The sequence below is a fragment of the Streptomyces sp. NPDC092369 genome, from assembly GCF_044755245.1.
Lineage (GTDB): Bacteria > Actinomycetota > Actinomycetes > Streptomycetales > Streptomycetaceae > Streptomyces.
This window is the reverse complement of sequence record NZ_JBIVQP010000008.1, coordinates 543941-601611: the sequence shown is the minus strand read 5'-3', so window position 1 is coordinate 601611 and position 57671 is coordinate 543941. Positions and strand designations below refer to the sequence as shown.

At 71.9% G+C, this 57671-nt stretch carries 49 protein-coding genes (2 of these 49 running past the window's edge); 26 read left to right on the top strand and 23 right to left on the bottom strand.

Annotated features, from left to right (window positions below; genetic code table 11):
- On the bottom strand, window positions 1–101 hold the 5' end (the start) of the coding sequence (locus ACIQI8_RS40700) for a GTP-binding protein (protein ID WP_402362714.1). Its footprint begins 505 nt before the window's first position; only the first 101 of its 606 coding nucleotides appear in the window; the start codon lies at window positions 99–101; its stop codon lies beyond the left edge, outside the window.
- Between the two features lie 268 nt (window positions 102–369).
- Between ACIQI8_RS40700 and ACIQI8_RS40695 the strand changes: the two genes are divergently transcribed.
- From ACIQI8_RS40695 to ACIQI8_RS40680, 4 genes are all read left to right on the top strand, one after another.
- A complete protein-coding gene (locus tag ACIQI8_RS40695) occupies window positions 370–1155 on the top strand; it encodes an IclR family transcriptional regulator (protein WP_402362711.1) in 786 nt (261 codons plus the stop codon).
- Between the two features lie 159 nt (window positions 1156–1314).
- Window positions 1315–2202, top strand: a complete 888-nt coding sequence (locus ACIQI8_RS40690; RefSeq protein ID WP_402362708.1) for a 3-keto-5-aminohexanoate cleavage protein — start codon at window positions 1315–1317, stop codon at window positions 2200–2202.
- A 61-nt stretch (window positions 2203–2263) separates the two neighbouring features.
- Window positions 2264–3217: a 3-hydroxyacyl-CoA dehydrogenase NAD-binding domain-containing protein gene (locus tag ACIQI8_RS40685; protein WP_402362705.1), complete on the top strand. Its 954-nt coding sequence runs from the start codon at window positions 2264–2266 to the stop codon at window positions 3215–3217.
- Entirely contained in the window at window positions 3214–3720 is a 507-nt protein-coding gene (locus ACIQI8_RS40680) for a thioesterase family protein (RefSeq protein ID WP_402362702.1), read from the top strand. Before ACIQI8_RS40685 ends, ACIQI8_RS40680 begins: the two co-directional genes overlap by 4 nt.
- Before the next feature lie 42 nt (window positions 3721–3762).
- Here the strand turns inward: ACIQI8_RS40680 and ACIQI8_RS40675 are convergent, their stop codons facing one another.
- The 3 genes from ACIQI8_RS40675 to ACIQI8_RS40665 are packed head-to-tail and all read right to left on the bottom strand — an operon-like array spanning window position 3763 to window position 7505.
- A complete protein-coding gene (locus ACIQI8_RS40675; protein WP_402362699.1) occupies window positions 3763–4158 on the bottom strand; it encodes a DUF742 domain-containing protein in 396 nt (131 codons plus the stop codon).
- Window positions 4159–4167: 9 nt separating this feature from the next.
- A complete protein-coding gene (locus tag ACIQI8_RS40670; protein ID WP_402362696.1) occupies window positions 4168–4602 on the bottom strand; it encodes a roadblock/LC7 domain-containing protein in 435 nt (144 codons plus the stop codon).
- Window positions 4599–7505 (bottom strand): nitrate- and nitrite sensing domain-containing protein, encoded by a 2907-nt coding sequence (locus ACIQI8_RS40665; protein WP_402362694.1) that lies wholly within the window; start codon window positions 7503–7505, stop codon window positions 4599–4601. The genes ACIQI8_RS40670 and ACIQI8_RS40665 overlap by 4 nt, the downstream gene beginning before the upstream one ends.
- 420 nt (window positions 7506–7925) lie before the next feature.
- Here ACIQI8_RS40665 and ACIQI8_RS40660 point away from each other — a divergent pair, with 420 nt between their 5' ends.
- Complete coding sequence (locus tag ACIQI8_RS40660; protein ID WP_402362691.1) at window positions 7926–8510, top strand: hypothetical protein; 585 nt, start codon at window positions 7926–7928, stop codon at window positions 8508–8510.
- Between the two features lie 105 nt (window positions 8511–8615).
- Here ACIQI8_RS40660 and ACIQI8_RS40655 read toward each other — a convergent pair whose 3' ends face one another.
- Window positions 8616–9806, bottom strand: coding sequence for an NAD(P)/FAD-dependent oxidoreductase (locus ACIQI8_RS40655; RefSeq protein ID WP_402362688.1), 1191 nt, complete (start codon window positions 9804–9806; stop codon window positions 8616–8618).
- On the bottom strand, window positions 9803–10126 hold the full coding sequence (locus ACIQI8_RS40650) for a bifunctional 3-phenylpropionate/cinnamic acid dioxygenase ferredoxin subunit (RefSeq protein ID WP_402362685.1): 324 nt from the start codon (window positions 10124–10126) through the stop codon (window positions 9803–9805). The genes ACIQI8_RS40655 and ACIQI8_RS40650 overlap by 4 nt, the downstream gene beginning before the upstream one ends.
- 381 nt (window positions 10127–10507) lie before the next feature.
- On the opposite strand from ACIQI8_RS40650, the gene ACIQI8_RS40645 reads away from it, so the two are divergent.
- From ACIQI8_RS40645 to ACIQI8_RS40610, 8 genes are all read left to right on the top strand, one after another.
- On the top strand, window positions 10508–11338 hold the full coding sequence (locus ACIQI8_RS40645) for an IclR family transcriptional regulator (protein WP_402362682.1): 831 nt from the start codon (window positions 10508–10510) through the stop codon (window positions 11336–11338).
- Window positions 11339–11572: 234 nt separating this feature from the next.
- Window positions 11573–12658 carry an S-(hydroxymethyl)mycothiol dehydrogenase gene (locus ACIQI8_RS40640; RefSeq protein WP_402362679.1) on the top strand — a complete coding sequence of 362 codons (1086 nt, stop codon included), beginning with the start codon at window positions 11573–11575 and terminating at the stop codon, window positions 12656–12658.
- 158 nt (window positions 12659–12816) lie between these two features.
- Entirely contained in the window at window positions 12817–15270 is a 2454-nt protein-coding gene (locus ACIQI8_RS40635; RefSeq protein WP_402362676.1) for an FAD-dependent oxidoreductase, read from the top strand.
- A gap of 10 nt (window positions 15271–15280) precedes the next feature.
- The gene (solA, locus tag ACIQI8_RS40630; RefSeq protein ID WP_402362673.1) at window positions 15281–16435 is read left to right on the top strand and encodes an N-methyl-L-tryptophan oxidase; all 1155 of its coding nucleotides are present in this window, start codon (window positions 15281–15283) and stop codon (window positions 16433–16435) included.
- 11 nt (window positions 16436–16446) lie between these two features.
- Window positions 16447–17610, top strand: a complete 1164-nt coding sequence (locus ACIQI8_RS40625) for an aromatic ring-hydroxylating dioxygenase subunit alpha (protein WP_402362670.1) — start codon at window positions 16447–16449, stop codon at window positions 17608–17610.
- On the top strand, window positions 17591–19057 hold the full coding sequence (locus tag ACIQI8_RS40620) for an aldehyde dehydrogenase family protein (RefSeq protein WP_402362667.1): 1467 nt from the start codon (window positions 17591–17593) through the stop codon (window positions 19055–19057). Before ACIQI8_RS40625 ends, ACIQI8_RS40620 begins: the two co-directional genes overlap by 20 nt.
- 194 nt (window positions 19058–19251) lie before the next feature.
- Window positions 19252–20823, top strand: a complete 1572-nt coding sequence (locus tag ACIQI8_RS40615) for an APC family permease (protein WP_402362665.1) — start codon at window positions 19252–19254, stop codon at window positions 20821–20823.
- 16 nt (window positions 20824–20839) lie between these two features.
- Window positions 20840–22390: a GMC family oxidoreductase gene (locus tag ACIQI8_RS40610; RefSeq protein ID WP_402362662.1), complete on the top strand. Its 1551-nt coding sequence runs from the start codon at window positions 20840–20842 to the stop codon at window positions 22388–22390.
- Window positions 22391–22414: 24 nt separating this feature from the next.
- Here ACIQI8_RS40610 and ACIQI8_RS40605 read toward each other — a convergent pair whose 3' ends face one another.
- From ACIQI8_RS40605 to ACIQI8_RS40590, 4 genes are all read right to left on the bottom strand, one after another.
- Entirely contained in the window at window positions 22415–27037 is a 4623-nt protein-coding gene (locus tag ACIQI8_RS40605; RefSeq protein WP_402362660.1) for a hypothetical protein, read from the bottom strand.
- 37 nt (window positions 27038–27074) lie between these two features.
- Entirely contained in the window at window positions 27075–27953 is an 879-nt protein-coding gene (locus tag ACIQI8_RS40600) for a hypothetical protein (protein ID WP_402362815.1), read from the bottom strand.
- Window positions 27954–28012: 59 nt separating this feature from the next.
- The gene (locus ACIQI8_RS40595; RefSeq protein ID WP_402362657.1) at window positions 28013–29539 is read right to left on the bottom strand and encodes a hypothetical protein; all 1527 of its coding nucleotides are present in this window, start codon (window positions 29537–29539) and stop codon (window positions 28013–28015) included.
- 81 nt (window positions 29540–29620) lie between these two features.
- Window positions 29621–30322, bottom strand: a complete 702-nt coding sequence (locus ACIQI8_RS40590) for a GntR family transcriptional regulator (RefSeq protein WP_402362654.1) — start codon at window positions 30320–30322, stop codon at window positions 29621–29623.
- A gap of 131 nt (window positions 30323–30453) precedes the next feature.
- Here ACIQI8_RS40590 and ACIQI8_RS40585 point away from each other — a divergent pair, with 131 nt between their 5' ends.
- Genes ACIQI8_RS40585 through ACIQI8_RS40565 form a run of 5 tightly spaced genes read left to right on the top strand, consistent with a single transcriptional unit; the run spans window position 30454 to window position 34821 of the window.
- Window positions 30454–31749 carry an MFS transporter gene (locus ACIQI8_RS40585; RefSeq protein ID WP_402362651.1) on the top strand — a complete coding sequence of 432 codons (1296 nt, stop codon included), beginning with the start codon at window positions 30454–30456 and terminating at the stop codon, window positions 31747–31749.
- Window positions 31746–32567 (top strand): putative hydro-lyase, encoded by an 822-nt coding sequence (locus tag ACIQI8_RS40580; protein ID WP_402362648.1) that lies wholly within the window; start codon window positions 31746–31748, stop codon window positions 32565–32567. Before ACIQI8_RS40585 ends, ACIQI8_RS40580 begins: the two co-directional genes overlap by 4 nt.
- A gap of 15 nt (window positions 32568–32582) precedes the next feature.
- The gene (locus ACIQI8_RS40575; RefSeq protein ID WP_402362645.1) at window positions 32583–33341 is read left to right on the top strand and encodes a LamB/YcsF family protein; all 759 of its coding nucleotides are present in this window, start codon (window positions 32583–32585) and stop codon (window positions 33339–33341) included.
- Window positions 33338–33952, top strand: a complete 615-nt coding sequence (pxpB, locus tag ACIQI8_RS40570; RefSeq protein WP_402362642.1) for a 5-oxoprolinase subunit PxpB — start codon at window positions 33338–33340, stop codon at window positions 33950–33952. Before ACIQI8_RS40575 ends, pxpB begins: the two co-directional genes overlap by 4 nt.
- Window positions 33952–34821: a biotin-dependent carboxyltransferase family protein gene (locus ACIQI8_RS40565; RefSeq protein WP_402362640.1), complete on the top strand. Its 870-nt coding sequence runs from the start codon at window positions 33952–33954 to the stop codon at window positions 34819–34821. The genes pxpB and ACIQI8_RS40565 overlap by 1 nt, the downstream gene beginning before the upstream one ends.
- 54 nt (window positions 34822–34875) lie before the next feature.
- Here ACIQI8_RS40565 and ACIQI8_RS40560 read toward each other — a convergent pair whose 3' ends face one another.
- The 5 genes from ACIQI8_RS40560 to ACIQI8_RS40540 form a co-directional block, all read right to left on the bottom strand.
- Window positions 34876–35793 (bottom strand): SGNH/GDSL hydrolase family protein, encoded by a 918-nt coding sequence (locus ACIQI8_RS40560; protein WP_402362637.1) that lies wholly within the window; start codon window positions 35791–35793, stop codon window positions 34876–34878.
- Window positions 35790–36947 carry a glycosyltransferase gene (locus ACIQI8_RS40555; RefSeq protein WP_402362634.1) on the bottom strand — a complete coding sequence of 386 codons (1158 nt, stop codon included), beginning with the start codon at window positions 36945–36947 and terminating at the stop codon, window positions 35790–35792. Before ACIQI8_RS40555 ends, ACIQI8_RS40560 begins: the two co-directional genes overlap by 4 nt.
- On the bottom strand, window positions 36944–38071 hold the full coding sequence (locus ACIQI8_RS40550) for a glycosyltransferase family 4 protein (RefSeq protein WP_402362631.1): 1128 nt from the start codon (window positions 38069–38071) through the stop codon (window positions 36944–36946). Before ACIQI8_RS40550 ends, ACIQI8_RS40555 begins: the two co-directional genes overlap by 4 nt.
- 185 nt (window positions 38072–38256) lie before the next feature.
- Window positions 38257–39675, bottom strand: a complete 1419-nt coding sequence (locus ACIQI8_RS40545; protein ID WP_402362628.1) for a HEAT repeat domain-containing protein — start codon at window positions 39673–39675, stop codon at window positions 38257–38259.
- 301 nt (window positions 39676–39976) lie between these two features.
- Window positions 39977–40369, bottom strand: coding sequence for an ankyrin repeat domain-containing protein (locus ACIQI8_RS40540; protein ID WP_124002926.1), 393 nt, complete (start codon window positions 40367–40369; stop codon window positions 39977–39979).
- Between the two features lie 259 nt (window positions 40370–40628).
- Between ACIQI8_RS40540 and ACIQI8_RS40535 the strand changes: the two genes are divergently transcribed.
- Window positions 40629–40823, top strand: coding sequence for a hypothetical protein (locus tag ACIQI8_RS40535; RefSeq protein WP_121404479.1), 195 nt, complete (start codon window positions 40629–40631; stop codon window positions 40821–40823).
- Window positions 40824–40863: 40 nt separating this feature from the next.
- The gene (locus ACIQI8_RS40530) at window positions 40864–42462 is read left to right on the top strand and encodes an ATP-binding protein (RefSeq protein ID WP_402362624.1); all 1599 of its coding nucleotides are present in this window, start codon (window positions 40864–40866) and stop codon (window positions 42460–42462) included.
- A 63-nt stretch (window positions 42463–42525) separates the two neighbouring features.
- On the opposite strand, the gene ACIQI8_RS40525 is transcribed toward ACIQI8_RS40530, so the two are convergent.
- Window positions 42526–44022, bottom strand: coding sequence for a PLP-dependent aminotransferase family protein (locus tag ACIQI8_RS40525; RefSeq protein ID WP_402362621.1), 1497 nt, complete (start codon window positions 44020–44022; stop codon window positions 42526–42528).
- 99 nt (window positions 44023–44121) lie between these two features.
- Here ACIQI8_RS40525 and ACIQI8_RS40520 point away from each other — a divergent pair, with 99 nt between their 5' ends.
- From ACIQI8_RS40520 to ACIQI8_RS40505, 4 genes are all read left to right on the top strand, one after another.
- The gene (locus ACIQI8_RS40520; RefSeq protein ID WP_402362618.1) at window positions 44122–44775 is read left to right on the top strand and encodes a YitT family protein; all 654 of its coding nucleotides are present in this window, start codon (window positions 44122–44124) and stop codon (window positions 44773–44775) included.
- Window positions 44772–45539, top strand: a complete 768-nt coding sequence (locus ACIQI8_RS40515; RefSeq protein ID WP_402362615.1) for a glycerophosphodiester phosphodiesterase — start codon at window positions 44772–44774, stop codon at window positions 45537–45539. Before ACIQI8_RS40520 ends, ACIQI8_RS40515 begins: the two co-directional genes overlap by 4 nt.
- 55 nt (window positions 45540–45594) lie before the next feature.
- Window positions 45595–46932: an MFS transporter gene (locus ACIQI8_RS40510; protein WP_402362612.1), complete on the top strand. Its 1338-nt coding sequence runs from the start codon at window positions 45595–45597 to the stop codon at window positions 46930–46932.
- A gap of 267 nt (window positions 46933–47199) precedes the next feature.
- Complete coding sequence (locus ACIQI8_RS40505; protein WP_003977404.1) at window positions 47200–47574, top strand: RNA polymerase-binding protein RbpA; 375 nt, start codon at window positions 47200–47202, stop codon at window positions 47572–47574.
- Between the two features lie 142 nt (window positions 47575–47716).
- On the opposite strand, the gene fxsA is transcribed toward ACIQI8_RS40505, so the two are convergent.
- The 4 genes from fxsA to ACIQI8_RS40485 all read right to left on the bottom strand — a co-directional run bounded on the left by fxsA (window position 47717) and on the right by ACIQI8_RS40485 (window position 51865).
- The gene (gene fxsA / locus ACIQI8_RS40500) at window positions 47717–48277 is read right to left on the bottom strand and encodes an FxsA family membrane protein (protein ID WP_402362610.1); all 561 of its coding nucleotides are present in this window, start codon (window positions 48275–48277) and stop codon (window positions 47717–47719) included.
- Window positions 48278–48377: 100 nt separating this feature from the next.
- A complete protein-coding gene (locus tag ACIQI8_RS40495; RefSeq protein WP_402362607.1) occupies window positions 48378–49175 on the bottom strand; it encodes a polyprenol monophosphomannose synthase in 798 nt (265 codons plus the stop codon).
- Window positions 49176–49730: 555 nt separating this feature from the next.
- Entirely contained in the window at window positions 49731–51332 is a 1602-nt protein-coding gene (locus ACIQI8_RS40490) for an amidohydrolase (protein WP_402362604.1), read from the bottom strand.
- A gap of 92 nt (window positions 51333–51424) precedes the next feature.
- Window positions 51425–51865 (bottom strand): Lrp/AsnC family transcriptional regulator, encoded by a 441-nt coding sequence (locus ACIQI8_RS40485; protein ID WP_124002917.1) that lies wholly within the window; start codon window positions 51863–51865, stop codon window positions 51425–51427.
- A 267-nt stretch (window positions 51866–52132) separates the two neighbouring features.
- Here ACIQI8_RS40485 and ACIQI8_RS40480 point away from each other — a divergent pair, with 267 nt between their 5' ends.
- On the top strand, window positions 52133–52570 hold the full coding sequence (locus ACIQI8_RS40480) for a hypothetical protein (protein WP_402362600.1): 438 nt from the start codon (window positions 52133–52135) through the stop codon (window positions 52568–52570).
- A gap of 17 nt (window positions 52571–52587) precedes the next feature.
- Here the strand turns inward: ACIQI8_RS40480 and ACIQI8_RS40475 are convergent, their stop codons facing one another.
- From ACIQI8_RS40475 to ACIQI8_RS40465, 3 genes are all read right to left on the bottom strand, one after another.
- Window positions 52588–53682: a phosphotransferase family protein gene (locus ACIQI8_RS40475; RefSeq protein WP_402362597.1), complete on the bottom strand. Its 1095-nt coding sequence runs from the start codon at window positions 53680–53682 to the stop codon at window positions 52588–52590.
- A gap of 12 nt (window positions 53683–53694) precedes the next feature.
- On the bottom strand, window positions 53695–54795 hold the full coding sequence (locus ACIQI8_RS40470; RefSeq protein ID WP_402362594.1) for a hypothetical protein: 1101 nt from the start codon (window positions 54793–54795) through the stop codon (window positions 53695–53697).
- Window positions 54796–55210: 415 nt separating this feature from the next.
- Window positions 55211–56383, bottom strand: coding sequence for an acyl-CoA dehydrogenase family protein (locus ACIQI8_RS40465; protein ID WP_402362591.1), 1173 nt, complete (start codon window positions 56381–56383; stop codon window positions 55211–55213).
- 370 nt (window positions 56384–56753) lie between these two features.
- Here ACIQI8_RS40465 and ACIQI8_RS40460 point away from each other — a divergent pair, with 370 nt between their 5' ends.
- Window positions 56754–57671 carry the 5' portion of a glycoside hydrolase family 18 protein gene (locus ACIQI8_RS40460; RefSeq protein WP_402362588.1) on the top strand. Its footprint extends 324 nt past the window's final position, so 918 of the gene's 1242 nt are visible here — the first part of the coding sequence; the start codon lies at window positions 56754–56756; its stop codon lies beyond the right edge, outside the window.

Here is a 57671-nt window from a genome sequence, read left to right as displayed (position 1 = left end):
ACCAGGGTCGTCTTGCCCACGCCGAAGCCGCCGGCCACCAGGATCTTGAGCGTGACCGGCTCGACCGGCGGCTTGCCTCGCTCAGTACGCCCGAACATCATCGTTCTCTTCTCCTGCTTGGTGGGGGGAGTCTGCGTCCGGCTCCCCGATCGCACTGTTCGGAACCATCTCCGCAGGCGGGTGGCCGACTTGCCGCAGAGAGGTGTCGACGATCGGTCAGATCATATCGGTCGAGCCGCTTCGACGCCCGGTCCGTACCTGTCGGCGGGGACCTGGTGGATGTTCACAACACGCGGTGGCCGCACGGATGGTGAGAAGGTGGAGGGGCAGTCAGGCAGGTCAGGACGCGATCACCAGGAGCCCAGGACGATGCATACGTCGAAGCCCCGGCCCGGCGACGGATCCGCGAGCCGGGTCCAGTCGTTGGAGCGGGCCATCACACTGCTGGAGGCGACCGCCGACAGTTCGCCGGACGGTGACACGGCGGCCAATCTGGCGGCACGGTGCGGGATCAACCGCGCCACGGCCTGGCGGCTGTTGTCCACGCTGGAGCAGCACGGGCTGGTCGAGCGCAGCCCGGTCAGCAACCGCTACACGGTCGGCTTCGCGGTGGCCCGGATGGCGTCGGTGGCCGGTTTCGACGGGCTGATCCGCCGGGCGCACGGCACGCTGCGCCGGGTCAGCGAGCAGACCGGCGAGACCGCGAACCTCGCGGTGGTACGGGAGTTGGGGCTGACGTACATCGACGAGGTGACGCCACCGGTGGTGCTGAGCGCCAAGTGGCTGGGCCGGCAGGTGCCGTTGCACGCCACCTCGACGGGCAAGGCGCTGCTGGCCTGGCTGCCCCCGGAGGAGGCCGACTCCCTGCTGACCGAGCCGCTCACGGCGTTCACGGACACCACGGTCACGGACCGGGACCGGCTGGCGGCCGAGTTGGCGCGGACGCGGGAGCGTGGATACAGCGTCTGCGTCGGCGAGATGGAGCGGACTCTGTACGGGGTCTCCGCGCCGGTGCTCGGCAACCGCGCGCGGCCGTTCGCGATCGTCAGCATCTGGGGGCCGCAGGACCGGGTGCCCGAGTCGCGGTTCGCGGACCTGGGGGTGTTGGCGCGCAGGGCGGCGGACGAGATCGCGGCGGCGGCACGGGCCGTATAGGGCGCGGGTGTTGCGGGGCGGGGCCGCGCGGGCGCGGGCCGGGTGCGGCGAGGGCGGTCCTGGCAGGGCGGTCTTGACCGTACGACTCTCCGCGCCGCATGTTCGTATGGTGCGACGGTTGTTCGCCAAGTGAGCGGCAGAGAGAGGAACCCTCGCCTCATGAACCAGGACGTCATCATCACCTGCGCCCTCACCGGCGCCGGCGACACCGTGCGCAGGAGCCCGCATGTGCCCGTCACCCCCGAGCAGATCGCCGCGTCCGCCGTGCGGGCCGCCGAGGCCGGTGCCGCCGCGGTCCACATCCACGTACGCGATCCCGCAACCGGGGCGCCTTCGCGTGATCCGCGCCTGTACCGCGAGGTCGTCGAGCGCATCAAGGAGACCGGCACCGACGTCGTCATCAACCTCACCGCCGGCATGGGCGGTGACCTGGTCGTCGACCCCGAGGACCCGCTGAGGCACCTCCCGGGCACGGACCTCGTCGGCGGCCTCGAACGGCTTCCGCACGTCGAGGATCTGCTGCCCGACATCTGCACCCTGGACTGCGGCTCCCTGAACTTCGGTGACGGGTCCAGCCTTTACGTCTCCACGCCGGACATGCTGCGTGCAGGAGCCCGGCGGATCCAGGAGCTGGGCGTGCGGCCCGAGTTGGAGATCTTCGACACCGGACACCTGTGGTTCGCCAAGCAGTTGCTGGCCGAGGGGCTGCTGGACGAGCCGACCGTGTTCCAGCTGTGCATGGGCGTGCCGTGGGGTGCACCCGCGGATCCGGGCGTGCTGCAGTCGATGGTCAACCTCCTGCCGGAGGGCGCCCAGTGGGCCAGCTTCGCGCTGGGCCGGATGCAGATGCCGTGGGTGGCGCAGTCGATCCTGCTCGGCGGGCACGTGCGCGTGGGCCTGGAGGACAACCTCTACCTCGGCAAGGGCGTCAAGGCGACCAACGCGCAGCTGGTGGAGCGGGCGGTGACGATCGTCGAGGCGCTCGGGGCGAGGGTCGCGACACCGGACGAGGCGCGCCTCAAGTTGGGTCTGAAGCCGCGCGGGTGAGGCGGGCCGTCCCGCCGGCCCGAACCGGCTTTGTCCCTACCCCTGTTGAAGGAGCCATGCAGTGCCGGATCCCGAAGACGTACGCCAGGTCGCCTGCGTCGGCGCCGGAGTGATCGGCGGTGGCTGGGTCGCCCACTTCCTCGCCCGCGGCTATGACGTCACCGCGTGGGACCCGGCCCCGGACGCCGGGGGCCGCCTGCGGCGACTGGTCGACGCCGCCTGGCCCGCGCTCGAACAGCTCGGTCTCGTCGCCGACGCCTCAAGGGACCGCCTCACCGTCGCCACGACCCTCGAAGAGGCCCTGACCGGGGCGGAGTTCGTGCAGGAGAGCGCCCCCGAGAAGCTGGACCTCAAGCGTGAACTGCTCGCCGACATCGACTCGTTGACGCCCCCCGGAGTGGTCGTCGCCTCCTCCACCTCCGGCTATCCGATGACGGACATGCAGACGCGGGCCGGCACGCCCGGGAGGCTGGTCGTCGGTCACCCCTTCAACCCGCCCTACCTCATCCCGCTCGTCGAGGTGGTCGGCGGTGAGCGGACCGACCCGGCCGCGGTGCGCTGGGCATCCCGTTTCTACGAGGTCGCGGGCAAGTCCGTCCTCACCATGGACCGCGAGGTGCCCGGCTTCATCGCCAACCGCCTCCAGGAGGCCCTGTGGCGGGAGGCGTTGCACATGGTCGCGAACGGTGAGGCGACCGTCGGCGACATAGACCTGTCCATCACCGAGGGCCCGGGCCTGCGGTGGTCGGTCATGGGACCGATGCTGACCTTCGCGCTGGCCGGCGGCGAGGGCGGAATGGCCCACATGCTGGACCACTTCGGCCCGTCCCTGAAGTCCCCGTGGACCCGGCTGGAGGCCCCGGAGCTGGACCGGGCGCTGTACGACGCGGTGGTCGCCGGCTGCGACGACGCCGCCGACGGCCGTACGATCGCCGACCTCGTCGCCGAACGCGACCGGGGCGTCATCGCCGTACTGCGCGCGACCGGGCGGCTTGGGAAGGAGGGCACCGTATGAGCCTTCCTCTGTTCCGGGAGACCGTGCGGCCCGAGTGGATCGACTACAACGGGCATATGAGCGAGGCGTTCTACGTCCTCGTCTTCGGCTTCGCGACGGACGTGGTGATGGAGCGGACGGGGCTGGACGCGGCGTATCGCGAGCGCACCGGGTGCTCGCTCTACACGGTCGAGGCGCACGTCCGTTATCTCCGGGATGTGCCGGTGGAGGCCCGACTGGCCGTGCGTACCAGGGTGTTGGGGGCGGCCGGGAAGAAGGTGCGTCTCACGCACGAGATGTACGTCGTCGCGGACCCGGGGGCCGAGCCGGGAGCGGATGCCGAACCGGTCGCCACCACGGAGTTGCTCGCTCTCCACGTGGATCAGGCCGCGGGTCGTGCGACCGCGTTGCCCGATGCCGTCCGTGAACGGCTCAACAGCCTTTCGGAATCGGCCCCTTGGTGGGCCGGGCGGTCCGTGGCGCCGATGGGGTCGGAGGGGGAGGTGGCTCGCGGACCGGGATGATCGGGCCCGGTCCGTGAGCCGTTGAGGTCTGCAGGAGGACGGTCAGAGCGCTCGAAGGCCGCTGATCACGTCGCGCAGGATGCTCTCGTCCGGGAGCTCGGCAGGGGGGACCGGCCGGGTCACGTGGACGAACTCGCTGTTGACGAGGTCGCCGATGAGCACTCGGACGACACCGATGGGCAGGTCGAGTTCGGCCGCGAGTTCGGCGACCGACTGCGGTGTGTCCCGGCACAGGTCGACGATGTCCACGTGCTCCGGGGACAGCGTGGAGTCGCCTTCCGGGTCGTCTGCCTGCGGCTCGGTCAGCACCACCGCGATCAGGTCGAGGCGGTGCTGGCCCGGACTGCTGGTCCGGCCGCGCGTCATCGCGTACGGGCGGACGACCGGCCCGGCGTCGTCGTCGAACCAGTGGCTTCTTCCCTGACCGTCAGAGCTCATGACATCTCACTACCCGCCTGCGGGCAGATCGGTGCGCGGAGCGGCACTCAGATGTACACCGACCCGCTTCACCAGGAGCGTCATCTCGTACGCGACCTGGCCCACGTCCGAGTCCGCGTCCGCGAGGACCGCGAGGCAGCTGCCGTCACCGGCGGCGGTCACGAACAGGAAGGCCTCGTCGAGTTCGACGACCGTCTGCCGGACGCTCCCGGCCTCGAAGTGCCGGCCCACGCCCTTGGCGAGGCTGTGGAAGCCGGAGGCGACGGCGGCGAGGTGCTCGCTGTCCTCCCGGGTCAGGTCCTGGGACACGCCGGTGGGCAGGCCGTCGCTGGACAGGACGAGGGCCTTGCTGATGCTCGCGACGCGGTCCACGAGGTCGTCCAGGAGCCAGTTGAGCTCGCCGGTCCTGTTCGTGGAGTGGCCGGTCGCCTTCGGTGCGGTCATCGACCGTCCCCCTTCGTTCCTTGTGGTGCAGTGCCGCTGTGGGCGTCGTCGTCCGCGGCGTTCTCCTCGCGCCCGCGCTGCCAGCCTCGTTGCAGCGAGGCCATCCGGCTGCGTACCTCGTCGGCGTCGCGCTCCGCGGGCTCGGGTCTGTCCGCGGTGCGCCGGACGGGGCTCTGCTTCAACTGCGGGGCCAGGTTGGCCTGTCGTACCCGCCGGGGCAGCGCGCCCGTGCCGGCGGTGGTGTCCGGTCCGGAGACGGGACGGGTGCCTCGATCCGAACCGGCGCCTGCCGCCTGCTCGTCGCCCTCGCTCCCGGCGCCGATGGCGGGCGGGCGGGTGCGCAGGGGCAGCGCGGGGGTCTCTGGGGTTCCCCCGGGGCCGTCGTGCCCCGATGGTGCCGGGGACTCGGGGCGGTCGGTTCCGCCGGGGCGCAGCGGCGAGGCGCCGCGGCGGCGGGTCGGCAGCGCCGGCGCGCCCTGCTCCGTCGCCGGCCAGGCTCCCCGGCCCGTCAGGGGCTCGTCGCCCCGGCGGCGGGCCGGAAGTGCGGTGTCCGACTCCCGTCCTCCCGTGTCGGCCGCGAGGGCGTCGTCCACGTCGTCGCGCCGGGACCGTCCGCCGACCGGGCGGCCGTGCGAGCTGACCAGCTTGGGCGCGCCGCGGCGGGGCAGCGGGACCAGGGGGTTGCCGTCGTCGTCCGTGTCACCGTCGCCCGGCTCACGCGAACCGGGGCCCTCCTGGGTCCGGCCGTCCTCGGCGAGGGTGATGGAGCGGCGCGGGCGGAACAGCCCACCGCGCTCGTTCGCCTCGTCGTCGAGCGCGTCCGGGAAGTCCTCGATGGCGTCCAGGTCGACGGGTGCCTCCAGCTCGACCGGGCCGTCCAGGAGCGCGGCCGACAGTCCGGGCCGCGACCCCGACATCCCGGAGAGGGCGGTGCGCGAGCCGTCCTCCAGCGCCGCCTCCTTCGTGGGATGGGGCCGGTCGAGCCGGAAGCCGATGCCGTTGGTGTCCGGGATGTCGTCCGTCAGCAGCGCGTCGGGAATGAAGACGACCGCCGTCGTGCCGCCGTACGGGGACGGCTGCAGCGAGACCCGGACGTTCTGCCGCTGGGCGAGCCGGCTGACCACGAAGAGGCCGAGCCGGTCGGTGTCGGAGAGTTCGAACTCGGGGGTCTCGGCGAGCCGCAGGTTGGCGTCCAGGAGGGCGTCGGCGGCCATGCCGAGGCCGCGGTCGTGGATCTCCAGGGTGAAGCCGTTGGCGACGCGCTCGCCGAGCACCTGGACCGCGGTGTGCGGCGGGGAGAACACCGTGGCGTTCTCCAGGAGTTCGGCGACGAGGTGGGTGACGTCGGCGACGGCCGGGCCGGTGACGGCGACCCGGGGCAGCCGGCGCACCTCGATGCGCTCGTAGTCCTCGACCTCGGCGACGGCGGCCCGCACGACGTCCATGAGCTGGACGGGTTTGCGCCACTGCCGGGAGGGGGCCGCGCCGGAGAGGATCACGAGGCCCTCGGCGTGCCGGCGCATACGGGTGGTCAGGTGGTCCAGGCGGAACAGGTCGGCGAGTTCGTCGGTGTCCTCGGTCCGGCGTTCCATCGTGTCGAGCAGGGTGAGCTGCTTGTGCAGCAGGACCTGGCTGCGGCGGGCGAGGTTGACGAACACCTCGGAGACCCCGGCGCGCAGTTCGGCCTGTTTGACGGCGGCCTCGACGGCGGCGCGCTGCAGGGTGTTGAGGGCGTGGCCGACGTCGCCGATCTCGTTGCGGTCGTACTCCAGGCGCGGGACCTCGGTCTCGACGTCGACCTGCTCGCCCGTGGACAGCCGGCGCATCACGCTGGGCAGCCGGACGCCGGACGCCTCGTGGGCCTCCAGGCGCAGTTGCCGCAGGTCGCGGATGAGGCCGCGGCCGACCCGCACGGACAGGAACAGCGAGAGCAGCAGAGCGACCAGACCGAGCACGCCGCCGATGGCCACCTTGGCGATGACGCCGACGGCGACCGGGCGGACGCGGTCCTGATAGCGGTCGTCCGCGCGGTCGTTGAGGGTGCCCAGCTCGTTCAGGACGGTGCCCGCGGCGGTGTCCCAGCTCTGCGCGGTGACCTCGCGGGGCGCCCCGGTCCCGCCCTTGGCGGCGGACTGCTCGGCGGTACGCAGCGGAGCGGTCTCGGCGTTCTTCCAGAACCGGTCGTAGCGCGCGCGTTCCGCGGCGGGCAGCAGCGGCAGATTGACCTCGTACAGAAGGTCGCGCTGGGCCACGAGGTCGGAGACCTCCCGCAGTTCGGTGCGCGAGGGCTTGCCCACGACGAGGGCGGAGCCGAGCAGGGCGTCCTCGCGGGAGAGCAGTTCGCGGGCGCGGGCGAGGTTGGCCAGCGCGCGGTACTGCTTGTCCATCTCGACGTTGTCGACGACGTGGAGGTTGGTGAGCAGGACGTAACAGGGGTCGACCAGGCGGTTGTAGAGGTCGAAGGCCTGGGCCCGGTCGACGGTGCCGTCCTCGACGCTGCGGCGCAGGGAGTCGACGCCGTCGAAGGCGTCCAGCACCGCGCTCAGGTTGTCGCCGGTGCCCTGGCCCATCGCGTCGCGGACGTCGGGGTCGCTCGCGTTCTTGCGGATCTTGGCGACAGCCTCGTCGGTGGCGGTCCGGCTGCGCCTGAGGTCGCCGAGTCCGTCGGAGGCCCGCGGGTCCGCGAGATAGACGAGACTCTGCCTGCGCTCCTGCTGCAGCACGCGGACGGTGTCCTCGATCGGGTAGCCGATCTTCTCGGTCACGTCCGAGACGTTGAAGAGCTGCTCCGCCTCACGTCCGGTGAGGATCGTGGCGAAGGCCCAGATCGCGGTCAGCGACACCAGCGGCACGAGAAGCAGCGCCACGATCTTCCGGCGGATGGACTTCCCGCGAAAGCGCATGGCCTCCCCCAGCTCGACCCCCGCCGGCCGGGGGCACATATGTACGTCAACAAACGGCGCGAGCCTACTACCGTCACACGTGTATCTCGAAGACCGTTCCGGAAGCTGAACTGCCGTGTGGGCGACGACACATAGGGAGTTGTCCGGTGATGGGCGGATGTTGCTGCCCGCGGCCGCTCGACGGACGCCGGAAGTGTTTCACCGTGCCCACGCGAACAGTTGGCCGGATTTCTTCGCTCGCCGGGAATCTTCAGGACGTGCCGTTCGTCCTTGTCTGTGAGAAATGGGGGGCGGAATCGGCTCCAGGAGCCGCGTCCTGCACCCCGGCAGCGTAAAACAGCGCAAGCCGGGCAACCCACAGGGGAGCCGTGCCATCTGACACGGCGCGAGGGGTTGTCGGCAGTGGGGAGTGACACGGTGATGGGCACGGCGGAACGGCGCGAGGCGCCCGGGGACGACCTGGGGACGCGCCTGAAGGCGCAGCGGGGCCCGGAGGCGTCCGACCACGACATCCCGACGGACGCGCGCGAGGCGTCGGTCGGACAGGACACGGAACAGAGCACGCAGTACGTCGTGGGGGCGGACCGGGTCGCGGAACCGGTGCAGTCTGCCTACCAGCCATTGTGGATCGAGGAGCCGGCCAGGCGACGCCGGATGCCCGACCCGGTCCGCACGTCGGCGGTGCGGGCGGTGATCATCATCGCCGTGACCCTGCTCCTGGCGATGGTCGCCTTCTTCTGCACCATGGCCGAGTCCTGGCTGGCCTTCCCGATGGTCATCAGCGCCGTCGTCAGCACGGTGGTGGCCACCTGGGGCGCACTGGACATCTGGGTGACCCGCCAGGTCTGGAACCAGCGCAACGGCGTGGTGTCGATTCCCAGCAGCACCGCCCGCACGCTGCGCCGCGAGCGCCGTCAGGCGCGCCGCCAGGCGCGGGCATCCGAGCGGGCACAGGCCCGGATACGCAGGCAGGGCGGCAACGCGGGGCGGCTGTCGCACTCCTGAGGTCTTGAGAGTGCGTGCCCTCCGGTGGCCGGGGCGGGTGTCCTCGGGCCCGGAGGGCGAGAGTGTCCGCCGCCCCGAAGGGGCATGCCCTCAGAACACGCACCCTCAAAGCGCCGCAGGCTCCTGCCGCGTCTCGTTCTCTCCGCGCGCGAGGTCGCGGCGGGCCCGCATGAAGGGGCGCGGCCGGTCCATGGACAGCACGGCGGTCGTACGGCCGTCCCGTTCGTAGAGGGCGAGGAAGCCGCCCTCGGCCGGTGCGCCGTCGGTGAGTTCGCCCTCGGCGATCCGGACGGTGTCACCGTCCTGACGGCGGCCGGCGAACTGGATGCGGGCGCCGTACTGGTCCGACCAGAAGTACGGCAGTGAGCGCGCGGTCCGCGCGGTGTGCCCGGCGAGCAGGTTGGCCACGGCGACCCGGGGCTGTTCCGTCGCCGAGGTCCAGTGCTCGGCGCGGGCTCCGCCGACGCGGGCCACATCGCCGACGGCGACGACCTGCGGGAGCGAGGTGACGCAGCCGTCGTCGCACAGGACGCCGTCGTGCAGGGCGAGCGTCGAGCCCGCCAGCCAGCCGGTGTTGGGGGTGGCACCGATGCCTACGATCACCACGTCGGCGGGGAGGGTGCGGCCGTCGGACAGTTCCACCGCGGTGACGGCCGGCGTGCCGTGCAGGGCGGCCACTCCGGTCCCGGTGAGCAGGTCCACCCCGCCGCGCCGGTGCAGGGCGGCGCACACGGCGGCCATCTCGGCGCCGAGTTGGGGCACGAGCGGCAGCGGCGCGGCCTCGATGACGGTGACCGTGTGGCCGAGGGCGGCGCAGGAGGACGCGGTCTCGGCGCCGATGAATCCGCCGCCGATCACGACGACTTGGCGCGGACCTCGGGAGAGTTCCTCGCGCAGGGCGCGGGCGTCGTCGAGGGTGCGCAGGGTGTGGACGCCGGCCAGGTCGTCGCCCGGGAGGCGGCGGGCGCGAGCGCCGGTGGCGATGACGACGCCGTCAGTGGAGACCGTACGGCCGCCGTCGAGAAGGACGGTTCGGCCGCGGGCGTCGAGTCCGCGGGCGCGGGTGCCAAGGAGCCACTCGGCGTCGAGTTCGCCGGTCTCCTCGTCGTCCGTGAGCGCGAGGTGGTTCTCGTCGGCCCGTCCGGTGAGGAAGTCCTTGGAGAGCGGGGGGCGGTCATAGGGGCGATGGGGTTCGTCGCCGACGATCACCAGCCGCCCGTCGAAACCCTGGGCCCGCAGTTCCCGGGCGGCGTACAGGCCGGAGAGGGAGGCGCCGACGACGGTCACGGTCCTCATGCGGCGGTGCCCTCCTGCGCGGCGAGGTGGACATGGACGACACCGTCGTCCACGGTGACGCGGTGGGTGCGGACGGCGCCACGGGCCGGGAGGCAGGTCGGCTCGCCGGTGCGGAGATCGAACGAGGCGGCGTGCAGCGGGCATTCGACCAGACACCCCTCCAGCCAGCCCTCGGAGAGAGACGCGTCCTGGTGGGTGCAGGTGTCGTCGATGGCGTACAACTCGCCCTCGTCCGTGTGGAACACGGCGACGGGCGGGGTCGTCTCGACGCGGACGGACTCGCCCTGGGGGAGGTCTTCGAGGCGGCAGACGGGAATCACGGGCCCCCCTCTCGGTCCGGGACACTCGGTCCGGGACCTGTGTGGTCCTGGCGGAAGCGGATCAGGAGTGCGGTGCGGGAGTGCAGTACGGGCGGGCGGACCTAGGTCGGTCCGGCGGTGGTACAGGCACCGGGGCGTCTTCGGTCCGGCGGTGGTACAGGCACCGGGGCGTCTTCGGTCCGGCGGCCGGGATGTGCCGGACCTTCACAGGTCCGGGCGGTCCGGCCCCCTTCCGGAGATCGGACGCTTCGGTAACATGAAGTTTCGTATAGCGCACGAACCCGCGCCATGCGCAACAGAATCCGGTCGGGACAACCGTCGCGTCAAGGGTTTCCCGAAGATGCGGCCCAAAGATGGCCGTCAGGTGGTGAGAGTTGACCCATGACCCGTACGCAGAAGCAGCCTGACCGTGACGAGGAGCCCTTGGGAAGCTCGGAGAAGCAGAGCGGCAGAGGCACGGCCAGCGCCGTCCAGTCGGTGGACCGCGCCGTGAGCGTGCTGGAGATCCTCGCCCGGCACGGAGAGGCGGGCGTCACCGAGATCGCCGACGAGCTGGACGTGCACAAGTCCACCGCCTTCCGACTGCTCGGCGTCCTGGAGAACCGCGGCCTGGTGGCCCAGGCGAAGGACCGCGGCAAGTACTACCTGGGGGCCGGTGTACTACGCCTGGCGGGGGCGGCGGCAGTACGCCTGGACATCTCCCAGGAGGGCGTCCCGGTGTGTCGGGAACTCGCCGACGAGCTGGGCGAGACCGTGAACATCGCGGTCCTCGACGACGACGCGGCCGTCAACATCATGCAGGCCCGCGGCACCGCGTCCGTGACCGCGCAGAACTGGCTCGGCCGGCGCACCCCGCTGCACGCGACCTCCAGCGGCAAGGTGCTGCTCGCGCACATGTCGCCCACCCTGCGCGAGGGCCTGCTCGCCCGCTCCCTGCCGCGCTTCACCGAGCGCACCATCACCGGGTCGGCGGCCCTGCGCGGCGAGTTGGAGGCGGTGGTCGAGCAGGGGTACGGGATCACGATCGAGGAGCTGGAGCTGGGACTCACGGCGGTGGCCGTCCCGGTCCGCGCGCACGACGGCAAGGTCATCGCCGCGCTCAGCGTCTCGGGCCCGGTGTACCGGCTGAACGGCGACCGGCTGCCGGAGGTGGCCAAGCGCACGGTGGCGGCGGGGGCCGACCTGTCCCGCCGGATGGGGTACGGCTTCTGACCGACCCCGGAACGGACACGCGGCACCCCTGGGCCCGATACCCAGGAGTGCCGCCGGCGGCGCGGGACCGGAATCACCTGGTCCCGCGCCGCTGTGTATCCGGCAGATTTCGGCCGCCCCGTTCCTTTTGCCAAGGGTTAACGCCCACCTCTTGACGGCTCCATGACGGCGTTCTCAATATGTTCCTCATCGCGCAACCCATAGTGCACTGCGCAACAGCAGAGGAGCTTGGTCGTGCCACACGAGGTCCGTGCCGTAGTCGCTGTCAAAAAGGGCGCACCCGTCGAGGTGCAGACGATCGTCGTCCCCGATCCCGGTCCCGGAGAGGTCCTCGTCTCCGTCCAGGCCTGCGGTGTCTGCCATACGGATCTGCACTACCGGGAGGGCTCGATCAACGACGACTTCCCCTTCCTGCTGGGCCACGAGGCGGCCGGCACGATCGAGGCGGTCGGCGCGGGCGTCACCGACCTCGAACCCGGCGACTACGTGGTGCTCGCCTGGCGCGCGCCCTGCGGCAGCTGTCGTTCCTGTCGCCGCGGCCGCCCCTGGTACTGCTTCGACTCCCGCAACGCCACGCAGCCGATGACCCTGCTCGACGGCACCCCGCTCAGCAACGCCCTCGGCATCGGCGCCTTCGCCGAGAAGACGCTGGTCGCGGCCGGCCAGGCGGTGAAGATCGACCCGGCGGCCCGCCCCGAGGCGGCGGGCCTCATCGGCTGCGGTGTGATGGCGGGTTACGGCGCCGCGGTGAACACCGGCAACGTCGGGCGCGGCGATTCGGTCGCCGTCATCGGCTGCGGCGGGGTCGGCAACGCGGCCATCGCGGGCGCCTGTCTCAACGGCGCGATGAAGGTCATCGCCGTCGACATCGACGACAAGAAGCTCGATCAGGCCGAGAAGTTCGGCGCCACGCACACGGTCAACTCCCGTGGCACGGACCCGATCGAGGCCGTCCGCGCGCTCACCGACGGACACGGCGTCGACATCGCGATCGACGCGGTGGGCCGCCCCGAGACCTTCACCCAGGCCTTCTACATGCGCGACCACGCGGGCCTGTTGGTCCAGGTCGGCGTCCCCTCCCCCGAGATGAAGGTCGAACTCCCGCTGATCGACGTCTTCTCGCGCGGCGGCGCCATCAAGTCGTCCTGGTACGGCGACTGTCTGCCGAGCCGCGACTTCCCCTATCTGATCGACCAGTACCTGTACGGACTCCTCGACCTCAACGCCTTCGTGTCCGAGACGATCGCCCTCGACCAGGTCGAGGAGGCCTTCGCCAAGATGCACCGGGGCGAGGTGCTGCGCTCGGTGGTCGTCCTGTGACCCCCGTCCGGCCCGTCGCCCCCGCGCCTTTCCCGGGAAGCGCCAACTCCACGGTCCGCGCCCTCGTCCCCTGAAGTCCCAACGCCACCGCCCTCACCCCCGTCCCCTCAACCCCCTACTCCCCCAGCGCGTTCACCCCCACCCCGGCAAGGAGGGGCATGTCCAGCACGCCCGAACCCCGTCCGCACGGTCCCCGTGTCGTCGTCATCGGCGCCGGCATCGTCGGCTGCTCGCTCGCCGACGAACTGACCGCCCGCGGCTGGACCGACGTCACCGTCCTCGAACAGGGCCCCCTGCCCGCTCCCGGCGGCTCCACCTCGCACGCGCCCGGACTCGTCTTCCAGACCAGCCCCTCCAAGACCCTCGCCGCGTTCGCCAAGTACACGGTCGAGAAGTTCGGTTCGCTCGAAGTCGACGGCGTCCCCTGCTTCAACCAGGTGGGCGGACTTGAGCTGGCCACCACCCCCGAACGCCTCGCCGACCTGCACCGCCGGGCCGGCTACGCGGCGGCCTGGGGCATCCGCGGCGAGGTCGTGAGCACCGCCCGCTGCAAGGAACTGTGGCCCCTCGTCGACGAGTCGGTCGTCCTCGGCGGCTTCCACACCCCCGACGACGGCCTGGCCCGCGCCCTGCTCGCGTCCCGCGCCCAGATGGACCGCGCCACCTCGCGCGGCGCCCGCTTCCTCGACCGCCACACCGTCACCGGCATCGAGCAGGACAACGGCCGCGTCACCGGCGTCGTCACCGACCAGGGCACCTTCCCCGCCGACCACGTCGTCTCCGCGGCCGGCTTCTGGGGTCCGGTGATCGGCCGCATGGCCGGCATCGACGTACCGCTCCAACCGCTCGCCCACCAGTACGCGAAGACGAAGCCGCTGCCCGAACTCGCCGGAGCCACGGCCGAGGCCACGCGGCCCATCCTCCGCTTCCAGGACCGCGACCTCTACTTCCGCGAGCACGTCGACCGCATCGGCATCGGCTCCTACGCCCACCAGCCGCTGCCCGTCGACCCGTTCGCGATCCTGCCGTACGACGAGGCACGTGCCCGGAACATGGACATGCCGTCCTCGTTCCCGTTCACCGCGGCGGACTGGGCGCCGAGTTGGGAGGACTGCCGGTGGCTGGTGCCTGCGCTGCGGGACGCCGAGATCGAGGAGGGCTTCAACGGCGTCTTCTCCTTCACCCCGGACGGCATGCCGGTCCTCGGCGAGTCGCGGGCACTGCGCGGCTTCTGGCTGGCCGAGGCGGTGTGGGTGACCCACTCCGCGGGGGTCGCGCGGGCCGTCGCCGAGTGGATGGTCGACGGACGACCCTCGCTCGACCTGCACGAGTGCGACCTCGCGCGGTTCGAGGAAGCGCAGCGTTCACCGTCGTACGTCCGTGAACGCGGTTCACAGCAGTTCGTCGAGGTGTACGACGTTCTCCACCCCCTCCAGCCGATGGAGAGCCCGCGCCCGCTCCGCGTCAGCCCCTTCCACGCGCGCCAGGAGCAGCTCGGCGCGTTCTTCCTGGAGGGCGGCGGCTGGGAGCGCCCGCACTGGTACGAGGCCAACGCCCCGCTCGTCGACGGCCTCGACGCGCTCCCCGAGCGCGACGCCTGGTCGGCCCGCTACTGGTCCCCCATCGCCGCCGCCGAGGCCCGCGCGACCCGCGAGAAGGTCGCCCTGTACGACATGACCCCGCTGCGCCGCCTGGAGGTCACCGGCCCCGGCGCCCTCGACTTCCTCGACCGGATGACCACCAACAACCTGCGCAAGAAGCCCGGCGCGGTCACCTACACCCTCCTCCTGGACGAGACCGGCGGCGTCCGCTCCGACCTCACCGTCGCCCGCCTCGCCCCGGACCGCTTCCAGGTCGGCGCCAACTCCCCCGCAGACCTCGACTGGTTGACCCGGCACGCACCTGAGGGCGTGCACATCAGGGACATCACCTCCGGCACCTGCTGCATCGGCGTCTGGGGCCCCCTCGCCCGCGACCTCGTCCAGCCGCTGACCCGCGACGACTTCTCGCACGAGGCCTTCGGCTACTTCCGCGCGAAGGAGACGTACATCGGGCACGTCCCGGTCACCGCCATGCGCCTGTCGTACGTCGGTGAGCTGGGCTGGGAGCTGTACACCACCGCCGACCTGGGCCTGCGCCTGTGGGACACGCTCTGGGCGGCCGGCCAGGAGCACGGCGCGGTCGCGGCCGGGCGGTCCGCCTTCAACTCCCTTCGTCTGGAAAAGGGTTACCGCTCCTGGGGCACCGACATGACCGACGAGCACAACCCGTTCGAGGCCGGCGTCGGCTTCGCGGTCCGCATGGACAAGGTGTTCGTCGGCCGCGAGGCCCTCACGGACGCGCCGGCCACCCGCAAGCTGACCCCCCTCCTCCTCGACGACCCGTCCGCCGTGGTCCTCGGCAAGGAGCCGGTGTACGTCGACGGCTCCCCCGCCGGCTACGTCACCAGCGCCTCGTACGGCTACACGCTGGGCCGCTGCATCGCGTACGCATGGCTGCCCGTGCTCCCCACCGGAGCCCCCGTGCACATCGAGTACTTCGGCGAGAAGGTCCCGGCGACCGTGGCCGAAGAGCCCCTGTTCGACCCGAAGATGACCCGCATCCGCCGATAGGAGGCAGGCTGTGTCCCCGACTTACGACGTGATCGTCATCGGTCTCGGCGGCATGGGCAGCGCCGCCGCCCACCATCTCTCCGCCCGCGGGGCCCGTGTCCTCGGCCTGGAGAAGTTCGGTCCGGTCCACAACCGCGGCTCCAGCCACGGCGGTTCGCGGATCACCCGGCAGTCCTACTTCGAGGACCCGGCGTACGTACCGCTGTTGCTGCGCGCCTACGAGCTGTACGAGGACCTGCACCGGGCCACCGGCCGCGAGGTCGCCATCCTGCCCGGCGGTGTGATGCTCGGCCGCCCCGAATCCCGGACCGTCTCCGGGTCGCTGCTGTCGGCCCAACAGTGGGACCTGCCCCACGAGATGCTCGACGCCAAGGAGATCCGCCGCCGGTTCCCGACGCTCGCGCCGAAGGACGACGAGGTCGCCCTGTACGAGAAGAAGGCGGGTCTGCTGCGGCCCGAGAACACGGTCGCCGCGCATCTGCAGATGGCCACCCGGCAGGGCGCCGACCTGCACTTCGAGGAGCCGATGACCCGCTGGGAACCGTACCGGGACGGCGTCCGCGTGCACACCGCGGAAAACACCTACACGGCGGGGCAGTTGGTGATCTGCCCGGGCGCCTGGGCGCCGCAGCTGCTGACCGACCTCGGGGTGCCGTTCACCATCGAGCGGCAGGTCATGTACTGGTTCCAGCCGACCGGCGGGGTGGATCCCTTCGTCCCCGAGCGACACCCGATCTACATCTGGGAGGACGCGGCCGGCGTCCAGGTCTACGGCTTCCCGGCCATCGACGGCCCCGCGCTCGGCGCCAAGGTCGCCTTCTTCCGCAAGGGCGAGGTCACCACTCCGGAGACCATCGACCGGACCGTGCACGAGGAGGAGATCCGGGCCATGGCGGACCACATGGCCGACTGCATCCCGGATCTGCCCGGCACCTTCCTCAAGGCCGCGACCTGCATGTACTCCAACACCCCGGACGAGCACTTCGTGATCGCCCGGCACCCCGCGCACCCGGATTCGGTGACCGTGGCATGCGGTTTCTCGGGGCACGGCTTCAAGTTCGTGCCCGTGGTCGGCGAGATCCTCGCCGATCTGGCCCTGACCGGCGCCACCGAGCACCCCATCGGCCTGTTCGACCCCGCCCGCCTCGCCGCCGCGCCCGCCTGAGGAGCACGCACGTGACGACGATCCCGATGTCCCCCGTCCCCCTCCCCGACACCCCCAGCCTGATCTCCACCCTCCCCGGGCACTACTACACCGACCCGGAGATCTTCCGACAGGAGCAGGAGCACCTGTTCGAGTCGATGTGGTTCTGTGCGGTCCGCAGCGCCGACCTGGCCAAACCCGGCGCGTTCCGGACCGTCCAGGTGGGCCGCGAGAACGTGATCATCACCAGGACGCGCAAGGGTGAGCTACGCGCGTTCCTCAACATCTGCCGCCATCGCGGGGCCCGGCTGTGCATGGAGGAGGCCGGTGAGGTCCGGCGCAGCCTCCAGTGCCCGTACCACGCATGGACGTACGACCTCGACGGCAAATTGATCGCCGCACCCAACTTGATCAAGATGCCCGATGTTGATCGGGTCGAGTACGGGTTGATCAATGTGTCGCTGCGGGAGTGGCTCGGCTACGCCTGGGTGTGCCTGGCGGACGAGCCGCCCTCCTTCGAGGACACGGTCACGCACGCGGCCGTGGAGCGGCTCGGCGACCCGGCCGCGATCGAGCACTACGGCACCGAGGACCTGGCCCTCGGCAAACGCATCACGTACGACGTGAAGGCGAACTGGAAGCTGATCGTCGAGAACTTCATGGAGTGCTACCACTGCGCGACGATCCACCCGGAGCTGACGGACGTGCTCCCGGAGTTCGCGGAGGGTTACGCGGCCCAGTACTACGTCGGCCACGGCGCCGAGTTCGGCGCGGAGATCAAGGGCTTCACGGTCGACGGCAGCGAGGGCTTCGCGAAGCTGCCGCAGGTCTCCGAGGACCAGGACCGGCGCTATTACGCCATCACGGTGAAGCCGACGGTCTTCATCAACCTCGTACCGGACCACGTGATCCTGCACCGCATGTTCCCGATGGCCGAGAACCGCACGATCGTGGAGTGCGACTGGCTCTACGCGCCGGAGGTCGTCGCCTCGGGGGCCGATGTCTCGAAGTCGGTGGAGCTGTTCCACAGGGTGAACGAACAGGATTTCGAAGCATGTGAACGGACACAACCGGCCATGGCATCGCGGGCCTACCGCAACGGTGGTGTGCTGGTTCCCAACGAGCACCACATCGGGATCTTCCACGAGTGGGTCCTGGAGCAGCTGGGAGGCGGCCATGCCGGACCTGTTCATTGACGGAAGCTGGCGGGGCGCGGTCGATCAACGTACGCGCGAGATCCGCTGTCCGGCCGACGGCTCCCTGGTCGGGGTGGTGGACGAGGCCGGCGGCAAGGACACCGTGGAGGCGATCGCGGCGGCCCGGCGCGCCTTCGACGAGGGCCCCTGGCCGGGCACCTCGCCGAACGAGCGCGGCGACCTGCTCCTGCGGGTGGCCGACCTCCTGGCGCGCGACAAGGAGGCACTCGCGCGTGCCGAGTCCCTGGACACCGGGAAGCGGTATGTGGAGAGCGAGTACGACATTGACGACATCGTCAACTGTTTCCGCTACTTCGGCCGACTGGTCGCGAGCGAGACCGGCCGGGTGATCGACACGGGAGCCGAGGGCGTCGACAGCCGGGTGGTGTACGAGCCCGTCGGCGTCTGCGCGCTCATCACCCCGTGGAACTACCCGCTCCTCCAGACGGCCTGGAAGGTCGCCCCGGCCCTCGCCGCGGGGTGCACCTTCGTCCTGAAGCCGAGCGAGCTGACCCCGCACACGGCCATCCATCTGATGCGGCTGCTGGAGGAGGCGGGGCTGCCGGCGGGCGTGGGCAACCTGGTCCTCGGCGCGGGTCCCGAGGCGGGCGCTCCGCTGGGTGACCACCCGGACGTCGACATGGTGTCGTTCACGGGCGGCCTGCAGACCGGCCGCCACCTGATGGCGGTGGCCGCGCCGACGGTCAAGAAGGTCGCTCTCGAACTCGGCGGCAAGAACCCCAACGTCGTCTTCGCCGACGCCGACTTCGACACGGCCGTGGACATGACGCTGACCGCCGTCTTCCTGCACTCCGGGCAGGTCTGCTCGGCGGGGGCGCGCCTCCTTGTGGAGGACTCGCTGCACGACCGGTTCGTCGACGAGGTCGTCCGACGGGCCCAGGAGATCCGGCTCGGCGGCCCCTTCGACGAGCATGCCCAGGCCGGGCCGCTGATCTCGGCCGCGCACCGGGCCAAGGTCGAGGCGTACGTGGCCAGGGGCCTGGAGGAGGGCGCGGTGCTGCGGTGCGGGGGCGCGCGGCCCACCGGCGCGGAGTACGACGACGGCTTCTACTACCCGCCCACCGTCCTGGGCGACTGCTCCGTGGGGATGCACGTGGTGCAGGAGGAGTCCTTCGGACCGGTGCTGACCGTGGAGCGCTTCCGCGACGAGGACGAGGCCGTACGGCTGGCCAACGGGACGATCTACGGTCTCGCGGGCGCCGTGTTCACGACCGACGAGGGCAAGGCCGCGCGGGTCGCCTCACGGCTGCGCCTGGGGACGGTCTGGATCAACGACTACCACCCGTATGTGCCGCAGGCCGAGTGGGGTGGCTTCAAGCAGTCCGGCTTCGGACGCGAACTCGGTCCCTCCGGACTCGCCGAGTACCGCGAGACGAAGCACATCTGGCGCAACACCGCGCCCAAGCCGCAGGGCTGGTTCGACTAAGCGCCCCGCCGCGCACCGCACGCGCCCACGCGCCTAACTTCCGCGTAACGGCGCGCACATGAGCCCCACGTATAACCAACCCCCTCACTGATCAACCCGTCACCGATCAACTCTTGATCGATCAACCCCCCTCATCGATCCCGGCACCCGCAGAGCCGCTCCCTTCCCTCCCCAGGCCCACCAGGAGTCCGCTCATGACGACAACCGAGCAACCACCATCCGGATCACACGGCCACGACGACACCGAACTCGCCGAGTTCGGCTACAAACCCGAGCTCAAGCGCACCCTCGGCAACTTCCACACCTTCGCCGCCGGGATCAGCTACATCTCGATCCTGACCGGCACCTTCCAGCTGTTCTACTTCGGCTACGGCAGCGGCGGCCCCGCCTACTGGTGGTCGTGGCCGATGGTCTTCATCGGTCAGTTCATGGTCGCCCTGTGCTTCGCCGAGCTGGCGGCCCGCTATCCCGTCGCGGGCTCGGTCTACAACTGGTCGAAGAAGATAGGCAATCCGCACCTGGGGTGGCTGGCCGGCTGGACGATGCTCATCGCGTCGATCGTGTCGATCTCGGCCGTGGCGCTCGCCTACCAGCTGACGCTGCCGCAGATCTCCAGCGTGTTCCAGATCGTCGGCGACGGAACCGGCAAGTACGACGTGGCGACCAACGCGGTCATCCTGGCCGCGGTGTTGATCCTGTTCACGACCCTCGTGAACGCCTTCGGCGTCAAGCTGATGGCCACGATCAACTCGGCGGGCGTGTTCATCGAGTTGATCGCCACCGTCGTCCTGATCGTCCTGTTCGCCGTCCACATCACCCGCGGTCCGCAGGTGGTCATGGAGACCAACGGCACCGGGGCCGGGTACGGCGCCGGCTATCTGGGCGCGTTCCTGGTGGCCTCGCTCGCCTCGGCGTACGTCATGTACGGCTTCGACACGGCCGCCTCGCTGGGTGAGGAGTCCAAGGACCCGTCCCGCAACGCGCCCCGCGCGATCATCCGGGCGATCGTCGCCTCCTTCGTCCTGGGCGGCCTCGTCCTGCTGCTCGCGCTGATGAGCGTGTCCAGCCTGAAGAGCGGGAAGCTGTCCACCGACGGTCTGCAGTACATCGTCCTGGACGTGCTCGGCTCCACGGCCGGCAAGGCGATGCTGTGGTGCGTACTGATCGCGGTCACCGTCTGCGCGCTCGCCGTGCACACGGCGGCGATCCGGCTGGCGTTCGCGATGTCCCGGGACAACAACCTGCCCGCGTCCTCGATGCTGGCCAAGGTCAGCCCGCGCTTCCAGACGCCGGTGCTGCCGGCCGTGATCATCGGCATCCTGGCGCTGGCGATCCTGGTGGTCAACATCCGCCAGCCGCAGATCTTCACGGTCGTGACCAGCATCGGCATCATCATGATCTACCTCGCCTACCTGGGTGTCACCGGGCCGATGCTGGTGGCGCGGCTGCGCGGCAAGTGGGAGCCGGCGGGCGACGGCAAGTTCTCGCTGGGCCGTTGGGGCCTGCTCGTCAACATCGTGGCCGTGCTGTGGGGCGCGGGTATGACGCTCAACCTGATCTGGCCGCGCGACGCCGTCTACAACGCGACCGCCCCCTTCCACTGGTACCTCCAGTGGGGCGCGCTCCTGTTCGTCGGCGTGATCATGGGTGGCGGCTTCGCCTACTACTGGTTCATCCAGCGGCACAAGACCGGCGTGCTCGCGGAGCACCGCCTGGAGAACGAGGCCGAGGTGGCCGCTCCCTTCGCCGCTCCGGCGGCCGACTGAAGGAGGTCAACGACTCATGAGCACCGATGAGTTCGACTACGTCGTGGTCGGCGGCGGCACCGCGGGCAACGTGGTGGCGGCCCGGCTCTCCGAGGATCCGTCGGTCACCGTCTGCGTCCTGGAGGCGGGGCCCAGCGACGTCGGCGACGACGACATCCTCAAACTCGACCGCTGGATGGGCCTGTTGGAGTCCGGCTACGACTGGGACTACCCGGTCGAGCCGCAGTCCAGCGGGAACAGCTTCATGCGGCACGCGCGTGCCAAGGTGCTGGGCGGCTGTTCCTCGCACAACTCCTGTATCGCCTTCTGGGCGCCCGCCGAGGACCTCGACGACTGGGCGGCGGAGGGCTGTACGGGCTGGAGCGCGGCGGACCTCTTCCCGCTCTACCGGCGCCTGGAGAACAACGACGCCCCCGGCGACCACCACGGCCGCACCGGCCCGGTGAAGCTGCGCACGCTCAAGAGCGACGACCCGTGCGGCACGGCCCTGCTGGAGGCGTGCGCCCAGGCGGGCATCCCCACGACGGCCTTCAACACGGGCAGGACCGTGATCCGGGGCGCCAACTGGTTCCAGATCAACTCCGACGAGAACAACACCCGCCAGTCGTCCTCGGTGGCCTACCTGCACCCGATCCTGGGCAAGCGCCCCAACCTGGAGGTGCGCACGGGCGTACGCGCCAAGAAGATCGTCCTCGACGGGCGGCGCTGCGTCGGCGCCGAGTACCTGGACCCGGACCTGATCCACCATCGGACGGTACGGGCCCGGCGCGAGGTCATCGTGTCGTGCGGCGCGATCGACACCCCGAAGCTGCTGATGCTTTCCGGCATCGGCCCGGCCGAGCACCTGCGCGAGGTCGGCGTCGAGGTGGTCGTCGACTCGGCGGGCGTGGGCGAGAACCTCCAGGACCACCCCGAGGGCGTCATCATGTGGGACGCCAAGCAGCCGATGACCACGAGGTCCAGCCAGTGGTGGGAGGCGGGCATCTTCTACGACACCGAGGAGGGCCTGGACCGGCCCGACCTGATGTTCCACTACGGGTCTGTGCCGTTCGACATGAACACCGCGCGCTGGGGCTACCCCACCTCGGAGAACGCCTTCTGTCTCACCCCGAACGTGACGCGCGCGAAGTCGCGGGGCACGGTGCGGCTGCGGACCCGCGACTACCGGGACAAGCCCAAGGTGGACCCGCGTTACTTCACGCACGAGCACGACGCGCGCGTGATGACGTTCGGCCTCAAGCTGGCCCGGAAGATCGCCTCCCAGCCCGCGCTGAGCGGCTGGGCAGGCGCCGAACTGGCCCCCGGCCCCGACGTCCAGTCCGACGAGGAACTCCTCGACTACATCCACAAGACCCACAACACCGTCTACCACCCGTCCTGCACCGTGAAGATGGGCGCGGACGACGACCCCTCGGCCCCGCTCGACGCGCGGCTGCGGGTCAAGGGGATCGAGGGGCTCCGGGTCGCGGACGGCTCGGTCATGCCGGACCTGATCTCGGTCAACCCGTGCATCACGACGATGATGATCGGCGAGAAGTGCGCCGACTTGATCAAGGAGGATGTCTAGTCAAGGCGTCGGTCAACAGGTTGATCAACCTGTGGTCGGCGTGGGCCGCTTGTACATCCGCGTCGCCGTGATCTCGCTCCGCACCGCGTCACCGTCTCCGGCCGGGCCCTCCTCAGGGAGCCCCGGCCGGAGGTGTTCCTCCACGCTGATGTACTTCAGCCCTGCCCGGAGGTCCGCGTCGTTGCGCAGCCGGATCACCAGCGGGAACTCCGCCAACGCGGTCGTGTCGAACAGGCCGGTGGTGTACAGGAGTTGGACACCGAGCGCGTCCGACACGGCCCGCTGGAGCTCCAGCAGATACGTCGCGTTGGCCCGTCCGATCGGGTTGTCCAGGAACAGCGTGCCGGCGTGCCGGTGCTTGTCGCGCCCCCGGTCGTTGGACCGCAGCGCGGCCATCGTGCAGTACAGCGCGATCGCCGCGGTGAGCAGCTGGCCGCCCGAGAAGACGTCGCCCATCTGCCCGACGGGCACGCGCTCGGCGCGCAGGACGGCGTCCGGCTTGAGGATCTCGACGGCGACCCCCTTGGGTTGAAGCGCCGCGCCCACGCCCCGCAGCAGCAGGGACATGCCGTCCCGGCGCAGGTCGGAGTTCTTCTTCACGGCGGCCCGGGTCGCCTCGTCGACGACCTCACCGAGCCGCTCGGTGAGGACGGCCTGGTCGAGCTCCTCGAAGCGGATGCGCAGGAACTCCTGCCCCGACCACTCGCCGAGCCCCTCGGGCAGCCGCGACAGCCGCTGGGCGGAGCGCAGGGTGGCCAGCGCGGACTCGACGAGCCCCCGCAGCCGGTCCACGATCGAGTCGCGGTTGCGCTCCAGCTGCGCCAACTCGTCCATCAGCACCCGCAGTCGGGGCGCGAAGGCGTCCGCCCACTTCTGGGCGTGCTCGGGCAGCGAGGACGCGGGCAGCTCGCGGATCTGCTGGCGCGCGGGGGTCCGGACCTGCTCGTAGCGCGTGGCGTTGGCGTGCCGAACGAGGATGTCGCTGGCCTCGCGCACCCCGGACTCGGCGGCGGACAGGTCGGCGGCGCAGCCGCGCAGCGACCGGCGGGCCTCGGCGGCGGAGTGCCGGGCCTCCTCCAGGGTGCCGGGATACGGCTCCGGCTCCTCCTGCTCGTCGTCGGAGGTGTGCTCGCGCAGCAGGTCGCGGAGCATCGCCGCGACCTCCTCGAAACCGCCGGCCCCGTCCTCGGCCGCCCGGTGGGCGTCGAGGAGTTCGGCGTGCGCCTCCCGGGCCTGGGTCAACGTCTCCGCGCGCGTGGCGAGTTCGGCGGTCGCCGTGCGCAGGAGCGCCTGGGCGTGCTCGGCGTCGCGCGGCTGCAGCTCCTCGGTCAGCTCGGTGTGGGTCTCGCCGTCCTCGGGCGCGTGCCGCTCGGCCTCGCCCCGCAGCCGGCCGAGCTGCTCGCTCGCGGTGGACATCCGGGTCTCCAGGAGCTGCACCAACTCCTCGGCCCGGGCGACGGCTGCCTGCCGGGAGGGCCCGTCGGATCCGTCCGGCGACTGGAGCAACTGGGCCGCACGCGTGCGTACCTTGTTGCTCAACCGGTCCAGGTCGGTGCGGGCGGCACTCTCGTCGCTCTCCGCGCGGGACTGCTCGGCCCGCAGATCGGCGCCGACGCCGACCTTCTCGTACAGCTGCGACGCGGCCCGGTAGGCCTCGCGGAAGGCGGGCAGCGACGCGCTGGGGTCGTCGGAGTCGCCTTCCGGTACGTCGTCGGGCGCGCCGGCGACCTCGGCACGCTCGGCGCGCAGGGCGCGGGCGGTGCGGCGGGCGTCGTCGGCGGCCCGCTGGGCGGCGCGCCGGTCCTCGTCGGCGGCGCGGGCGCGCTCCAGGCAGGCTTGGGCGCGGGCCTCCGACTCGGCCGCCTCGTCGGCCAGTTCACGCACCTTGACCTGCCAGCCGGCCCGCTCCCGCAGCCGGAAGGCGAGCCCGGCGAGGGCGTCGGCGGCGCGCCGGGCCTTCTGCGCGGCCTCCTGCCGCTCGTCCCGGACCTGCCCGGTCTCGGCGGCGGCCTCGTCGGCCTCGGCCCGCGCGGTGCGCGCCTCGGCCAGCTCGGCCTCGGCCTCCTCGGCGAACACGGCCGCGTCGTGCGAGGCCTGCGCCAGCTCCACGAGCCGGCCGGCCGGGCAGCCGGTGCGCCAGGAGGCGAGCCGCGCCGCCAGCTCCCGGTCCTTGCCGAGCCGCGCGGCGAGCGTACGGATCTCCTCGTCCCGCTCGGTCGCCCGCCCGCGCAACGCCTGCCGCTCCTCGTCGGCGGCGTGCTCGTCGTGCATGGCCGGGTTCGGCGGTACGAGGAAGACGTCACCCGGAGTGCCGTCGTCGGGCGGCGTCGGCGCGAGCAGGGCGGCTGCGGTGCCGACGGCCACGGCCGAGCGCGGCAGCAGCGCGGCGTCGCCGAGGGCGTCACGGGCACGGGCGTGCGTGTCGGGATCGGTGATGATCACGCCGTCGACCAGCTCGGGGCGGGCGGCCAGCACGCGCGCGTGGTCGGCGGGGTCGACGGCCTGGGCGAGATAGCGCCAGCCGGGCAGCGCCGGGATGCCGCGCTCCCCGAGGAACTCCACGGTGGCCAGGACATCCGGCCCGGGCGGCAGCAGCCCGCCGTCACCGAGCGCGCCGAGGATCCGGGAGTCGTCGGCGGCGGCCGTGCGCAGCTCGAAGAGCTGCCGCTCGGCGGCTGAGACGGAGTCGTCGAGCAGTTCGCGCAACTCGTCGGCGAACCGGTCCAGTTCCTCGGGCGTGAAGGCCGCCTCGGCGTCCTCCACCTCGTGCCGGGGGTGCGGGACCGCGGTCCGCGGTCCGGTGCCGGACAGGCTCAGCAGCTCGGCGAGACGCTCCTCGGCGGCCAGTGCCTCGGCGATCCGGCGCTCTGCCTCGTACGACCGTCGGGCGGCCGTCGCCGCGTCCGCCGCGCGGGCCGCCGTCAGCTCGGCGCGGGACTCGGCGGAGGCCGCCTCGCGCGCGTGCTCGGTGGCCTTGCGGGAGGCCTCCCGGGCCGCGTCCCAGGCGGTGACGGCCGACTTCTCGGCATCGCTGGCCGCGAGGGCGGCGCGGGCCGGGTCGGCGTCGGGCGCGCTGTCGTCGAGCCAGCCGGCCCGCACTGCCTCGGCGGTCTCCTGCTCGACCTCGCTCAGCCGCTGGCGCAGATGCCCGACCTCGCTGCGGGCACGCTGCGCCTGGGTCGCGGCGGCGGTCGCGTCCCGGTGCGCCGACTCGCCGACCTCCTGAAGCGATCCGGACCGCTCCTCCTCCTCGTTGGCGAGGTTCTCGGCGCTCTCCGCGGCCCCGTGCAGGGCCCGTACGAGATCCACCGCGGCCTTGGCGCGGGCGGCGAGTGCGGGGGCCGCGTCCCGTTCGGCCTCCTGGATGGCGGCGGCCACGCGCGCGACGCGGTCGGCGGCGGCGCGGTGACGCAGCACGGCCTCGGCGGCCTGCCAGGCGGAGTGCAGGGTGCGCGCGTCGGCCAGTTCGCGCTTCTGCGCGGCGGCCGACTTCTCTGCCACCGCGAGCGCCAACGAGGCGTTGCGGTAAGCGAGTTCGGCGGCGATCAGCGCGCTGCGCTCCCGGGCCGCCTCCGACTGGGTGACCGTGTGCGCGGTCTCGGTGACGCGCTGGGCGAGTTCGGCGGCCCGTACCCGCTCCTGTCCGCCTCGCGCGGACAGCCGCCGTGCCAGCGTGCGGGTGCGGCGCTCGGCGGCGGCGTGGATGTCACGTGCGCGTGAGCGCGCCTCGGCGGCCTCGACGATCCGCCCGAGCAGGTCGACCGAACCGGCGGTGAACTCGCGTTCGGCGATGAGCTCCGCCCGTCGCCCCAGCTTGTTGCCGAACCCGCCGACCAGGTCGGCCAGGCCGTCCGTGTCCCGGGTGTCGGTGACCGCGCGCAGCAGCAGGTCGGTGAAGTCGGAGTCCTTCTTGACCGCGAAGAGGCCTGCGGCCTCGCCCTCGTCGGCGTTCATCTCCCGCTGGTAGCGGAAGAGTTCGGGGTCCAGACCGAGGTCGCCGAGGTGCTCGATCCAGCGGTCGTGGATCTCCTCCCAGTGCACCTCCAGGTGCGGATACGCCTTGGTCGCCTCGGTGATGGCGTCCCGGAAGCCCTTCATGGTGCGCCGGCGCCCCTGCGCCCCGGAGACGCCCTCGACGGGCGGACGTACGGAAGTCGCCTCGGCGACGGGCAGGTTGTCGAGGCTCAGCCCGGGACCGGGCCGGAAGGAGTACCAGGCCTCGGCGAACTTGCGCGGGTCGTTGGAGACCTGACGCCCCCGCCACTCGCTGACCTTGCCGACGACGACGCACTCGCCGGTCAGCGTGTGCTGCCACTCCAGCGCGACGTGCCCGCAGTCGTCGGCGAGCAGGAACTTGCGCAGCACGCCGGAGCTGGCGCCGCCCAGGGTGTTGCGGTGACCCGGCAGCATCACGGAGAAGATCAGCTTGAGCAGGACCGACTTGCCGCCGCCGTTCTCCAGGAAGAGCACGCCGGCGGGCGCGGGGCGGCGGGGCGGGCCGACGGGCTCGTCCGCGAAGAACTCCGCCTGGGTGGGCGCGGGGTCGGGCACGGGCTCGCCGACACCCCGCAGGTCAAGCACGGTGTCGGCGTAGCGCGCACCGGCGGGTCCGATCGAGTAGAGGCGGACCCTGGACAGCTCGTACATGGCGGACTCTCGTAAGTCTTCGGCAGGGCAGGGGGGTTCAGGAGTGGAACGGCAGTCCGGCGTCGGCCACCAGCTCCGACGCGTCGGTGTCCTCGGCGGGCAGCAGGGTGGGGGTGCCGTCGGTCACCGGGACGACGCCCAGTTCGAGGAGCTCGGCCAGGGCCGCGGTACCGGCCATGTCCCGTACCTGTAGCTGGTAGCGGGCCGTGGTGCGGTAGGTGCCGCCGTGGTCGTCGCCGGTGCGCTGGAGGAAGCCGGAGTCGGTGAGGAACGCGGCGGCCTTGCCGACGATGCCGGTGGTCGAACCGGCGAGTCTGCGCGCGTCCTTGGTGGCGCCGGCGGCGCTGCGTCTGGCCCAGACCCGCCAGGCGGCCTCCAGTCCGGGCGCGTCGGACGCCGGGTCGGTGTTCTCCCCGTGCTCCTCGGCCCGCTCCTCAAGACGCCGGCAGGCCTGTCGTACGAAGGTGTCGACGCCGTTGACCGTCACGCGCCCGATGTACCCGTCGTCGGCGAGGTCCTCGGGCCGCGGGAACGCCATGGCGGCGAGGGCGAGATGGGCCAGGCCGTGCAGGAACCGGTCGCTGCCGTCCGCGGACGTGCGACGCGCGTAGTCGCCCATGCGCACGGCGAACACCGAGTCCTCGGCGGCGGTCACCGCCATCCCCGCGCGCGGGGACACCTCCAGGACCACCAGGCCGAGCCCGGCGGCCACGGCGTCCGCGAGCCGGGCGAACGGCGGGTCCTCGCGGTAGCGGCGCAGCAGTTCCGCGTACTCCTGGTCGCGCGCGGGCTGCGTCTTGGGCTGCAACCCGAACGCGACGAGCCGGGCCGCGTCGGCGGCGTCGGCGGGCGTGACGGCGGCGCTCGCCGGTGCGGCGGCGACGTCCGTCTCACTACGGTCGGCGATCTCGCTCACGGTCGGTACCCCCCTGTCGCTGTCCTGCTCGTGCGTACGCATACGGTTTCCGGTCCGGCTCATGCCGCTTCCGTCCTGTCCGCCGCCATCCCCGCGGAGTCGAGCAGGGCCGTGCCGACGATGAGGTCGGCCCCGCCGAACTCCGGGTCGTCCAGCTCCGTGCCGTCGTCCACGGCGAACAACAGCTTCTCCTCGCCCTGCCGGTAGGCGGTGCCGACCGCCGGGCTGGCCGCGTGGACGGCCAACAGCGCGACCAGATACGGCAGTTCCGGATCCTGGCGGCGTGCCTCGGCGAGCAGCCCCGACAGCCGGCGCGGCGCGTCCGCGGGCAGGTCCAGCAACTCCTTGGCCACCGCGAGCTGTTCCTCGCTGAAGCGGCTGTCGTCCGGGGTGGCGATGAGGTCCGGCTCCGGCATCTCCGCGCCGAGGTGCTCCCGCTCCACCGGCGGCGTCAGCAGTATGTCGACGAGGTCACCGACCCGCACGGACGCCGGCGTACGCAGCCCGGTCCCCCGCGCGAAGAAGGCGTCCGTGACCCGGACGGCCTGTTCCAGCGGCAACGGCAGCACGGGCGCGACGAGATGCCCGTAGAGGTCTATCCCCGAGGACACCATCGGCGTCCCGAACGCCTGGCGGTCCTGCTCGGCGCGGAACAGCGGGCCCGCCTCCAGCAGGCGCGACTGCAACTGCGTGTGACGGCGGATGCAGTCCTTGACGATGTCGACGAGTTCGGCGGCGCGCCGCTTGTGCTCGGCATCCTCGGTCTCGTCGCGCGCCTTGCGGATGTTGGTGAGGATCGCGTTCTCGTGGCGGTAGCGGTCGGCCACGTGGTCGAGGGCCTCGGCGATCATGTCGGGCACGGAGTTGAGCCAGTCCACCGCGCGCACGTTGCGCCGAGTGGCGTCCAGGGCGCGGCGCAGCGTCTCCGAGTACTGCACGGTCCGGTAGCGGGCCTGTTCGGCGGCGAGTTGGGCGTCGGCGAGCCGGCCCCGGTTGATCAGGACCTCCAGCTTGACCTCGGCGGCGATCTGGGCGCTGGTGACGTCCGTGTCGAGGGCGCCCACCAGGACGTTGACCGCCTCGTCCGTGGTGCGGAGGTAGACCGTGCCGCCGGGGCCCGGCACCTCCTCGATCAGCTTGAAGTCGTAGTCGCGGCGGACGTAGTTGCCCTCCGGCGTGAAGGTGCCGTACATCGCGCGGAAGCCGCGGTCGACGCTGCCGACGTTGATCAGGTTCTCCAGGACCCAGCGGGCCACGCGCTCGTGCTCGGCGACGGGGCGCTGGGGTGCCTGGGCGGCGATGCGCGGGATGAGCCTGGCCACTATCTGGTCGTGGTCGGCGCCGGTGTCGAAGTCCATGTTCAGGGTGACCAGGTCGATGGCGGCCAGGGCCACCTCCGCCATGCCGTACACCGAGTACTCGCCCGCGAGATTGGCCTTGCGCACGTCGAGGTCGTGCAGCGGGGCGGTGCAGGCGAGCGCGCGCAGCCGCCGCGCCAGTCCCTCGTCGGCGGCCGGGCCCGGTGCGGGGCGCGGCCCCGCGCTGAGCTGGGGCGGAACGCTGTCCGTCGATGCAGGCGAAGTCACGGTGCACAGACTAGGTCCTCGGTCTGACATCGACCCAAACGACTCGGATCACCTCACCGGTATCACCGGGTGACTCGTCGACTACGGAGCGTTCTCGGCGCCGACCCGTCGCCGGTACACCTCGACGACGCGTTCCAGCGAGTCACTGAGGTAGACCGAGAGCAGCTTTTCGGCCTCGGCCCTGTCGCCGCCGTGGAGCGCCTCGTGGATCTGCTGATTGCGGGCGAGGTACGGCTCGTGCAGGCGGCGCGGGTCGTCCACGAGATGGAAGGCGAGGCGCAGTTCGGCGAAGACGCTGCGCATGAGTTCGTCGGTGCGGTCGCTTCCGGCCAGGGCCACGAGTTCGCGGTGGAAGTGGATATTGGCCGTGCCCACCGCTTTCCAGTCACCTTCGCGCGCCGCCGTCCGCCCTTCGTCGACGGCCGCGGCGAGGGCGTCGAGGCCGTACGGCGGCTCACCGAGGCCGCGGACGACGGCGCACTCGACGAGGGCGCGGGTGCGGTAGATGTCCTCGACGTCCTCGACGCTCAGGACCCGTACGAAGACACCCCGGTTCAACTCGTGGACGAGCAGGCGTTCGTGGGTGAGCAGCCGGAACGACTCACGCAGGGTGTTGCGCGAGACCCCGAGCGCGCCTCCGATGCTGTCCTCCGACAGCCGGGTGCCGGGCGGGAAATAGCCCTCGGCGATGCGGCTTCTGAGGATGTCCGAGACCCGTTCGGCCGTGCTGGTGCGGCCCAGGAGGGCGCGGTCGTCGGCCAGTTCGCTCAACTGCTCTGCCATGCCCGGAATTCAACCGCAGACACGAGAACGAAACAACACGGCTCTTGAAGGATCGTTGAACAATCCTCTACGGTGCTTCTCACCGCACGGCTCAGCCACGCACCCTCCCGTCCTCCCACTGCGAGGTGCCCATGAGCACGACCCCTCCACCCCAGGCCCTGACCACCGACCCACCCGCCGGTGAACTCACCGAGAACGACGGCGCGTTGGACTGGCTGCGCGCCCTCGGGCCGCGCGGCCGCCGCGCCTTCGCGGGCGCCTTCGGCGGCTACGCCCTGGACTCGTACGACTACTTCACGCTCCCGCTGAGCATGGTCGCGCTGGCCGCGTACTTCGGCCTGGACAGCGGCCAGACCGGCCTCTTCACGACCGTCACGCTCGTGGTGTCCGCGGTCGGCGGCGCCCTGGCCGGCGTGGTGGCGGACCGGGTCGGCCGGGTCAAGGCCCTGATGATCACGGTGATCACCTACGCCGTCTTCACCGTGGCCTGCGGCTTCGCGCCCAACTACGAGACCCTGCTGGTCTTCCGGGCCCTCCAGGGCCTCGGTTTCGGCGGCGAGTGGGCGGTCGGCGCGATCCTCGTCGCCGAGTACGCGAGCGCCAAGCACCGCGGGCGCACCCTCGGCGCGGTCCAGAGCTCGTGGGCCGTGGGCTGGGGACTGGCCGCGATCGTGTACACCCTGGTGTTCTCGTTCGCCGACGACGACCTGGCCTGGCGGATCATGTTCTGGACCGGCGCGCTGCCCGCGCTGCTGGTGATCTGGATGCGGCGCCGCGTGCACGACGCCCCGCAGGCGGTGGCCGTGCGCGAACAGAGCACCGAGAAGGGCTCGTTCACCGCGATATTCAAGCCCGGCCTGCTGCGCACCACGATCTTCGCCGGGCTGCTCTCCACCGGCGTCCAGGGCGGCTACTACACGCTGGCCACCTGGGTCCCGACCTACCTGAAGACCGAGCGCGGCCTGTCGGTCGTCGGCACCGGCGGCTATCTGACGTTCCTGATCTCCGGCGCCTTCCTCGGCTATCTGACCGGCGGCTATCTCACCGACCGGCTGGGCCGCAAGCGCAACATCTGGCTCTTCGCCCTGCTCTCGGCGGTCTGCATCCTGGCGTACGCGAACATCCCGGACGGCGCGGGCGGCCTGCTCCTGGTGCTCGGCTTCCCGCTCGGGTTCTGCATGTCGGCGATCTTCAGCGGCTTCGGGTCCTACCTGAGCGAGCTGTACCCGACGGCGGTACGGGGCACCGGCCAGGGCTTCACCTACAACACCGGGCGCGCCGTGGGCGCCGTCTTCCCCACCACGGTCGGCTTCCTGGCCGACAGCTGGGGCGTGGGCGGCGCGCTGGTGTTCGGCGCGATCGGCTACGGCATCGCGGCACTGGCCCTGTTCGGCCTGCCGGAGACGAAGGGGCGGGAACTCGCGTGAACCGCACGGAAGACCGTCCGCTGACCCTCGTCGACGAGCACGCGCACGCGTGGAGCCCCAAAAGCGCCCGGGCCCGTTTCCGCAAGGGGCTCACCGGGCCGACCTCGGGGGTCGCGGCGGGCCACACCCAGGTCAACCTGATCTCGGTGCCCGCGGACTGGGCGTACGACATGCTGCTGTTCTGTCAGCGCAACCCCAAGCCCTGCCCGGTGCTGGACGTCACCGACGCCGGTTCCTTCACCACCGTCCTCGCGGACGGCGCGGACCTGCGCACCGATCTGCCGCGCTACCGGGTGTGGCGCGACGGCGAGTTGGTGGACGAGCCGACGGACGTGCGCGCGTACTGGCGCGGCGATCTGGTGTCGTTCCTGATCGGGTGCAGTTTCACCTTCGAGTGGGCGCTCGGCGAGGCCGGCGTGCCGATCCGGCACATCGAGCAGGGACGCAACGTCCCGATGTACGTGACCGGCAGGCAGTGCCGCCCGGCGGGACGGCTGCACGGGCCGCTGGTGGTGTCCATGCGGCCGGTGCCACCCGAGCGGCTCGCGGCGGCCATCCGGGAGACCAGCCTGCTCCCGGCGGTGCACGGCAGCCCCGTGCACTGCGGCGATCCCGCGGGGCTCGGCATCCGCGACCTCGACCGCCCCGACTTCGGTGACCCGGTGGCCGCCGAACCGGACGACATCCCGGTCTTCTGGGCCTGCGGAGTGACCCCGCAGGCGGCCGTGATGGCCTCGCGTCCGCCCTTCGCCATCACCCACGCACCGGGGCAGATGTTGCTGACCGACGCCCGCGACGAGCAGTACCGCGTGGCCTGAGAAGAGAATGGACACATGACCGCGATCGACCTGAACGCCGACCTCGGCGAGGGCTTCGGCCACTGGCGGCTGACCGACGACGAGCAGTTGCTGTCCGTCGTCACCAGCGCCAACGTGGCCTGCGGATTCCACGCCGGGGACCCGGTCATCATGCGCCGGGTGTGCGAACTGGCCGCCGGGCGGGGGGTGCGGATCGGCGCCCAGGTCTCCTACCGGGATCTCGCGGGGTTCGGGCGGCGCGCGATGGACGTGCCGTCCGAGGAGCTCACGGCCGAAGTGGCGTACCAGATCGGCGCCCTGGAGGTCTTCGCGCGGGCGGCGGGCACGCGCGTGGCGTACGTCAAGCCGCACGGCGCGCTCTACAACCGAGCCGTGCACGACGAGGAGCAGGCCGGCGCGGTCGTGGCCGGCGTGCGCCTCGCCGACGCCACGCTGCCCGTGCTCGGCCTGCCCGGCTCCCGGCTGCTCGACCTGGCGGCCGAGGCCGGGCTCCCGACGGTCACCGAGGCGTTCGCCGACCGCGCGTACACCGATCAGGGCACGCTCGTGCCGCGCGGCGAGGAGGGCGCCGTGGTGACCGATCCGGCGGCGGTCGTGGAGCGCTCGGTGGGCCTGGCCCGCGATGGCGTGGTCACCTCTCGCTCCGGGAACCGGATCGACGTACGCGCGCGTTCTCTGTGCGTGCACGGGGACACGGCGGGGGCCGTCGAGCTGGCCCGGCAGGTTCGGGCGCGCCTGGAGTCGTCGGGCGTGCGGGTGGAGGCCTTCGTATGAGGGCGCTGCCCGTCGGCGACCACGCCCTGCTCGTCGAGGTGTCCTCCGGCGAGGAGGCGCAGGCGCTGCACGCGGAACTGCTGCGCCGCCGCGCGGAGGGCGCGCTGTCGGTCCGCGAGATCGTCCCCGCCGCCCGCACGGTCCTGCTCGACGGACTGGACGACCCGGCCCGCCTCGCCTCCGAACTGGCCGCGTCCGAGGTACCCCCCGCTCCCCCACGCGCGCGTGCGGCGATCGAGATCCCGGTGCGCTACGACGGCCCGGACCTGGCCGATGTCGCCGCGCTCTGGGGCGTCGACGAGCGGGAGGCGGTCCGCATCCACGCGGACACCGAATTCACCGTCGCCTTCTGCGGGTTCGCGCCCGGCTTCGGCTACCTGACGGGTCTGCCGCCGCGCTACGACGTCCCGCGCCGGGCGACGCCCCGTACGGCCGTCCCGGCGGGCTCGGTCGGGCTGGCAGGCGCGTACACGGGCGTGTACCCCCGCTCCTCGCCCGGCGGTTGGCAGCTGATCGGGCGCACCGACGTCGTCCTGTGGGACCACGCGCGCGTGCCGGCCGCGCTGCTGTCGCCGGGCACGCGCGTGCGGTTCGTCCCGGTGGGGCCCTGATGACGGACAGCGCGCTCTTCGTCGTACGGGCGGGGGCGCTCACGACCGTGCAGGACCGGGGGCGTCCGGGGCACGCCCACCTCGGCGTGCCCCATTCCGGCGCCCTGGACGCCCCGGCGGCGGCCCTCGCCAACCGGCTGGTCGGCAACCCGCCCGGCGCGGCCGTCCTGGAGACCACCGTCAACGGCTGTGCCGTACGCCCCCGTTCGACGGTGACCGTGGCCGTCACCGGCGCCCCGTGCGCGCTCAAGGTGGACGGTCGACCGGTCGCCTGGGGAGCGCCCGTGCCCGTGCCGGCCGGCGCGGTCCTGGAGGTGGGCACGGTGATCCGAGGTGTACGGAGCTACCTCGCGGTCCGCGGCGGCATCGCCGTGGAAGCGGTCCTCGGCAGCCGCTCCACCGACCTGCTCTCCGGCCTCGGCCCACCACCGCTCGCGGACGGCCAGGTGCTGCCCCTGGGCGATCCGCAGGGCCACTACGCACGCGTGGACGTCGCCCCGCAGCCGGCTCCCCCGGAGGAGTTGGTCCTGCGGGTGACTCCGGGGCCGCGCGACGACTGGTTCACCCCGGTCGCCGTACGCACCTTCACCTCGCGCACCTACCGGGTCTCCCCGTCCAGCAACCGCATCGGCCTCCGTACAGAAGGCCCCGCCCTGGAGCGCGCCCGGCCCGGTGAACTCCCCAGCGAGGGCATGGTCCTGGGCGCGGTCCAGGTCCCGCCCGACGGCAGTCCGGTCGTCTTCCTCGCCGACCATCCGACCACCGGTGGCTACCCGGTGATCGCGGTCGTCCACCCGGCCGACCTGCCACCCGCGGCCCAGGCGGCACCGGGCACACCGGTCCGCTTCGTGACCGTACGGAGGCGCTGAGCGGGGAGGCCAGGGTCGTCGTTCAGGCAGACCAGAGGCGACCCGCCGGTGCCCCTACGCGATGTCCGGCTGCCGTTGCTCCCCCACCGACAGCGCTGCCAGGGCCGACGACACGGCTGCCGCCGTCCGCAGGTCGAGGCGGGCGCTGGTGCCACGGGCGCGGTGGCGCATCTCGTCGGCGGCGAGCCTGAGGAGTTGCGGCAGCAGGTCGGTGCAGCGGCGGGCCACCCAGCCGGTGCCCGCGGTGGCCAGCCACAGCAGGCTCGCCGACGTGGTGGGGTCGGGGAACTCGGGCTCGGGCGAGGGCGCGGTGCCCGTCGCGAGGCCCGCCTCGGCCAGCAACGCGTGGAAGCGCAGCGCCAGTTGCCGGTGTCCCCGCTCGCCCGGGTGCAGCCGGTCCGCGCTCCACATCGCCCGGTCCATCAGCCAGGCGCCCTCGGCCGCGTGCAGATGGACCGCTCCGTACCGCTCGGAGAGCGCGTGGACCACGGTGTTGACCGCGCGTTGCCGCCGGGCCAGCGGACGCGCCAACGCGCCCGGCAGGTTGAGCGTGACGCCCGGGTCGGGCAGACAGGCCGTGAGCAGGACCGCGCCCCGCTCGGTGAACGCGGCGTACACCGTGTCGAGCCGTTCGGCGACGGCGTGGATGTCGAAGGTGCAGCGCAGGGTGTCGTTGACGCCGATGACCACCGAGACGACATCGGGGCGCAGGGCCAACGCGGCCGGCGTCTGCTGTTCCAGCACCTCCCGCGTCTGCGCCCCGCTGACGGCGAGGTTGGTGAACTCCACGGAGGTCGGGGCCTCAAGGGATTCCGTGGACTTCGTCGTCCCGTCCGCCTCCTCCGCCCCCACCCCGCGCTCGGCGAGCCCGTCGGCCAGCAGGGCCGCCCAGCCGCGCCACCCGTCGCCGACGGGATCGCCCACGCCCTCGGTGAGCGAGTCACCGAGGGCCACGAAACGCACCGTTCTCATGCCGCGCCCCCGGGCGCGTAAGGCCGTACCGGCACCGCCGCGTCGTGCGCGGCGAGGAAGGCGTCCACGGCCGTGTGCCAGCCGAAGCACTCCGCACGCGCGCGTGCGGCTTCCCGCCGTTGCCTCTCGGGCAGTTCGAGAAGCATGTCGACGGCGTCCGCGAAGGCGTCCCCGCGGTCGGCCGCGACGGCGCCGGCGGAGCCGATCACCTCCGGCAGCGCGGACGACGTGCTGACCACCACGGGCGTGCCGCAGGCCATGGCCTCCAGCGCGGCGAGCCCGAAGGTCTCGGCGGGCCCGGGCGCCAGGCACACGTCGGCCGAGGCCTGCAGCGCACCCAGCGCGTCCCGGTCCGAGACGTGTCCGAGAAAGGTCACGGGCAGCCTCCGCTCGCGCGCCCGCTCTTCGAGCCGCGTCCGCAGCGGCCCGTCCCCGGCGACCACCAGCACGGCCTTCCGGCCGCGCCGCAGCAGCGACTCCAGGGCGTCGAGGGCGGTGCCGGGCCGCTTCTCCACGGACATGCGGGTGCACGTCACGAGCAGCGTCTCGTCCACGCGCGCGTACCGCGCCCGCAGACCGAGGTCCCGCAGCGAGGGATGCCGCTCGACCAGATCGACGCCCAGGGGGGCGCGTACGACGTTGCGGGCGCCGATCCGGACGAACTCGCGCTCGGCGAACTCGGTGGTGCACACCACGCGCGAGTACGTGTGTGCCGTACGGACGTTGAGGGCGTCGGCGGCGCGCCGGGCCGCCGACTCGGACAGGCCCCAGGTGCGCAGGACGCCGTCGGCGGTCTCGTGGGAGACCATCACGGCGGGCACGCGCGCGCGTCGCGCCCACTTGCCGGTCCACCTCAGGGTCGTACGGTCGGACACCTCCAGGCGGTCGGGGGCCAGCTCCTCCAGGAGCCGGGCCACGCGCCGCTTGTCGGTCAGGACGCGGTAGCCGCCCGTGCCGGGCAGCAGCGGACCGGGCAGGGTGATCACGCGCCCCTGCTCGGTCTCACGGTCGTCTGCCCGCTCGCCGGGGACGATCAGTACGGGGTCGTGCCCGGCCTCCTTGAAGCCCTTGCCCAGCTCGCGCAGCGCGGTGCGCAGGCCGCCGGAGGAGGGGGCGACGAAGTTCGCGAGGCGCACGATGCGCAGGGAGCTCACGCCGCCACCACCGTCTTGCGCGCGGCCAGGACGGCCCCGTAGTGGTCGATCAGCTGGTCGCCGACGGCTGCCCAGGTGCGGCCCTCGACGGTGGTGCGCGCGGCGGCGCCGAAGGAGGTCCGCAGTCCGGGGTCGGCGGCCAGGGAGGCCACCGCCCGCGTCACGGCGTCCGCGTCGCGCGCTGGGACCAGGAACCCGGTGCGGCCGTGGTCGACCAGGTCGAGGGGACCGCCGACGGCGGGGGCGACCACGGGCACGCCGCTCGCCATGGCTTCCTGCACGGTCTGGCAGAAGGTCTCGAAGGGCCCGGTGTGCGCGAACACGTCCAGGGAGGCGTAGATCCTGGCGAGTTCATCGCCTGTGCGGCGACCTAGGAAGACGGCGCCGGGCAGCTGCTCCTGCAGATTCGGCAGGCTCGGTCCGTCGCCGGTCACCACGACCCGGACGCCGGGCAGAGCGCACACCCCGGCGAGCAGTTCGACCTGCTTCTCCGGTGCGAGCCGACCGACGTAGCCGACGATCAGCTCGCCGTTGGGGGCGAGTTCGCGTCGTATCGCCTCGTCGCGCAGGTCGGGGCGGAAGCGGACGGTGTCCACGCCTCGCTGCCACAGCCGCAGCCGGGGCACGCCGTGTGCCTCCAGGTCGTGCAGGGCGGCGCTGGAGGGGGCGAGGGTGAGGTCGGCGGCGGAGTGGACGGAGCGGATGCGACGCCAGGCCGCGGCCTCGCCCGCGCCCACATAGGTGCGGGCGTAGCCGGCGAGGTCGGTCTGGTAGACGGCGACGGCGGGGATACCGAGCCGGGCGGCGGCGGCCATGCCGCGGACGCCGAGGATGAAGGGGCTGGCCAGGTGGACCACGTCGGCACGGTGCTCGACGAGTGTGGCGGCGAGGCGTCGGCTGGGGAGGGCGACGCGCACCTGGGGGTAGCCGGGGAGCGGGAGGGAGGGGACATGGACGACGGGGCACGGCGCCGAGGCGTCGGGCCGGTTGCCGGGCGCGGGGGCCGGGGCGACGACGACGGGGGCGTGACCGCGATCTACGAGGTGCCGGGCGGTCTGGAGCGCGCAGTGGGCCACGCCGTTCACGTCGGGGGGAAAGGATTCGGTCACGATGACGACACGCATACCCGTGTTGTCGCCGCGCTGGACGTGGACGCGTCAAAGTGGATCTTTACGAAATGCAAACGTCCCATGAGCGTTGCACGCCACGCCCGAGCAGGTCGGACCGCGTCCACGCCCGGCTGACCCGCGGGTCACCTCTCGTTCATCCGGAGCCCGCGCCGATGCCCGTTCTCCCCGTGGGAGATGGCTCAAACGGCGGGTCCGTCCGGTCCGATCCGGCTGCGTACGGCGGTCTGGACCTCGGCCTCCTCGGCCGGGTCGGCGGCGAGTCTGCGCAGTTGCTCGACGACGCGGGTGTCACCGGTCTCGGCGTGCCGTGCGGCGATCTCCCGGGTGGTCTCCTCGCAGTCCCAGAGGCACTCCACGGCGAAGCCTGCGGGGAAGGAGGGATCGGTGGCGGCGAGGGCGCGGGCGGCGCGCCCGCGGAGCTGGGAGGAGGCGGTCTCGCGATAGATGTGGCGCAGGACGGGGGCGGCGCAGGCGATGCCGAGCCGGCCGGTGCCGTCGACGAGGGTCCACAGGGTCGGGGCGTCGGGGCCCTCGCCCCGTACGGCCTCGCGCAGGGCGCCCAGGACCAGGTCCCGGTCCTCGACGCCGCCCCGGCAGGCGAGCATGCGGCCCGCGGCGGCGCCCAGCGGATCGGGCCGGTGGGCCCAGCCGCGGGCACGGTCGACGGCGGCGACGCTGCGCATCCGTTCGAAGGCGGCGACGGCGGCCTCCACGACGGTCGACGCACCGGTGGTCACGGCCCGCTCGATCAGGTCGAACGCGTCGGGGTCGTTGCTGTCGGCCAGGTACCGCACGGCGGTGCAGCGGGCTCCGTCGGTACCGTCCACGGCGGCCGCAAGGATCTCGGGCCGGTCCTCGGGCCCGGCGACGGCCATGAGGCAGCGGGCGGCCGGGATGTGCAGCTCGGTGCCGCGTTCGAGGCCCTGCTGGGCCCATTCGAACACCGCCTGCACGCTCCACCCCGGACGGGGCCCGCCAGGTCGCATCTGCCGCTGCCAGCGGTCGAAGCACCCTGCCTCCTGTGCGGCACGCACGCGCGTGGCGACCGATTCGCGCGGATCCTCGGCCCACAACCGCCACGGCCGGGGCTCGAAGGCGTCGCGGACGACGGCGGCGAGTTCGGCCTCGCCCTCGGCGTCGGTGGCGAACCGGGCCAGCACGGGCGCGGCCAGGGCACGCAGCCCGGCGTCGTCGTCGCGCAGCGCCAGTTCGTCCAGGGCCCAGGCCCAGTTGGAGCCGGAGGCGGCGTACCTGCGCAGCAGTTCGAGCGCGTCCAGCCTGCCGTAGGAGGCGAGATGGCCGAGGACCGCGAGGGCCAGGCCGGTGCGTGACTCCTCGGTGTCGAAGACGTCCTCGACGTCGAAGAGGTGCGCCTCGATCTCGTCCAGCTCGCCGTTGAGGTCGAGGTAGAGACGGGCGTAGTACAGGGAGCGGTTCTCCGCCTGCCAGTCGTGGCGGGGATCACGCAGCACACAGTGGTTCAGAGCCGCGAGCGCCTCGGCGCGCGGTGCGGTGAGCGCGTGCAGCGTGCCGTCGCCACGGCCCCTCTGAAGGAGGCCGAGCAGGGTTCCGCTGGGCGCTATGACCGGTTCGAACATGGGAAACAGCCTCACATCAAGCGTCGACGCAACCGGGGAGCACGCATTACCTGGCCGCGTGACACAACGTCGGAGCGCCCGCCGTCTCTTGCTTGCTGTAGACCATCTTCCTCTGCCTCTCGTCGGTGGCCCATGCGGGCCGCATCACGGCCCGCGCGGTGCGGCATCACCTGCCCAGCCATCGCGTCCGTGAATCACGACGTCATGATGACCCGGCACTTCGGCCTGCCGCGACCGAAATTTCGGCGGCCTTGTACCGCCTCCCCCGTTGTCTGTGCCTTCGCTGGTCAGAGCATGCGGATCAGTGTGCGCCGAACAACTCGAGCAGTTCTGTCTTGCCGAACATCCGGGCCGTGTCGACGGCCGACGGAGTGCCCTCGGAGGGGTCGGCGCCACCTTCCAGGAGGGCTTCGATCACTTCCGTCTCCCCCTTGAAGACCGCTCCGGCGAGGGGGGTCTGTCCCCGGTCGTTGATCCGGCCGGCCTCCGCGCCCCGGGCGAGCAGCGCGCGTACCGCCTCCGCGTGCCCGTGGTAGGCGGCGAGCATCACGAGGGAGTCGCCGCGGTCGTTGGTGAGATCGGCCGGAACGCCCGCGTCGACGTACGCCACGAGCGCCTCGGTCTGCCCCTGTCGGGCCAGATCGAAGATCTTGGTCGCCAGCTCCACGACCTCGGGGTCGGGGGCTTCAGTCATCGGCCGGTCCGCCTCTCATACAACCGTTCAGGTGAATCGCCAGGGTACTGGCTCACGGCGTACATGACCCGAAGTGCCCGAGGTAAAGATCACGGCAGACCCGGTCGGACGCAAGTGCCCTGTTCAACGCCCCCGAAGCGCTCCGCCATCCGGGGGAAATTCGCCGAAATTCACCTAGTTGCACCTTTTATCGTATGGATACATCCTGTGAGCCTGGAAGTACTCATGGTGACTGTCCCCGCGAACCAGGAGATCCCAAATGATCCTGTCCATCTCAGGCGTGGTCCTTCTCGGCATCATCGTCTTCCTCTTCTTCCGCAAGGACGGCCTGAAGGCGTCCCACGCCATGGTGTCGGCCCTGTTCGGCTTCTACCTGGCGAGTACGGCGATCGCCCCGAGCATCAAGGCCGGCGGCGAGAGCCTGGCCGGTCTGCTCGGCGGCATCAAGTTCTGACGCCGTTCCCTCCGTCCGTACGCACCTTCAGGAGACAGCAGTGGCCCGGCGCCCCCTCCCCCGCATCCTGAGCACAGGCAGCACGCAGATCGCCCGGAGCCGGGAGCTGGCCCGGACGGCGGCCGACAGCGCCACCGATGTCCTCCATCCGCTGATCACGGTCTCCCGCGGTCTGCGCCGGCTGGCGGCGGCCGGGCGGCGCAGATGGGCCGACACCCCCAAGGACAGGCGCGGGCCGCTGCTGTTCCTGGTGGCGTCGGTGGTGCTGGTCGTGGCGCTGGTGCCGTACGGTCCGCTGCTCGCCGTCATCACCCTGATGGCGGCGGCAGCATGGCACGGCCGCGACCGCACCGAGCCGGAGCCCGACGGCCCGGACGAGTCGCAGACCCAGCGCCTCCAGTCCCTGTACGAGGCCCTGGTCCCGTACTTCTCGATCCCGGAGGACCCCGCCCCGCTCTTCGCCCACGGCGGCGAGTGGGAGAAGGCCTTCCCGGCCTACGAGTTCGACGGGTCGGGCCGTGTCACCCATCTCACGGTCCGCTACCCGGCGTACTTCACCGACGGCGAACCCGACTCCCGCGCGCGGATCGAGCAGTTGCTGCACGCCAAGTCGGGCCGCGGCCGCGAGTACCGCTTCGCCTGGGACGAGGAGGGCAACCAGCTCACCATCTCCGTCCTGTCCCCGCTGCCCACCGACATCGCCGCCCAGCGGTTCGTCACGGCACCGGGCGAGACGGTCCTCGGCTTCACCGACCCCTCAGAGGTCCAGCGCACGCTCCCGCTCACCCACGGCGAGGAGCGGCGTGACGTCCCCCCGGTCGTCTGGCGCACCGGCATCCGCTCCACCGAGCCGCACCTCCTGGTCCTCGGCCAGCCCGGCAGCGGCACCTCGACGCTGCTGCGCTCCATCGCCCTGCAGGCCCTTCAGTACGGCGATGTCCTGATCGTCGAGGGCGGCGGCACCGGCGAGTACGCGTGCCTGACCGGCCGCGACGGCGTGCTCGCGGTCGAGTGCGGGCTCGCCGGGGCGCTGGCCAGCCTGGAGTGGGCCGCCCACGAGACGGAGCGCCGGCTGATCGCGCTGAACCGCGCCCGGCAGGCGGGCCACCCGCCGCCGGACGACACCAAGCGCCCGCTGTGGATCCTCCTGGACCACCCGAGCGCCTTCACCCACCTCGCCGCCACCGACGCCCACAGGGACCCCCAGTCCCTGCTCCAGGTGCCGCTGCGGCACGGCCGCGCGGCGAATGTGACGGTGGTGGTGGCCGACCAGTTCGACAGCGCGGACGCGCTGAGCGAGCCGGTACGGCAGCACACCCGCGCGCGTGTGGTCCTCGGGCCGGCGACCGCCGGCCAGCTGGAAGCGGTCCTGGGCGCCCCGCCGCACACCACGCCGGTCACCCAGGTCCCGCCGGGCCGCGGCTACGCCCGCCTCGGCACGGGCCCGGTCCACCGCCTCCAGGTCCCGGCGACCCCGGACCCCTACGACGACGCGACGAGCGACGCCGACCGGCAGGCGGTGCTGGCGCTGCTGCCGCCGCGGACGACACCGGCGGACTCGGAGGCAGTGGAAGCGGCCCCGGAGCCGACGGCTGTGGAGTCCGTGCCCGCGGACATCATGGCGACGGAGGGCTCGTAGCGGATCGCCGGTCGGAGCCCCGGGTGACATTCGGTCGCCCGGGGCTCAGCCGTTTCGCACGCTCTAGGCCACGAACGTCCGGGGCGCCTCTCCCGTACCGGAGCCCCCGCTCTCGACCAGCTTCGCGGCGGCGGCGAGCCGTGTCGCCGCCTCGTCCGCGACCGCGCCCCCCACGGTGAACGGCAGTCGCACATACCCCTCGAAGGCGCCGTCGACCCCGAACCGGGGTCCCGACGGCACCCGCACCCCGACCCGCTCCCCCGCCTCGGCGATCCGCGAGCCCGACAGCCCGCCGGTGCGCACCCACAGCGTGAGTCCGCCCCGGGGCACCTCGAACTCCCAGCCCGGCAGCTCCCGTCGCACGGCCGCGACGAGGGCGTCCCGGTTCTCCCGCGCCTGACTGCGCCGGACCTGTACGGCCTGCTCCCAACCGCCGGTGCCGAAGAGCCAGTTCACGGCCAGTTGCTCCAGCACCGGCGTGCCCAGGTCGGCGTAGGCGCGGGCGGAGACCAGGCTGCGGATCACGTCCGGAGCGGCCCGCACCCAGCCGATGCGCAGTCCCGCCCAGAACGCCTTGCTGGCCGAGCCGACGGTGATCACCGCGGATCCCGCGGGATCGAAGGCGCAGACAGGCCGCGGCATCTCGACGTCGTCCAGCCACAGTTCGGTCATCGTCTCGTCGGCGATCAGCACCGTCCCCGCGGAACGGGCCGCCTCCACGAGCTTGCGGCGCTGGTCGTCGTCGGCGAGCGCGCCGGTCGGGTTGTGGAAGTCGGCGACGATGTACGCGATGCGCGGCGCGGCCTCGCGCAGCACCTGCCGCCAGCGGTCCAGGTCCCAGCCGGTCAGCCCCTCGGCCATCGCGACCGGCACCAGGCGCGCCCCCGCCTCCCGCATCAGCTGAAGGATGTTGGCGTACGACGGCGACTCGACGGCTACGCGTTCGCCGCGGCCGGCGAAGAGGTGGCAGATCGCGTCGATGGCGCCCATGGCTCCCGTGGTGACCATGATCTGCTCGGGCATCGTCGGGATCCCGCGCGCGGTGTACCGATCGGCGATCATCGCGCGCAGCGCGGGCAGCCCGGCCGGATAGTCGCCGTGCGTGTGGGCGTACGGAGGCAGCTCCTCCAGAGCGCCCTGGACGGCCCGGGTCAGCCACGGGTCGGGGGCGGGCAGGGCCGCGCAGCCCAGGTCGATGAGGGAGCCGAGCGCCTCGGGCGGCAGCGGCTCCAGCCCGCGCGCGGGGAGCGGGTTTCCGGCCGGCACGGCGGTCCAACTGCCCGCACCGCGCCGGGACTCCAGGAATCCCTCGGCACGCAACGCCTCGTAGGCCGCCGCGACCGTCGTACGGCTGACGGACAGGGCCAGCGCCAACTCGCGCTCGGCGGGCAGCCTGGCGGCCACCGGCACCCGGCCCTCAAGCACCAGCAGCCGTACGCCGTCGGCCAGCGCCCGGTAGGCCGGGGGCCGGCGGGTGCCGGGGCCCGCGGGGCGGTCCTGCTGGGAGTTGAGCAGCCGGGCGAGCTGGGCCGCGCCCATCGCCGAGGTCCACTGCGCCATGGAAACCAGTCCACCTTCCTCGAATTGGCCATGGATGATGTCCCCACCCAAGCCACAGGGTGACACGAAGCAGGCCACTAGGACCACTGGAGGATCCCCTTGTCCACGACGAGCCGTCTCCCGAGACGGTTGATCCAGCTGTACGTCGGGCTCGCCCTGTACGGGGCCAGCTCCGCGCTTCTCGTGGTGGCGGGCCTGGGTCTCGAACCCTGGAACGTGCTGCACCAGGGCCTCGCCGAGCTCACCGGCCTGACGATCGGTGTGGTGTCGATCATCGTCGGCGCGGCCGTGCTGCTCCTGTGGATCCCGCTGCGCCAGCGACCGGGCCTCGGCACCGTCTCCAACGTCTTCGTGGTCGGCGTCGCCATGGACGGCACGCTGGCCCTCGTCCCCGACGCGCACTCCCTGGCCGTACGGATCCCCCTGATGCTGACGGCCGTCCTGCTCAACGGCGCGGCCACCGGCCTCTACATCGCCGCCCGCCTCGGCCCGGGCCCGCGGGACGGCCTGATGACCGGACTGCACCGGCGTACCGGCCGCTCGATCCGGCTGCTGCGGACGGGAATCGAGATCGTGGTCGTCGCGACCGGCTTCGTCCTCGGTGGCACCGTCGGCATCGGCACGGTCCTGTACGCGGTGTCGATCGGACCGCTCGCCCAGCTCTTCCTGCGGTTGTTCGACGTTCCCTCGGCATCCGGCGGCAGCACGGTGGTTGCCGGCGTGCAACCGCGGCGGGCGATACTGCGTCGGTGAGCACGCCGATACGCCACCCCTACCTCGACCACCCCGGCCCGATCCCCTTCGCCCACCGGGGCGGGGCGGCGGACGGTCTGGAGAACACCGCGCTGCAGTTCCGGCGGGCGGTGAAGACGGGCTACCGCTATCTGGAGACCGACGTGCACGCCACGGCGGACGGCAAGCTGGTCGCCTTCCACGACGCGACGCTGGACCGGGTGACCGACGGCGGCGGACGCATCGGCGACCTGATGTGGAAGGACGTCAGCCACGCGCGCGTGGCGGGCAAGGAACCCGTGCCGCTCTTCGAGGAGCTCCTGGAGGCCTTCCCGGAGGCGCGCTGGAACGTGGACCTCAAGGCCGAGGCCTCCTTGCACCCCTTCCTGGAGCTGATCGAACGCACGAACACGTGGGACCGCGTCTGCGTCGGCTCCTTCTCCGAGGCGCGCGTGATCCGGGCCCAGCGGCTGGCCGGGCCGCGCCTGGCGACGTCGTACGGCACGCGCGGGGTGCTCAATCTGCGGCTGCGCTCCTGGGGCGTCCCCGCCGCGCCGCGCCGCTCCGCGATCGCCGCCCAGGTGCCCGAGGCCCAGTCCGGCGTCCAGGTCGTCGACCGGCGCTTCGTCCGCACCGCCCACGCGCGCGGGCTGCAGGTGCACGTGTGGACCGTCAACGAACCCGATCGCATGCACCGGCTCCTGGACCTGGGAGTGGATGGCATCATGACCGATCACATCGACACGTTGCGCAAGGTCATGGAAGAGCGTGGCGTCTGGGCCTGAGGCCCTGGACCACCCCGCCGAGCCTTCGCACCTCAGCGGGGAAGCGAGGGCACGGGTGAGCGCCGACACCGTGCGGGCGGAAGCCTTCGACCGGCAGCGCGAGCAGCGCGGCTGGTACTTCTACGACTGGGCCTGCTCGGTCTACTCGACGAGCGTGCTCACCGTGTTCCTCGGCCCCTATCTGACGTCGGTCGCCAAGGACGCGGCGGACGCGGACGGGTTCGTGCATCCGCTGGGGATACCGGTGCGCGCCGGGTCCTTCTTCGCGTACTCGGTGTCCCTGTCGGTGATCGTGGCCGTGCTGGTGATGCCCCTGGTGGGCGCGGCGGCCGACCGTTCGGGGCGCAAGAAGCCGCTGCTCGGGACGGCGGCCTACGTGGGCGCGGCGGCGACCACCGGCATGTTCTTCCTGGACGGCGACCGCTATCTGCTCGGCGGGCTGCTGCTGATCGTCGCGAACGCGGCGCAGTCCGTGGCGATGATGCTCTACAACTCCTACCTGCCCCAGATCGCCTCGCCCGAGGAGCGCGACGCGGTCTCCTCCCGGGGCTGGGCCTTCGGCTACGCGGCCGGCTCACTGGTGCTGATCGCCAACCTGGTGCTCTATCTGGCGCACGACACCTTCGGCGTCTCCGAGACCACGGCCGTCCGGATCTGCCTGGCCTCGGCCGGCCTGTGGTGGGGTGCCTTCACGCTCATCCCGTTGAGCCGGTTGCGCGACCGCCGCTGCGGACCACGCACCGAACCGACCGCCCCGGGATTCCGCCAACTGGCCGCCACGGTCCGCCACATGCGCCGCCATCCGCTGACCCTCTCCTTCCTGCTGGCCTACCTCGTCTACAACGACGGCATCCAGACCGTGATCTCCCAGGCCTCGGTCTACGGCTCCGAGGAACTCGGCCTCGGCCAGTCCACGCTCATCGCCGCGGTCCTGCTGGTCCAGGTGCTCGCGGTCGTGGGCGCGCTGGGCATGGGACGACTCGCCCGGACGTACGGCGCCAAACGCACGATCCTCGGCTCGCTGGTGGCGTGGACGGTGACGCTGGCGGCCGGGTACTTCCTGCCGGCCGGCGCGCCGGTGTGGTTCTTCGTCCTCGCGGCCGGCATCGGCCTCGTCCTGGGCGGCAGCCAGGCCCTGTCCCGCTCCCTGTTCTCGCATCTCGTCCCGCCGGGCAAGGAGGCCGAGTACTTCTCGGCGTACGAGATGAGCGACCGGGGCATGAGCTGGTTGGGCCCTCTTCTGTTCGGGATCACCTACCAGCTGACGGGAAGTTATCGCGACGCGATCATCTCCCTGGTGGCCTTCTTCGTCATCGGGTTCGTGCTGCTCGCACGGGTCCCGGTACGGCGGGCGATCGGCGACGCGGGCAATCCTGTTCCCGAGCGGATTTAGCGTTCGACGCGAAAGGGCGGTAGTGTACGCGTTTGGCCTGCCAGGCGTACCGTTACTGCGCGTCAAAGATGCCGAAACGCTGGGTGACATCTGCTAGCAGATGTGACAAACAGGGCACTGGTGGGTACAACAAGGGGCGACTACGACGGTGACGCATGACCCGGAACGGGACCCGGAACGGGAATCTTTACCGCCGACCGGACGTTGACCGGATGACGACGACAGCGACACCTGTCCTGTGGGCGACAAGCCCGGGAGGCACGATTCATGAGTGAGCGAGCTCTTCGCGGCACGCGCCTCGTGGTGACCAGCTACGAGACGGACCGCGGCATCGACCTGGCCCCGCGCCAGGCCGTGGAGTACGCATGCGAGAAGGGGCACCGCTTCGAGATGCCCTTCTCGGTCGAGGCGGAGATCCCGCCGGAGTGGGAGTGCAAGGTCTGCGGGGCCCAAGCTCTCCTCGTCGACGGCGACGGCCCTGAAGAGAAGAAGGCCAAGCCCGCGCGTACGCACTGGGACATGCTGATGGAACGGCGCACCCGAGAGGAGCTCGAAGAGGTCCTCGAGGAGCGTCTGGCCGTTCTCCGATCCGGCGCGATGAATATCGCGGTACACCCCAGGGACAGCCGCAAGTCGGCGTAGTCCCTACGGGTTCGAGCGGGGAACACAAGCGCACGTAAGTTAGTGACTGAGGGCGCCGTACGCGAAGTCTGCGTACGGCGCCCTCAGTCTGTGTTCAGGTGGGAGGGTTCGAGCGCTTCGCCCCGACCCCCACAAGAGGCGCTCAGCCGGTCAGCGGGCGCCTCGGGCCCTGCTCCGACGAAGAGTCGTTTGGCTCGTCGCGGATGACCTCGCCCTGGACCACCTTGCCGTCGGGGCGGTGGATGCGGGCCTGCGTGAAGGCGTCGCCCAGACCTCCCGCACCGGCCGCGCTCAGCTTGCGTTCGACCGTGCGCTCCGCCAGGCGGCTCAGGGCCTTCTGGACCGGGGGGATCAGCAGGAGCAGACCCACCGCGTCCGAGATCAGGCCGGGGATCATCAGGAGCAGGCCGCCGAGCATCATCAGGCCGTTGCCGCCGCCGCTGGCCGGGGCGGTGCCCCGCTGGACGGCCTCGTTCAGGTTCTGGAAGGCCCGTCGGCCCGCCTTCTTGATCACCGCAGAGCCGACCACGAAGCCGGCGGCCAGCAGCAGGAAGACGATGAACCCGCTGGAGGCGCCCGCGACCACGGTCAGCAGCCAGATCTCCAGCACCAGCCAGACGGCGACGCCCAGCGGCAGGTAGGTCCGCAGCCGCGATCGCCGGGGCCGGGCCGGATGGATGGGGGTCTGCGCACCAGTCGTCATGCATCCAGTGTGCCTGGACCCGGCTCAGTACGGGATAAGTGGATGATCAACCGAGCCTGTGAAGCCGTACGCCGTGCCTACCTGCCCGGTCGTGCGGCCGTCAGGGCTGCTTCTTGTCGCGTCCCAGCACCTTGCCGACCCGCTCCGTCGCGCCCCACGCGGTGACGCGCCACAGCGCCTCCACGAGGATGTCCCGGCTCATCTTGGAGTCGCCCAGTTCACGCTCGACGAACGTGATGGGGACCTCCACGACGTGATAGCCGGCCTTGACCGCGCGGCGGGCCAGGTCGACCTGGAAGCAGTAGCCCTGGGAGGAGACCTCGTCGAGGCCGAGACCTTCGAGGGTCTCGCGGCGGAAGGCACGGTAGCCGCCGGTGATGTCGCGCAGCGGCAGGTCCAGGGCGAGCCGCGAGTAGAGGCTGCCGCCGCGGGAAATGGCCTCGCGGCTCTTGGGCCAGTTCACGACCCGGCCGCCCGGCACCCAGCGGGAGCCGAGCACGAGGTCGGCGCCCTTGAGTGCGGTGAGCAGCCGGGGCAGCTCCTCGGGCTGGTGGGAGCCGTCGGCGTCCATCTCGACCAGCACGCCGTAGCCGTGCTCCAGACCCCAGCGGAAGCCCGCGAGGTAGGCGGCGCCGAGGCCTTCCTTGCCCTTGCGGTGCAGCACGTGGACCTGGTCGTCCACGGCGGCCAGCTCGTCGGCGAGCTTGCCGGTGCCGTCGGGGCTGTTGTCGTCGGCCACGAGGACGTGCGCCTCGGGGACCGCGGCACGCACCCGGCCGACGATCGCCTTGATGTTCTCCGCCTCGTTGTAGGTCGGGATGATCACCAAGGCGGTGCCGAGCGGCCCGAACTGCCTCCCCCGGTCCGATGCCGCGAGGGTCCCGTCGCCGTCGTTCACTACTGCCCCTTCGTGTCCGTACGCAGACATCCACCATAGTGGCCGCCGCCTGCGATGACGTGACAGAACGTTCGTATGGCAGTGTCGTTTCCACAAAAGCTGGGTAAGCATGGGCTTTTCGGGTTTTTTGTCAGCTGTGGATTCCCTGCGAACTGCGGATGGGGGCCCGGCGCCCTTCGGGCCGACCTGGGGCCCGCTGGCTGCGGGTCGACCGAAAGCCGTTGTCTACTGAGCGTCCGGGCCCCACCCGGGTCACACCTCCCCGACCGGCCGGAACGTTCCCTCGCTGCGGCGCGGGCACTGAGCCTGGCTCCCAGTGGCGGTGCCCCGGTGCGGCACACCGTCCCTGACCCAGCGGCGCCGCGACGAGTGCGCGGACGTTCCCCGGTCGGGCGTCCGGTGGTGGACTCGGCCGAACCTACCGGCCCGTTGCCGCCGCCTGTCAACAGCCGTCTGACCTGCTGTTACTCCGCTGATGGCCTGGTCAGGGCAGAGGATGCGCAGGTCGCGCGTCGAGGCGGCGGCCCAAGATCCGAGCCGCGCCACCCCGGGAGATCACTCGCCCGGCCCTACGAACACCGTCCGGCCGCCGACCACAGTCCGCAGGCATACGGGGAGGTCGTGGCCCGGGGTCAGGTCGGGCAGGCCGGGGGTGCCCGAGCGGGGGTCGGTGGACCAGCGGGCGACCCGGTCGTCGGGGGCCTGCACGACCAGCTCGTCGGTGCGCCACACGGCGTAGTCCGCGGGCGCGCCCGGCACCAGGACGCCCGCGTCGTCGCGCCCGACGGCCCGCCAGCCGCCCCGCGTGTGCGCCGTGAACGCGGCGCGCACCGAGACCCGGTGCTCCGGCGTGCGGTGGAAGGCGGCGGCGCGGACCGTGCCCCACGGGTCGAGGGGGGTGACCGGGCTGTCGGAGCCGAAGGCGAGGGGGACACCGGCCCGCAGGAGGGCCGCGTAGGGGTTCAGGGCACGCGCCCGCTCGGCGCCCAGGCGCTGGGCGTACATGCCCTCCTCGCCGCCCCACAGGGCGTCGAAGGCGGGCTGGACGGAGGCGGTGAGGCCGAGTTCGGCGAAGCCGGCGATCGTCTCGGGGGTGAGCAGTTCGGCGTGCTCGACGCGGTGGCGGGCGGCACGGATGCGGGCGAGGCCGACCTTCTCGGCGGCCGCGCGGACGCCCTCGACGACCGCGGTCAGGGCGGCGTCGCCGATCGCGTGGAAGCCCGCCTGGAGGCCCGCCTCGGTGCAGGCGACGACATGGGCGGCGACGGCGTCGGCGTTCAGGTAGCCCGCACCCGTGTGGTCGGCGTCGGTGTACGGCTGGTGCAGACAGGCGGTGTGCGAGCCGAGCGAGCCGTCCACGAAGAGGTCGCCGGCCGCTCCGGCCGCGCCCAGCGCACGCGTCTTCTCGACGTCCTGCTCGGCCCAGTAGCCGACGACCCGTGGTCCCGCCTCCTCGTCGGCGAGCCGGAGCAGGCCGGTGAAGTCGTCCTCGGAGGAGATGTCCGGCCCGGCGCACTCGTGGACCGAGCCGATGCCGAGGGAGGCCGCGTGGGCGAGGGCGGCGCGCTGGGCCTCGGCGCGCTGGGCCGGGGTGACGGCGGCGAGCGCGGCGGCGCGGACGGCGTGGTGGGCGTCCCCGGTGAGCGGGGCGTCGGCCGCGTCCAGACCGGGGGTGAGGTCGAGCAGGGCGGTGGTCACGACCGCCGAGTGGACGTCGATGCGGCTGAGGTAGAGCGGGCGCCCGCCGGTCGCCTCGTCGAGCTCGGCGCGGGTCGGGGGGCGGCCGCCGGGCCAGCGGGCCGCGTCCCAGCCGTGGCCGCGCAGGACACGGTCGTCGGGGCGGGCGGCGGCGAAGTCCCGTACGCGAACGAGGGCGGCCTCCAGCGAGGGCGCGTCGGACAGGTCGAGGCCGGTGAGAGCCAGGCCGGTCGCGGTGGTGTGCACGTGGGCGTCGGTGAACGCCGGGGTGACCAGGGCGCCGTCGAGGTCCACGGTCTCGTCGACGCCGTCCGCGAAGGCGTCGGCGGCCCCCTCGGAGCCGACCCAGGCGACCTGGCCGCGCTCCACGACCATCGCGGTCGCGAAGGGATCGGCGGGGCTGTGGACCTCGCCACGGCGGAGCAGGACGGTGCGGTGCGGGTCGGTGCGCTCACTCATGGGGAACAGTCTCGCGCCTCGGCGCGACGCCCTCGCACGCAGGTCACCCGTCGCCCGGCGACCGGGAACACCGGACCGCGGTGCGGCGGTGGTCAGATGCGCGGCGGACGGGCCTCGTACGGCGTCGACAGGACCACCGTCGTCCGGGTCGAGACGCCGGCCAGCGAGCGCAGGCGGGCGAGCAGTTCCTCGAGTTCGTGCGGGGTGGAGACGCGGACCTTGAGGATGTAGTTCTCGTCGCCGGCCACGCTGTGGCAGGCCTCGATCTCGGGGACGCCGGACAGGCGGTCGGCGATGTCGTCGGGGGCGCTGGGATCGAACGGTTTCACCGAGATGAAGGCGGTCATCGGCAGCCCGACGGCCTCGGGGTCGACCACCGCCGCGTACCCGCGGATGACCCCCCGCTGTTCCAGCCGCCGCACCCGCTGGTGCACGGCCGACGTGGACAGGCCCGTGGCCTTGCCCAGGTCTGTGTAGCTCATCCGCCCGTCCTTGACGAGCAGCTGCACGATTTGTCGGTCCAGCTCCTCCATGGCGCAAGAACCTACAGTGCCGTTGATCTCCTGGGATAGCCGAGCGGCGCAGGTCATACCCGGTTCGTGATGTGGCCGAGAGCGCCTTGTGAGCCGCCCGAGGGACAAAACGGCCGCGTCGGGCACCTGCGGACGGCATGTGACGAACGCCACAGTCGTCGGGGATTCTCCGTGATGGTCTCGTGATTACCGCCGAGACGGGGCGGGAAGTGCTTGCTGTGGTCGAGGCCGCAGCGCCTTCACGGCCCAGCCCTAGGGGGAGAACCTATGCAGAGTCTTAAGCGCCCTGGTCGTACCGCGCCCAAGCGCCTCCAGTCGGTCGTCGAAACCGAACCGGAGGGCGTCGAATCCGACGACTACGACGTGGACGAGCTCGACGCGTACGAGACGTTCGAGATGTTCCGGGTGGTCTGCCCGGACTGCGTGCAGCCGATCGCGCTGCTGGCGGACGAGGAGGTCCTGCCGGAGCACGCGCTGTGCGCGTCGCCGTGGAACCCCTTCGGGCTGACGGTCTGTGCCGGCACCGGCCGCAGCGCGTCCGAAGCGCGGTCCGCCGACGAGTCGGCCGAGCTCCAGGAGCAGGACACGGCACTGCTGTTGACGCTCCCTCAGGGACTCGACTGGCGGACCCAGCCCTTCTCGCACGTCGGCGGCGCGGGCTCGCGCCCGATGCGCGTGCCGGTGATGCGCCGCCAGGCCGCCTGACTCCTTCGCGGCCCCGCTCAATCCCAGTAACTGCCCTGCACCATGGCTCGCAGGCTGCCGTGGTGCAGGATCAGTGTGTCCGGGTCCGCCGGGACGGCCACCTCGCCGAAGTGCACCTGCCGGTAGGCGATGCGCAGCATGACGATCGCGTGCCGCAGCGCCGCGTACAGGGTGTGGAAATCCATGTCGCGCGGTGTGTGGCCGGTGAGTTGGCCATAGCGGGCCTCGACGCGGTCGCGGCGGAAGAACTCCGGCAGGCCGGGCTGTCCGAAGGCGACGGTCAGGTCCTGGAAGAAGCGGTGCAGATAGACGGTCCAGCCGAGGTCGACCTCGCGCGGGGCCAGGGCCGCCATCTCCCAGTCGAGAACGGCCACGGGGTCGAAACCGTCGTAGATGACGTTCCCGATGCGTGCGTCGCCCCAGTTGAACACCGGTGGGCCGGGGTCACGGGGCCACCGTTCCTCCAGTCGGTCGAAGGCGGCCTCGATGAGAGGTGAGCGGGCGACCCCGGCCACCACCCAGTCGTAGTAGGCGCGTTGGGCCGTGACGTGGCGGCGCAGGGTGTCGCCTTCGCCGGGGAGCGCGAGGAACTCTGCCTCCGCTAGCGGGACTTGGTCGTGCAGGCGGGCCAACAACCCCACCGACACGGCCTCCAGGTGCTCGCGTTCGGCGTCGCTCGCCGCGTGCAGCCAGTTGCCCTCGTACGTGTAGGGCATGACGTCCGGCGGGACGCGCCCCTCGACCCGCTCCATGACGAAGAAGGGCGCCCCGAGCGGGCCCGGATCCTCCTCCAGCCAGCGCACCTTCGGCACCGGCAGGTCGGAGTGCTCGGCCACCAGGCGCATCGTGCGGTACTGGCGGGGCAGGTCGTAGACCGGGAACACGGTGTACGCCCCCGGGTCGGCCGCCAGCCTCAACGCGCAGGCGGTGAAGGGCGGTTCGGGGTGCTCTATGTCGAAGAGCAGGGTCTCGCTGGACATGCCGTTCGAGGCGGGGACGGTGACCCCGGTCGCCTTGGCGCCGGGCAGCCGGGTGTCGAGCCAGGCGGTGAGGCGGCGGCCGATCTCCTGCGGGTCGCGGGTGCTGGTACGCGGACGAGGTGCCGTGGCCATGGCGCAACCTCCTTACGGAGCAACCGAGTTGAAGTCCGCGAACCCGCTCGGGTCGTGCCGCCCGAACGAGCCGTGCTCGAAGATGCCGTGTCCCACCCGGCCGCCCAGCCGGAAGCGCGCCGCGTGGTCGGTGACCCCGTAGCCGGCGAGCGGGTGGGCCGCGGTGAGGTCGTAGGTGCGCCGGTCGGTCCAGCCGCGGCCTTGCCAGGTGCCGTGCTGCCAGTCGTCGGCGGGCGGGTAGCCGGCGCCGAGGGCGAGCGGGGACGAGGTGAGGATCTCCACCTCCAGTTCCTGCGGTTTGCGCGGGTCGCCGAGGTGGACGAGGGCACGTTCGGGGTGGCGGGTGCCGGAGCGGTAGGTGATCTCCGGCTGCGGCCAGCCGAGTTGGCGGTCACGGTGGCCGGGGCGGACGAGGGTCGCGTCGTTCAGCGTGCGGTAGCCGTCCGCGTCCTCCTGGACGATCACCATCAGGAATCGGTCCTCGAAGCGGACCGGGCACCAGATCCAGTGGAAGCCCTCGGTCGGATGCTCCTCGGCGAGCCGGCCGCCCTCCTCCCCCGGTATCGGCCGCACCCCCCAACTGCGGTCGCGGGTACCGGTCCACTCCCCCGCGGTGACCCGGAACTCCTCCCCTCCGGCCCGCACGAAGCCCTCCACGCTCCCTGCCTGCACAAAGCGCCGCCCCTCCAACGTGAGCCGGTCGCCCCGGCGTTGGAGGTGGTGAGGTTCCCAGAGCGCGGGGAAGCCGGCGGTCCAGGTGAGGTCGTACGACAGTGAGTCGTCCTGGGAGACCAGCCGCAGCCGGCCGAGCGGCTCCTGGACCTCGATGCGCAGCGGGCCCACTTCGAGCCGCATGCGGTCCTCGCCGAGGGCGTCGGAGGCGCGGACCGCGTGCAGGGTGTCGCCGGTGCGCAGGGTCGCGTAGGCGTCGATCACGCCGACGTTCGGATAGACCCCGAGGCCCAGGATCAGCAGGGCCTGGCCCTCGTGATCGAGGACGTGGAAGATGCAGCGGTCGTAGGCGTTCCGGTCACCCGTCGCCATGTGCTTCATGGAGAGGGGCACCTGGTGCACGGGGTACTCGTCGAGCGGTACGGGGCGGTCGTCGGCCACGCCAAACCTCCCTGGGGACGGCTGGGCTGACGGTACGTCAGATGAGCGCGGGTGGCCAGACTCGGTGCGGGGACCGGCACCGGACCTGGTCTCGGCCGGCCGGACTCAGCGCGAGGACCGACACCCGACGGGTCGCGAACTCACGCTCGATTCCGCGCATCGGTGACCTGTCCGGTCACCCCGCGTTGCCCTGGTATGACCCCTACGAGCCCCGCCTACCCGGCGACCGAGAGGCGGCGTCGCAGCTACGTCCCGCCACCCGCAGGAACGGTTCAGCCCGCGCCTCCGCAGCACCTCGATCCGCCGATCTACCGCGATCTGCTGCGCACCTGGGCCGACCGCGGCCGCACCCTGCCGGGGCGGTACGACCCGGAGTGGGTCAGGCTCGCCGCCCCGACGGTCACCCCGGGTCAGTTCAGCGGGTCTCCGGACCCGCTAGGTGGCGGGCGATGACCATCCGCTGGATCTGGTTGGTGCCCTCGACGATCTGCAGGACCTTGGCCTCGCGCATGTAGCGCTCGGCCGGGAAGTCGGCGGTGTAGCCGTACCCGCCGAGGACCTGGACGGCGTCGATCGTGACCTTCATCGCCGTGTCGGTGCAGTGCAGCTTGGCCATGGCCGCCTGCTTGGCGAACGGCCGCCCCGCGTCCCGCAGTCGCGCCGCCGCCAGGTACAGGGCGCGGCCCGCCTCGATCTGGGTCGCCATGTCGGCGAGCATGAACCGCAGCCCCTGGAAGTCGGCGATGGGCCGCCCGAACTGCCGGCGCCCGGTGGCATATCCGACCGCCTCGTCGAGGGCCGCCTGGGCGAGACCGATGGCGCAGGCCGCGATGCCGAGCCGGCCGGAGTCGAGCGAGGCCAGGGCGATCGCGAAGCCCTGGCCCTCGTCGCCGAGCCGCCGCTCGTCGCCGACCCGGACCCCGTCGAAGTGGACCTGCGCAGTGGGCGAGCCCTTCATGCCCATCTTCTTCTCGGGCGCCGCGCCGCTGACACCCTCGGCGTCGGCCGGCACCAGGAAGGCGGTGATGCCCCGGGCGCCCTCCTCGCCGGTGCGGGCCATGACCGTGTAGAAATCGGCGATGCCGCCGTGCGTGATCCAGGCCTTGGTGCCGGTGATCACCCAGTCGTCGCCGTCCCGGACGGCCTTCGTGCGCAGGGAGGCCGCGTCGGATCCCGAGGAGGGTTCCGAGAGGCAGTACGCGCCGAGCAGGCCGCCGCCGAGCATCGCGGGCAGGTGCTCGACCTGCTGCTGCTTGGTGCCGTAGGCCGCGAGCGCGTAGCTGGCGAGGGTGTGCACGCTGACGCCGAGGCCGACGGTGAGGCGGGCCGCGGCGAGCTCTTCGAGGACCTGGAGGTAGACCTCGTAGGGCTGGTCGCCGCCGCCGTACTCCGAGTCGTAGGGAAGTCCGAGCAGTCCCGACTGCGACAGGAGGGTGAAGACCTCGCGCGGGAAGCGGCCGGAGTCCTCCTCCTGGGCCGCCTTCGGGGCGATCTCGTGCTGCGCGATGTCGCGGACGAGCGAGATCAGCTCCCGGGCCTCGTCCGTGGGCAGTTGCCGGTCCACCGGCTGCGGGGCGCGGTCGGGCATGTCGACGCTCTCCTCCCTGTTCGGGCACATCGGCGGACGTGCGTCTTGGGTGGACGCGGCGTCGCCGGGTCGTACTCGGTGCCTGGCCGGTGCTCCGCTTCCGGGTCTCGGAAGCTGCTGACCAGCGGCTGTGCGCTGTGAGTATGCCCGATCGGAGGCACCCAGTCACCAGTTAACGACCGCTCACTTCAAGACTATCGCGCGTCACCGACAACCCCCGCCGAAGCACCCCCGGATGGGTCCGTACCACCGTCGGATTGGTCCGCACCATTGACCGAACTGGTCTAGTCCTCCTACTGTTCATTGCCAACGCTTTACCGCGTTCATGCCAATCGCCGTGCGTTCCCCTCTCCCCCAGGAGGAGACACCGATGCACCGTCCGCACTTCTCCCGCGCCCCCTTCCGGGCGCTCGTCTCGGCCGCGTGTTGCGCGGTCCTCGGCGCCGGGCTGCTGGCCGGCGCCACCAACGCCACCGCGAAACCCGCCGCGCCCGCGGCGCAGGCCGCCGCCGGGTCCAAGGTCGTCGGTTACTTCACCGAATGGGGTACCTACGACCGCAAGTACCTCGCCAAGAACGTCGAGACCTCCGGCTCGGCGGCCAAGCTCACGCACATCAACTACGCCTTCGGCAACGTCACCGGCGGCAAGTGCGCCATGGGCGACGCCTACGCGGCGACCGACCGGACCTACACCGCCGCCGAGTCGGTGGACGGTGTCGCCGACACCTGGGACCAGCCGCTGCGCGGCAACTTCAACCAGCTGCTGAAGCTGAAGAAGAAGCACCCGAACCTCAAGATCATCTGGTCCTTCGGCGGTTGGACCTGGTCCGGCGGCTTCGGCGAGGCGTCCAAGAACCCGGCCGCGTTCGCCCAGTCCTGCTACGACCTGGTGAAGAACTCCAAGTGGGCCGGCGTCTTCGACGGCATCGACATCGACTGGGAGTACCCCAACTCCTGCGGCCTGTCCTGCGACACCAGCGGGCGTGAGTCCTTCAAGAACCTGATGTCCGCGCTGCGTTCGAAGTTCGGCTCCTCCAGCCTGGTCACCGCGGCCATCACCGCCGACGCCACCGCCGGCGGCAAGATCGACGCGGCGAACTACGCGGGCGCGGCCCAGTACGTCGACTGGTACAACCCGATGACGTACGACTACTTCGGCGCCTGGGACGCGGCGGGACCGACGGCCCCGCACTCCCCGCTGAACTCCTACACGGGCATCCCGAAGGCGAACTACTACACCTCGGCGACCATCAGCAAGCTCCGGGGTCTCGGCATCCCCGCCTCGAAG

Coding starts and splice junctions, on each gene's coding strand:
- ACIQI8_RS40695 (WP_402362711.1), top strand. CDS start 370: ATGCATACGTCGAAGCCCCGGCCCGGCGACGGATCCGCGAGCCGGGTC.
- ACIQI8_RS40690 (WP_402362708.1), top strand. CDS start 1,315: ATGAACCAGGACGTCATCATCACCTGCGCCCTCACCGGCGCCGGCGAC.
- ACIQI8_RS40680 (WP_402362702.1), top strand. CDS start 3,214: ATGAGCCTTCCTCTGTTCCGGGAGACCGTGCGGCCCGAGTGGATCGAC.
- ACIQI8_RS40675 (WP_402362699.1), bottom strand. CDS start 4,158: ATGAGCTCTGACGGTCAGGGAAGAAGCCACTGGTTCGACGACGACGCC.
- ACIQI8_RS40670 (WP_402362696.1), bottom strand. CDS start 4,602: ATGACCGCACCGAAGGCGACCGGCCACTCCACGAACAGGACCGGCGAG.
- ACIQI8_RS40665 (WP_402362694.1), bottom strand. CDS start 7,505: ATGCGCTTTCGCGGGAAGTCCATCCGCCGGAAGATCGTGGCGCTGCTT.
- ACIQI8_RS40660 (WP_402362691.1), top strand. CDS start 7,926: ATGGGCACGGCGGAACGGCGCGAGGCGCCCGGGGACGACCTGGGGACG.
- ACIQI8_RS40655 (WP_402362688.1), bottom strand. CDS start 9,806: ATGAGGACCGTGACCGTCGTCGGCGCCTCCCTCTCCGGCCTGTACGCC.
- ACIQI8_RS40645 (WP_402362682.1), top strand. CDS start 10,508: ATGACCCGTACGCAGAAGCAGCCTGACCGTGACGAGGAGCCCTTGGGA.
- ACIQI8_RS40635 (WP_402362676.1), top strand. CDS start 12,817: ATGTCCAGCACGCCCGAACCCCGTCCGCACGGTCCCCGTGTCGTCGTC.
- ACIQI8_RS40620 (WP_402362667.1), top strand. CDS start 17,591: ATGCCGGACCTGTTCATTGACGGAAGCTGGCGGGGCGCGGTCGATCAA.
- ACIQI8_RS40615 (WP_402362665.1), top strand. CDS start 19,252: ATGACGACAACCGAGCAACCACCATCCGGATCACACGGCCACGACGAC.
- ACIQI8_RS40610 (WP_402362662.1), top strand. CDS start 20,840: ATGAGCACCGATGAGTTCGACTACGTCGTGGTCGGCGGCGGCACCGCG.
- ACIQI8_RS40605 (WP_402362660.1), bottom strand. CDS start 27,037: ATGTACGAGCTGTCCAGGGTCCGCCTCTACTCGATCGGACCCGCCGGT.
- ACIQI8_RS40590 (WP_402362654.1), bottom strand. CDS start 30,322: ATGGCAGAGCAGTTGAGCGAACTGGCCGACGACCGCGCCCTCCTGGGC.
- ACIQI8_RS40585 (WP_402362651.1), top strand. CDS start 30,454: ATGAGCACGACCCCTCCACCCCAGGCCCTGACCACCGACCCACCCGCC.
- ACIQI8_RS40575 (WP_402362645.1), top strand. CDS start 32,583: ATGACCGCGATCGACCTGAACGCCGACCTCGGCGAGGGCTTCGGCCAC.
- pxpB (WP_402362642.1), top strand. CDS start 33,338: ATGAGGGCGCTGCCCGTCGGCGACCACGCCCTGCTCGTCGAGGTGTCC.
- ACIQI8_RS40565 (WP_402362640.1), top strand. CDS start 33,952: ATGACGGACAGCGCGCTCTTCGTCGTACGGGCGGGGGCGCTCACGACC.
- ACIQI8_RS40560 (WP_402362637.1), bottom strand. CDS start 35,793: ATGAGAACGGTGCGTTTCGTGGCCCTCGGTGACTCGCTCACCGAGGGC.
- ACIQI8_RS40550 (WP_402362631.1), bottom strand. CDS start 38,071: ATGCGTGTCGTCATCGTGACCGAATCCTTTCCCCCCGACGTGAACGGC.
- ACIQI8_RS40545 (WP_402362628.1), bottom strand. CDS start 39,675: ATGTTCGAACCGGTCATAGCGCCCAGCGGAACCCTGCTCGGCCTCCTT.
- ACIQI8_RS40540 (WP_124002926.1), bottom strand. CDS start 40,369: ATGACTGAAGCCCCCGACCCCGAGGTCGTGGAGCTGGCGACCAAGATC.
- ACIQI8_RS40535 (WP_121404479.1), top strand. CDS start 40,629: ATGATCCTGTCCATCTCAGGCGTGGTCCTTCTCGGCATCATCGTCTTC.
- ACIQI8_RS40525 (WP_402362621.1), bottom strand. CDS start 44,022: ATGGCGCAGTGGACCTCGGCGATGGGCGCGGCCCAGCTCGCCCGGCTG.
- ACIQI8_RS40505 (WP_003977404.1), top strand. CDS start 47,200: ATGAGTGAGCGAGCTCTTCGCGGCACGCGCCTCGTGGTGACCAGCTAC.
- fxsA (WP_402362610.1), bottom strand. CDS start 48,277: ATGACGACTGGTGCGCAGACCCCCATCCATCCGGCCCGGCCCCGGCGA.
- ACIQI8_RS40490 (WP_402362604.1), bottom strand. CDS start 51,332: ATGAGTGAGCGCACCGACCCGCACCGCACCGTCCTGCTCCGCCGTGGC.
- ACIQI8_RS40485 (WP_124002917.1), bottom strand. CDS start 51,865: ATGGAGGAGCTGGACCGACAAATCGTGCAGCTGCTCGTCAAGGACGGG.
- ACIQI8_RS40480 (WP_402362600.1), top strand. CDS start 52,133: ATGCAGAGTCTTAAGCGCCCTGGTCGTACCGCGCCCAAGCGCCTCCAG.
- ACIQI8_RS40475 (WP_402362597.1), bottom strand. CDS start 53,682: ATGGCCACGGCACCTCGTCCGCGTACCAGCACCCGCGACCCGCAGGAG.
- ACIQI8_RS40465 (WP_402362591.1), bottom strand. CDS start 56,383: ATGCCCGACCGCGCCCCGCAGCCGGTGGACCGGCAACTGCCCACGGAC.